The 57,671-nt window shown below is 40.0% G+C and carries 35 protein-coding genes, 1 tRNA gene and 2 pseudogenes (2 of these 38 running past the window's edge); 21 read left to right on the forward strand and 17 right to left on the reverse strand.

Translation table 11 applies throughout. From position 1 onward, the window contains the following. From NSTC745_RS26015 to NSTC745_RS26025, 3 genes are all read right to left on the reverse strand, one after another. Window positions 1–921, reverse strand: the 5' portion of a protein-coding gene (locus NSTC745_RS26015) for a PAS domain S-box protein (RefSeq protein ID WP_445633563.1). It extends 2,640 nt beyond the left edge of the window; the window shows 921 of its 3,561 coding nt (coding positions 1–921); its start codon is at window positions 919–921; its stop codon lies off the left edge, out of view. A 70-nt stretch (window positions 922–991) separates the two neighbouring features. Next, complete coding sequence (locus tag NSTC745_RS26020; protein ID WP_445633564.1) at window positions 992–1,339, reverse strand: PAS domain S-box protein; 348 nt, start codon at window positions 1,337–1,339, stop codon at window positions 992–994. A gap of 140 nt (window positions 1,340–1,479) precedes the next feature. Beyond that, window positions 1,480–1,641 carry a hypothetical protein gene (locus NSTC745_RS26025; RefSeq protein ID WP_445633565.1) on the reverse strand — a complete coding sequence of 54 codons (162 nt, stop codon included), beginning with the start codon at window positions 1,639–1,641 and terminating at the stop codon, window positions 1,480–1,482. A 380-nt stretch (window positions 1,642–2,021) separates the two neighbouring features. Here NSTC745_RS26025 and NSTC745_RS26030 point away from each other — a divergent pair, with 380 nt between their 5' ends. The 6 genes from NSTC745_RS26030 (at window position 2,022) to NSTC745_RS26055 (ending at window position 9,791) form a co-directional block, all read left to right on the forward strand. Beyond that, entirely contained in the window at window positions 2,022–2,780 is a 759-nt protein-coding gene (locus NSTC745_RS26030; RefSeq protein ID WP_445633566.1) for a PPC domain-containing protein, read from the forward strand. Between the two features lie 168 nt (window positions 2,781–2,948). Next, entirely contained in the window at window positions 2,949–3,689 is a 741-nt protein-coding gene (locus NSTC745_RS26035) for a PPC domain-containing protein (RefSeq protein ID WP_445633567.1), read from the forward strand. Between the two features lie 151 nt (window positions 3,690–3,840). Then, the gene (locus NSTC745_RS26040; protein WP_445633568.1) at window positions 3,841–4,620 is read left to right on the forward strand and encodes a peptidylprolyl isomerase; all 780 of its coding nucleotides are present in this window, start codon (window positions 3,841–3,843) and stop codon (window positions 4,618–4,620) included. A 222-nt stretch (window positions 4,621–4,842) separates the two neighbouring features. Next, entirely contained in the window at window positions 4,843–7,779 is a 2,937-nt protein-coding gene (locus NSTC745_RS26045; protein WP_445633569.1) for a peptidase domain-containing ABC transporter, read from the forward strand. 252 nt (window positions 7,780–8,031) lie between these two features. Then, the gene (locus tag NSTC745_RS26050; RefSeq protein WP_445633570.1) at window positions 8,032–8,262 is read left to right on the forward strand and encodes a hypothetical protein; all 231 of its coding nucleotides are present in this window, start codon (window positions 8,032–8,034) and stop codon (window positions 8,260–8,262) included. A gap of 26 nt (window positions 8,263–8,288) precedes the next feature. After that, a complete protein-coding gene (locus NSTC745_RS26055; protein WP_445633571.1) occupies window positions 8,289–9,791 on the forward strand; it encodes an HlyD family efflux transporter periplasmic adaptor subunit in 1,503 nt (500 codons plus the stop codon). A gap of 155 nt (window positions 9,792–9,946) precedes the next feature. Here NSTC745_RS26055 and NSTC745_RS26060 read toward each other — a convergent pair whose 3' ends face one another. Further along, window positions 9,947–15,364 (reverse strand): trifunctional serine/threonine-protein kinase/ATP-binding protein/sensor histidine kinase, encoded by a 5,418-nt coding sequence (locus tag NSTC745_RS26060; RefSeq protein ID WP_445633572.1) that lies wholly within the window; start codon window positions 15,362–15,364, stop codon window positions 9,947–9,949. A 604-nt stretch (window positions 15,365–15,968) separates the two neighbouring features. Between NSTC745_RS26060 and NSTC745_RS26065 the strand changes: the two genes are divergently transcribed. The 8 genes and pseudogenes from NSTC745_RS26065 (at window position 15,969) to NSTC745_RS26100 (ending at window position 27,512) form a co-directional block, all read left to right on the forward strand. After that, a complete protein-coding gene (locus NSTC745_RS26065; RefSeq protein WP_445633573.1) occupies window positions 15,969–17,219 on the forward strand; it encodes a DUF4336 domain-containing protein in 1,251 nt (416 codons plus the stop codon). 368 nt (window positions 17,220–17,587) lie between these two features. Continuing rightward, window positions 17,588–17,842: a DUF7219 family protein gene (locus NSTC745_RS26070; RefSeq protein WP_445633574.1), complete on the forward strand. Its 255-nt coding sequence runs from the start codon at window positions 17,588–17,590 to the stop codon at window positions 17,840–17,842. Between the two features lie 330 nt (window positions 17,843–18,172). Further along, the gene (locus tag NSTC745_RS26075) at window positions 18,173–18,991 is read left to right on the forward strand and encodes a carbonic anhydrase (protein WP_445633575.1); all 819 of its coding nucleotides are present in this window, start codon (window positions 18,173–18,175) and stop codon (window positions 18,989–18,991) included. 711 nt (window positions 18,992–19,702) lie between these two features. Then, the gene (locus NSTC745_RS26080) at window positions 19,703–20,707 is read left to right on the forward strand and encodes a spore photoproduct lyase family protein (protein ID WP_445638686.1); all 1,005 of its coding nucleotides are present in this window, start codon (window positions 19,703–19,705) and stop codon (window positions 20,705–20,707) included. A 482-nt stretch (window positions 20,708–21,189) separates the two neighbouring features. Further along, entirely contained in the window at window positions 21,190–23,649 is a 2,460-nt protein-coding gene (locus NSTC745_RS26085; RefSeq protein WP_445633576.1) for a PAS domain-containing sensor histidine kinase, read from the forward strand. A 35-nt stretch (window positions 23,650–23,684) separates the two neighbouring features. Continuing rightward, a pseudogene (locus NSTC745_RS26090) lies at window positions 23,685–23,786 on the forward strand (cytochrome c oxidase subunit 3); the annotation flags it as partial. Between the two features lie 492 nt (window positions 23,787–24,278). After that, window positions 24,279–25,613: an NAD(P)/FAD-dependent oxidoreductase gene (locus tag NSTC745_RS26095; RefSeq protein WP_445633577.1), complete on the forward strand. Its 1,335-nt coding sequence runs from the start codon at window positions 24,279–24,281 to the stop codon at window positions 25,611–25,613. 384 nt (window positions 25,614–25,997) lie between these two features. Continuing rightward, window positions 25,998–27,512 (forward strand): phytoene desaturase family protein, encoded by a 1,515-nt coding sequence (locus NSTC745_RS26100; RefSeq protein WP_445633578.1) that lies wholly within the window; start codon window positions 25,998–26,000, stop codon window positions 27,510–27,512. Window positions 27,513–27,676: 164 nt separating this feature from the next. Here the strand turns inward: NSTC745_RS26100 and NSTC745_RS26105 are convergent. Together NSTC745_RS26105 and NSTC745_RS26110 are read right to left on the reverse strand one after the other, a co-directional pair. Beyond that, window positions 27,677–27,748: transfer RNA gene (locus NSTC745_RS26105), tRNA-Gly, on the reverse strand. Between the two features lie 480 nt (window positions 27,749–28,228). Further along, window positions 28,229–28,870 (reverse strand): sporulation/spore germination protein, encoded by a 642-nt coding sequence (locus NSTC745_RS26110; protein WP_445633579.1) that lies wholly within the window; start codon window positions 28,868–28,870, stop codon window positions 28,229–28,231. Window positions 28,871–29,284: 414 nt separating this feature from the next. Here NSTC745_RS26110 and NSTC745_RS26115 point away from each other — a divergent pair, with 414 nt between their 5' ends. Then, window positions 29,285–29,482, forward strand: coding sequence for a hypothetical protein (locus tag NSTC745_RS26115; RefSeq protein WP_096540204.1), 198 nt, complete (start codon window positions 29,285–29,287; stop codon window positions 29,480–29,482). Between the two features lie 204 nt (window positions 29,483–29,686). On the opposite strand, the pseudogene NSTC745_RS26120 reads toward NSTC745_RS26115, so the two are convergent. Then, window positions 29,687–29,758: pseudogene (locus NSTC745_RS26120) on the reverse strand (LuxR family transcriptional regulator); the annotation flags it as partial. A gap of 354 nt (window positions 29,759–30,112) precedes the next feature. Here NSTC745_RS26120 and NSTC745_RS26125 point away from each other — a divergent pair. The 5 genes from NSTC745_RS26125 (at window position 30,113) to NSTC745_RS26145 (ending at window position 36,547) form a co-directional block, all read left to right on the forward strand. Further along, window positions 30,113–32,287 carry a PAS domain S-box protein gene (locus NSTC745_RS26125; protein WP_445633580.1) on the forward strand — a complete coding sequence of 725 codons (2,175 nt, stop codon included), beginning with the start codon at window positions 30,113–30,115 and terminating at the stop codon, window positions 32,285–32,287. A 136-nt stretch (window positions 32,288–32,423) separates the two neighbouring features. Further along, complete coding sequence (locus NSTC745_RS26130) at window positions 32,424–33,086, forward strand: Uma2 family endonuclease (RefSeq protein WP_445633581.1); 663 nt, start codon at window positions 32,424–32,426, stop codon at window positions 33,084–33,086. Window positions 33,087–33,744: 658 nt separating this feature from the next. Next, window positions 33,745–34,830 (forward strand): ABC transporter substrate-binding protein, encoded by a 1,086-nt coding sequence (locus NSTC745_RS26135; protein ID WP_445633582.1) that lies wholly within the window; start codon window positions 33,745–33,747, stop codon window positions 34,828–34,830. A 49-nt stretch (window positions 34,831–34,879) separates the two neighbouring features. Continuing rightward, window positions 34,880–35,767: an ABC transporter permease gene (locus NSTC745_RS26140; RefSeq protein ID WP_445638687.1), complete on the forward strand. Its 888-nt coding sequence runs from the start codon at window positions 34,880–34,882 to the stop codon at window positions 35,765–35,767. A 54-nt stretch (window positions 35,768–35,821) separates the two neighbouring features. Next, complete coding sequence (locus tag NSTC745_RS26145) at window positions 35,822–36,547, forward strand: Uma2 family endonuclease (RefSeq protein WP_445633583.1); 726 nt, start codon at window positions 35,822–35,824, stop codon at window positions 36,545–36,547. 123 nt (window positions 36,548–36,670) lie between these two features. On the opposite strand, the gene NSTC745_RS26150 is transcribed toward NSTC745_RS26145, so the two are convergent. From NSTC745_RS26150 to NSTC745_RS26185, 8 genes are all read right to left on the reverse strand, one after another. Next, complete coding sequence (locus tag NSTC745_RS26150) at window positions 36,671–40,255, reverse strand: response regulator (RefSeq protein WP_445633584.1); 3,585 nt, start codon at window positions 40,253–40,255, stop codon at window positions 36,671–36,673. Window positions 40,256–40,354: 99 nt separating this feature from the next. After that, on the reverse strand, window positions 40,355–40,744 hold the full coding sequence (locus tag NSTC745_RS26155) for a four helix bundle protein (protein ID WP_445633585.1): 390 nt from the start codon (window positions 40,742–40,744) through the stop codon (window positions 40,355–40,357). A gap of 40 nt (window positions 40,745–40,784) precedes the next feature. Then, window positions 40,785–44,093, reverse strand: a complete 3,309-nt coding sequence (locus NSTC745_RS26160; RefSeq protein WP_445633586.1) for a GAF domain-containing protein — start codon at window positions 44,091–44,093, stop codon at window positions 40,785–40,787. A gap of 84 nt (window positions 44,094–44,177) precedes the next feature. Then, entirely contained in the window at window positions 44,178–44,651 is a 474-nt protein-coding gene (locus tag NSTC745_RS26165) for a chemotaxis protein CheW (RefSeq protein ID WP_445633587.1), read from the reverse strand. A 118-nt stretch (window positions 44,652–44,769) separates the two neighbouring features. Continuing rightward, on the reverse strand, window positions 44,770–45,135 hold the full coding sequence (locus NSTC745_RS26170) for a response regulator transcription factor (protein ID WP_096540184.1): 366 nt from the start codon (window positions 45,133–45,135) through the stop codon (window positions 44,770–44,772). A gap of 1,132 nt (window positions 45,136–46,267) precedes the next feature. After that, a complete protein-coding gene (locus NSTC745_RS26175; protein ID WP_445633588.1) occupies window positions 46,268–47,479 on the reverse strand; it encodes a response regulator in 1,212 nt (403 codons plus the stop codon). 622 nt (window positions 47,480–48,101) lie between these two features. After that, entirely contained in the window at window positions 48,102–49,028 is a 927-nt protein-coding gene (gene murQ / locus NSTC745_RS26180) for an N-acetylmuramic acid 6-phosphate etherase (protein ID WP_445633589.1), read from the reverse strand. 88 nt (window positions 49,029–49,116) lie between these two features. Continuing rightward, entirely contained in the window at window positions 49,117–49,533 is a 417-nt protein-coding gene (locus tag NSTC745_RS26185; RefSeq protein WP_445633590.1) for a DUF3110 domain-containing protein, read from the reverse strand. Window positions 49,534–49,805: 272 nt separating this feature from the next. Here NSTC745_RS26185 and NSTC745_RS26190 point away from each other — a divergent pair, with 272 nt between their 5' ends. Then, window positions 49,806–55,769 carry a translocation/assembly module TamB domain-containing protein gene (locus NSTC745_RS26190; protein WP_445633591.1) on the forward strand — a complete coding sequence of 1,988 codons (5,964 nt, stop codon included), beginning with the start codon at window positions 49,806–49,808 and terminating at the stop codon, window positions 55,767–55,769. 189 nt (window positions 55,770–55,958) lie between these two features. On the opposite strand, the gene NSTC745_RS26195 is transcribed toward NSTC745_RS26190, so the two are convergent. After that, window positions 55,959–56,888 carry a carbohydrate ABC transporter permease gene (locus tag NSTC745_RS26195; RefSeq protein ID WP_445633592.1) on the reverse strand — a complete coding sequence of 310 codons (930 nt, stop codon included), beginning with the start codon at window positions 56,886–56,888 and terminating at the stop codon, window positions 55,959–55,961. 731 nt (window positions 56,889–57,619) lie between these two features. After that, window positions 57,620–57,671, reverse strand: partial view of an aldo/keto reductase gene (locus NSTC745_RS26200; protein WP_445633593.1) — the end only. 926 nt of this gene lie beyond the right edge of the window; only the last 52 of its 978 coding nucleotides appear in the window; its start codon lies off the right edge, out of view — the gene reads right to left on this strand; it ends in the stop codon at window positions 57,620–57,622.

A 57,671-nucleotide genomic window follows, 5' to 3' on the forward strand; every position in this document is an offset into this window, starting at 1 on the left:
GGCATCTAAAACTAGTCCATCGTCAAGACGACTGCGTAAAATCCCAAATTGAGAGTTCTCGAACAAGCGGCGAAATTTTTGCTCGCTCTTGAGTAAGGCTGCTTCAGCCTGCTTGCGTTCGGTAATATCTCGAAAGCTCCAAACACGTCCAATAATTTTGTCGTCTTGCCATTGGGGTTGAGAATAACGCTCAAAAATGCGTCCGTCTTTCATCTCTAGCAAATCAAAAGCTGCCTGTTCTGGTTGCTCGTATAAAAGTTTCTTTGTTTTGGCAATAAAGGCTTCTGGATCTTGCGTTTGTTCGGACATGAACTTGAATCGTTCGCTGCTTTTACCAAACTGCAACAAAGATTCAGGCATCGACCACATTTGGAGAAATTTTTGATTAAAGACAGATATATTCAAGTCTTCATTGACAACTACAATTCCATCAGCAGTAGACTCTAGTGTCGCTTGCAAAAGAGACAAAGTTTCTGCTTGTTTTTGTACTGCTAAGGAGCGTTCTGCTTCTGAGCGCTTTGCTTGAGTAATATCTCTAATTACTAGTACGGATGACTTGTCACCTCCTGGAAGTTCGACACAGTTGCCTGATATTTCTAAAATTGACGAGGGATGTCTGCCGTTATGACATTCGTATTCTTGTGCGATTTCATAGCTGCCCTCTAGAACCCTGATATTTGGATAAAGCTCTGGCGCAACTGCTTCGCCAGCTAAGCTCAGGAATAACAAGTCACTGAGTTTAGCATTGAGAACTAAAATATGTGGTTGGTTAACAAGTTTGTCGAAAGCAGAATTACACCATTGGATTTTGCCATCACGGCCCGTCCAGACAATAGCATCAGCAATCGCCCCTAGTGCTGCCTCGATTTTGCCCAAAGTTGACCGTAATTGGTTGACCAAATCAGTTAAATTGATACTCATCAGCAAACTCCTGTTTTAGAAGCACAGATGCAGGTAAATTTGGTGTGTCTCCTCCTTTCGTGCATTTTTGTTAAAGAGGACGCAACGTGGCCATAAATACCCATTCTCCCTGATGCTTCTCTGCCATAATCAAATGCTCGGCTTCAATCTCTCGCCCATCTTTGGTGACTCCCACAAGACGCAGTGGATGATTGAGAATGGTAGAATTTTCCGTTGAGAGAAAGCGGGAAAAGCCGAGATGGTGCGGGGCATGAAACCCTTCTGGAATAACCACTGTAATCATTTGACCGTTAATTTCAGCCATACTCCAGCCAAAAACAGAGGTAAAGCGATCGTTTACATAAGTGATGAACCCTTGCCGATCTGTAATCACAACAGGCACTTCTGTTTCTTGTTTGATGTCACTGAGGGATTTCATTACTGCTTTAGTTATAAAGACTAGGAACTAGGCTGCTAAGGATTGACTACACTAACGTCAGAATTTCTCATGCTTGTGCAACATATTAACAGCAATTTGGCTACAGCAATTTTAAAAGTCATTGCGTTTATAGTATACCCCTACTCATTGAGCCAATAGGTTTTAGTGATGGTGTAAAGCGTCCACTGTAGGCGATCGCAAAGACTACTCATATCTTGAATTATTAGCTTTTGATATCCCTGACGTTGTTTTGCTGCAATTACCCCAAATCCAATATGACTTTTTCTGACTAAATCAGACAAACCGCTTTTTATCTCCTTAAAAACATCTAACTATTAAAGTCTTTTTCATGCTGTATTTATTGAAAAAACAGTTTAATTTATATTCATGGTTAAACAACAGGTTCTGAACGAGGCAAGCACAAAAGGAAATGGCTAAGGCTCTATTGAAAATAATAAATCTTCCTTATTTTCATTCAATTATCAGCCGTTACCCCATTCCTCTGAGAGTTGTAAAAAATATCATTAATGGCTGTTAGCAGCCCTGATGCAAGATTTTACAAATCATTTACGACTCTTATATATCGCAGTAAATTTCCATTTAAATCGGGATTTACATCTGTGCAAACTACAACTGAATCTAAATTTGACCGCATTACAATCAACACATAAAGGACAAAAAAATGGCACTTTTCAATCTTGGTACACTAGGTAGCACTCCTGTTATTAAAGATAACTTCAGTTTAACTACAACAGACCCAACGGATGTCTTTAAGTTTAAGATCGCAGATGCCAGCAACATCAACCTTTCTCTGACAAGCATTAGTGCTGGCGATGATGCGGACATCCGGCTGTTTAGAGATGCTAACCTCAACGGCGTATTGGACGACTTCGACCGAACAGTTGGAATTGTTTCCAATAAGGGAAGTAATCTTGATGAGGCGATTAACTTTAAAACCTCCTCTGGTACTTTTTTTGCAGAAGTATCTCGCTTTGCTCCAGGTAGTTCGGGCAGTGTCAGTTACGATTTAGCCTTATCTGCGACTAAACCGTCTGGAACTTTTCCCCTTTCATCTAGTTTCAGCAACCTTTTGCCTAAAGAATTTACACTTGGTAATTTATCAGGTGATGTTACTCGTACAGGTAACGTCAATAATCAGAATACAACTGATGTTTACAACTTTTCTTTGGGAACTTTTGAGGGTGTCAACATTAGATTGAGCGGACTCAACGGCGACGCTGACATTCGGTTAATTCGAGACTTGAATAACAATCGCATCGTTGATGCTGGTGAGGAAATTGCACGTTCTACTAACGGAGGTACTACCTCAGATCTGATTTCCAACATTAATCTATCTGGCGATTACTTCTTGCAGGTCACTCAATTCACTAGCTCTAGCTACAACTTGACCTTTGACCACTTCACTACCCCCTTTGCTTAAGTGGTGAGTAATACTTGAAAGCATTGTATGGCAACGCTTTCAAGAGTATGCAAATTATCTAAGCGGTAGAGAATCATACCTGAACTTTGCCGCTTTTATTCCACACTTTAGACAAAAAAATACATCAGGACTTAATTAAATTACTATCTACATCGAAAAAACAAAAAAATGACTAATTTCAATCTTGGTACTCTCTCTAGCACTCCTTCTCACTTTTCTTTTGAAACACCAAGTCCTAGTGATGTTTATCAGTTTCAAATCAATAGTACTAGAAACGTCAATTTGTCTCTTAACGATATTAGTGCTGGTGATGATTCAGATCTGAGACTTTTTCGAGACATTAATGGTAACGGTGTATTAGACGCCAGCGATCGCGAAAATGGATTGATTGCAAGTTCGCGTAATGGCAGCAATTTTGATGACTCAATTAATGTTAGAGCAAACGCAGGTACTTATTTTGCTGAAGTCTCTCGCTTTTCTGGTTCCGGTAGCGTGACTTACGATTTAGACTGGTCTGCAACAACATCCAATTCAACATCCGATTTCAGCAATCTTCTGCCTAAGGAATTTGAACTTGGTAACTTATCAGGTGATGTCACCCGCAATAATTCTATCAATGACAAAAATACTGCTGATGTTTACCACTTCTCTCTAGGAAGTTTTGAAGGTGTCAACATCACATTGGGCGGACTGAGCAATGATGCCGATATCCGACTAATTCGAGACTTTAATCACAATGGCAGAGTTGAGGCGGGCGAAGAAATTGCCCGTTCTATTAACGGCGCTATTACTTCAGATATCATTTCTAATATTAACAATGCTGGCGATTATTTCCTACAGGTCAATCAATTTCAAGGTAGTACTAACTACACTTTGGCTTTTGACCACTTCACCACCCCCTTTGCTTAATAAGCATTAGAGGTGGTGAATAGTAGTTGAAAGTATTGTATGGCAATGCTTTCAAGAGTATGCAAATTATACAAGCGGCAGAGAGCTATACCTGAACTTAACCGCTTCATAGGAAAAATAATAGCTGCACTCATTAAATATTTCAACAAATATGAACAAAGTTTTACAAACAGGCGATCGCCAGAACTTCCCACCAGAAATAATCCCTTTCTTGGCTAGTTACAACTTGATTCCGCAATTGTTATCTCAAAGCATTATTGAAGGAGCGATCGCACCAATCGCCTGCACAAAAGCCGAAACATCCCATGCTCTAGAGGAATTTTATCAGCAGTGGCATTTAACAACCGACCAACAAATCCAAGATTGGTGCTGGCGTTACGGTTTGACTCAAGAACAGTTACAACTTTTTGTCACCCGCAAGCTCAGAGTTGAAAAGTTCAAGCAGCAAACTTGGGGACATCAATTAGAATCCTACTTCCTGAAAAACAAAAGACATTTTGACAAAATCATTTATTCTTTAATTCGGACTGAAAGTCAAGGAACCGCTAACGAGCTATTCTTCAGAATTACAGAAAAAGAGCAGTCATTTGCTGAACTAGCGCGTGAATATTCCCAAGGCCCAGAAGCCGATACAAATGGCATTATCGGCCCGGTAGAAATTGGTGCGATCGCTCCTAATTTTGCTCACTTACTTTGCACGAGTCAAGTAGGTATAGTTCAAGCACCTGTGCCCTTTGGAAATGTATGGATTATTGTCCGTGTGGAAAAGTTCATAACTGCACAGTTGGATGATTTTATGCGCCAACGATTGCTGCAAGATAATTTTGAAACTTGGTTTCAACAACAACTCGATCGACTTTCATCAGAAGAAAAAACCTGGATGGGAATCAACGCCAAACCAGCAGGAGTTAAAGAAGCATTGGCAGCTTAGAGGTTGTTTTAAAAGTATTTTCTTGTGATTTTGGCTACTTTTAGATCCCCCCTAACAAAGGAATATCAAGTCACCCTTTTCAAGGGGGATTTAGGGGGATCTAAAAGGTTTGTATACCGACAAGGATACTTTTCAAACATCCTCTTAGAGTCAGCCAGGAGTAACTGTGGAGAAATAATTTTTTTGACCATCTAGAAGTTATGAAATAAGGTGTCAAATATCATGACAAATACAACCGTTGATATTCAAGAATTTATTGCTGATTTATTTCCTTTCAATTATCTTTCACCAAATGTTTTAGAAAATTTGCTCAACCAAGGGCAATTTTTTCGCTATCGTATCGGGCAAGTAATAGTAGCCAGGGAAGCTATGCCGGAGCAAATTAGCGTTATCTACCAAGGGCAAGCGCGTTTATTAGGCTATAATTCCCAAGCGCCGAATCCGGCCACATTGAAATTACTTTCTCCAGGAGAGGTTTTAGGTTGGATAAGTCATGTCCGGGGTGTTGCTTGTGAAAGCGCGATCGCTTCTACTGAAGTTATTACCCTCAATCTACCCATTGCAGGTTTTCTTCCATTACTCAAGCAAGAGTCAGCTTTTGTCAAAGCGTTGCAAAATGAAATTGCTCTTTTAGAAGTATACGAACTGCTTACTGAAGAATTCAGCCGTCGTGCAGATGGGAGCAAGAATTTAGTTAAACTTGCCCAGGCTGCAACTGAAGTTGCGATTATCCGCACAATTCCTGCACGCCAAGCCTTTCACCAGCAGTTAGACTCAGAATTTTTATGGTTAGTCAGCAGTAATTTCGATTCTGAGTTTCCCGCAGGTAGCCGCTTAGAATTAGAAGATATCAACCCCAAGCTGAAATTTCAGACAAATATGCGTTTGGTGGGATTGCCCAAATCAATACTTGGAAAAAATCCCGCCGTTGCACCAAAAGCACTTTTACCCGCAGAGATTCCCTACGCCTCAGAAATTACTTTTACAGAAGAATCAGCCCCTAAGAGCAAACAAAACAAGTATCCATATATTAAGGGTAGAGGACCGCTAGATGCTTCCTTGGCTTGCTTCCAAATGTTGAGCCAATATTTTAATATTCCCTTACGCAGGGATACAGTGCGGCGAGTGTTGGCAAAGCAGCACGAACAAAAAGGCACGATCTCTCTGCAATTTTGTGCCGCCGCCGCTGAGTTGATGGGTTTGACAACACAGATGGTGAAAGTTCCAGCCGCCGCAGTTGGACGCCTGCAACTACCAGTGATGATTTCTTGGCAAGATAGTTTTGCTATTATTTACAAAAATAGCGATCGCGAGTTGCTGATTGCCGTTCCAGAGATGGGACTACTGCACTACAAATTACAAGATTTTGCTGAAAACTGGGGCGCCCAAGGTGAAGTCCTGCTGTTACAAACTAATCAAAATACTCCCAAGTCACGGTTTAATTTGAGTTGGTTTGTACCTTCACTACGGCGCTATCGCAAAGTATTAATTGAAGTTCTAATCGCTTCTATTGTTATCCAACTATTTGGGTTGGTAAATCCCCTCGCCACACAGGTAATTATTGACAAAGTATTGGTTGGTAACAGTCCTGATACCTTGGAAGTTTTTGGCATCTTTTTGCTGGTAGTAGCAATTATCGAAGCAATACTTACCAGTATCCGCACTCATTTGTTTACAGATACAACCAACAGAATCGACCTCACCCTCGGTTCTGAGGTGATTAATCATTTGTTGCGTCTGCCATTATCTTACTTTGAGAGCCGTCCTGTGGGAGAATTGGCAACGCGAGTTCGCGAGTTGGAAAATATTCGCTCTTTCTTGACTGGTACAGCTTTGACTGTGGTGATGGATGCAGTATTTTCGGTGGTTTACATTGTAGTAATGGCGGTTTATAGCCCAGTGTTGACCTTGGTAGCATTAGCAACAGTGCCGCTGTTTGGTTTGCTCAACTTGATGGTATCTCCTTTGATGCGGCGACAATTGCAAGAGAAAGCCGAGTGCAATGCCGATACCCAATCTTATTTAGTAGAAGTCATGGGAGGAATGCAGACAGTCAAGGCGCAAAATTTAGAAATGCGATCGCGTTGGCAATGGCAAGAACGCTATGCTCGTTACATCAGTGCTAGTTTCAAAACAGTTTCTACTCAAACCAACGCTGGTTCTGTCAGCAGTTTCCTTAACAAATTTTCCAGTATGTTAGTGCTGTGGGTGGGAGCTTTTCTCGTCCTGAATCAGCAACTTACCTTGGGACAACTCATCGCTTTCCGCATCCTTGCTGGTTATGTTACCAGTCCCCTGTTGCGCCTCATGCAACTTTGGCAGAACTTTCAAGAAACCGCTTTATCTTTGCAACGCCTTGCTGATATTTTGGACAGTCCCCAAGAAACAGAAACCGACAGCCAAAACATCCTCATGCCGACTATTCTAGGTAATGTCCGGTTTGAAAATCTCAGCTTTAGTTTCCGCGATCGCGGTCCATTGCAACTATGCAATATTAACTTAGATTTTCCGGCTGGCTCCTTTGTAGGAATTGTCGGTCAAAGCGGTTCCGGTAAAAGCACGCTGCTAAAATTATTACCCAGACTCTACGAACCCAAGTCCGGCAAAATCTTAATTGATGACTACGATATCAGTAAAGTCGAACTCTATTCCTTACGCCGTCAAATTGGTATGGTGTTACAAGATACCTTACTCTTCGATGGTACAGTCCGCGAAAACATTGCCTTGGGATATCCTGATGCTAGCGATGAGGAAATTATTACTGCTGCCAAGGTAGCATTTGCCCACGACTTTATTATGTCTTTACCCAGCGGCTATAACACCCGTGTCGGGGAGCGAGGTTCGGCACTATCTGGGGGACAACGCCAACGAGTAGCGATCGCTCGTACTGTCCTGCAAAATCCGCAATTACTCATTCTCGATGAAGCTACCAGCGCCTTAGATTACAATGCCGAAGCCCAAGTTTGCCGTAACTTGGCAACAGCCTTCCAAGATAAAACAGTATTTTTCATTACTCACCGCCTCAGCACAATTCGCAATGCCGATATCATTCTGATGATGGATAGAGGTGCTGTGGTAGAACGGGGTACTCATGAAGAATTAATGGCGCTCAAAGGTTATTACTACTGTCTTTATCAGCAACAGGAAGCGAATGTGTAGTCATCAGTCATTTGTCATTAGTCATCAGTCATTTGTCATTAGTCATTTGTCATTTGTCAGCAGTAAATACTATTGTTTCAACTTTAAATAATGAAACTTCAAGCTTCAGGGAACTCCAAGAAAGAAATTACCCAATATTGTGGGGTGGGCATCCTGCCCGCTCAGTCGATATGGCGGGCGAGACGCCCACCCCACAAGAGTTAATTAGATATTTTTTTATTTGTCAGTCCCTAAAACTCGACACTTGAGGCTTTGAACTTGGAAGTTGCGGCTTTTTGCTCGAACGTTGCGGCTTTAAACTCGGAAGTTGCGGCTTTGAACTTGGAAGTTGCGGCTTTAAACTCGGAAGTTGCGGCTTTAAACTCGAACGTTGAGGGTTTGAACTTGGAAGTTGCGGCTTTTTGCTCGAAGGTTGAGGTTTTGAACTCGGAACTTTTAACCTTAGCACTCCTAACTCAACACTCAACAGTCAACAATCAATAGTTAACAGTCAATCATCACTAATTTTTATGAATATTCAATATAAATTCGATCGCCCAGTACTTTTACAACAAACTCCTACTTGGTCGCGAGCCATTGCCTGGACAATTGTTGGAGTTAGCGCCTTTACTGTAATTTGGGCCTCTGTGTTCAAAATTGATGAATCAATTCCTGCTACTGGCAAACTAGAACCACAGGGTGCAGTTAAAGAAATTCAAGCTCCGGTTCATGGTGTTGTCAACGAGATTTTAGTCAAAGATGGCCAGCGAGTCAAAAAAGGTGACACACTCGTTACTTTAGAAAAAACTACTTCTGAGGCGGAGCTAACTTCATTAAAGCAAAGTCGGGCTGCTCAGTTGCTTTCCTTACAGACACTAGAACAAGAAAATGATTTCTACCGCCGCCAGCTTCAAGGGACAACCTCACTACAGGAAGTGGCACAGCAAACCGCTCTATTGAAAATTAAACCAGAACTAGCCTCTTTGACTAAGAGCCGAGCAGCCATTATTGCCGAAAACCAGTTGTACAGAACACAGTTAAACGGTGCGACTGCTGGAAGTTCTCTCACACCAGAGCAACAGTTACGCTTGCAAAATCGCCAAATAGAATTAGAATCGCGTTTAGCCGCAGCTAATTTGGACACACAACAGACGCAACAAGAATTTTTCCAGACTCAGGCACAGTTAGCTAGTGCTAAAGAGTTGCTAACAATTAATCAACAAATTCTCCGCAAGTTTGAACCTTTAGCGCAGCAGGGTGCTATCTCTCAGGTGCAATACTTGAAGCAGCAACAAGATGTCAGTACCAAACAAGCTGAAGTGATTCGATTGAATAGGGAACAGCAGCGATTACAATTAGCGATCGCTCAATCAAATCAAAAATTTCGCAATACTGCTGCACTGTCTCAAGAAGATTTACTAGCTAAAATTACAGCTAATGACAAAAGTATTGCCGAAATTGATAGCCAATTAACCAAAGTAATTGTAGATAATCAAAAACGCATCTATGAAATTAAAGGTCAAATCAGTGAAATTGATAGTAAGTGGGTTCAAGCACAACAAACTCTCAAATATCAGAAAATTACTGCACCCGTAGATGGAACAGTGTTTGAACTCAAAGCCAAAACACCAGGATTTGTAGTTAATTCGAGCGATCCGCTTCTAAAACTCGTTCCTAGCGACAACTTGGTTGCTAAAGTATACATCACCAACCGCGACATCGGTTTTGCCAAAGAAGGGCAACAAGTAGATGTCAGAATTGATTCTTTTCCCTTCCAAGAATATGGTGATATCAAAGGCGAACTAGTTGAGATTGGCTCTGATGCTTTACCTCCAGACGAAGTTTATAAGTTCTGGCGTTTTTCAGCAAAAGTTCGTCTAAATGGACAGAAATTACTGATTAATCAGCGTCAAATCCCACTACAATCAGGTATGTCTATTAGTGCTAATGTGAAATTACGTCAGCGCACCATTATGAGTATCTTCACCGATTTCTTAGTAGAAAAAACTGATAGCGTCAAGTCACTACGCTGAACGAAAAGATTAGAAAACTTCACTTTTATCAATGAAGGCAGGAGGCAGTGGTTCAACCCTTTGACAGGCTCAGGGCGGCGCTTCGCTCACCAACCGGGCAGGAGGCAGAAGGAAAACTGCCTCTATTCAAAAACGTCCTTTTTCCTAAGAATTGTTCAACGCACAGGAAGAAGAATTTCAAATTCTGTACCATCTGTTGGGGAAGAGCGTACACTCAGAGTACCGTCATGTTGTTGAATAATCGAATAGCTAACAAATAATCCCAAACCTATACCACGACCTGCGGCTTTTGTTGTAAAAAACGGGTCAAAAATCCGGTTTTGAATATTCACAGGAATCGTACTATCTGTATTGGCGATCGCAATTCGTAAACGTTCGCTATCTATTACCTCAGTGCGAATCCGAATTTCTGGTTTTTCACTGCTTTGGGGATTATCTCGAATGGCATCAATGGCATTGTTAATGATATTCAAGAAAACTTGATTTAGTTGGCTAGGATAGCAATTTACTAGAGGTAGGTTGCCAAACTCCTTAATCACTCGCACTTCAGGTTTATTTGTAGATGCTTGCAAGCGATGTTGCAAAATCAAGAGCGTGCTTTCAATTCCACTGTGTAAGTTTACGGCTTTGATTTCTGCTTCATCTAAGCGAGAAAAGTTGCGTAAACTCAAGACAATTTGACTGATGCGATTGCTGCCCAGTTTCATAGATTCTAAAATCTGACTGACATCCTCAAACAGAAAATCAAGGTCAATTTCTTCGCTTTTAGCTTGAATAGTTTGACTAGGTTGAGGATATTCGTCTTGATAAAGTTTCAGCAAAGTCTTCATGTCTACAATATAACTTTCTGTATGCGTGATATTACCTTTAATAAAATTAACAGGATTGTTAATTTCATGAGCAATACCAGCTACGATTTGACCTAAAGATGACATTTTTTCGCTATGAATTAATTGCGCTTGAGTTTGTTGCACTTTTTTCAAGGCTTGCTCTAAATCTTCGGCTTTTTGATTGAGAGCTTGGGTTTTGCGCTCTACCTCTGCTTCTAGGGTGTGGGAATAGTTTTCGGTTTGTTGATACAAACGGGCATTTTCTACAGAGATGGCGGCTTGGCTAGTTAGCAGTTGCAGAATCTCGATGCGATCGCTATTAAATGCCCCCACGGTTAAATTATTCTCTAAATACAAAATCCCAATGAGTTTTCCTTGGCGATTAATTGGAGTACACAACACTGATTTGGGCTGATGAGTGATGATATAGCGATCGCCTGCAAATTGCACCGAATCGCTCAAGTTTTCAAACACAGCCGTCTTTTGAGTTCGTGCTACTGTATAAATCAAACTCTGGGGAATTTCTTGGTATTGTTCGAGGGGAATTTCTAAACTTTGTGCCTGTTGTCGGTTGGCTTGAGCGACAACTAACCATTGTTCGTCTTGGCGCAGGATAAAATGACCGATTTGTGCGCCAGCATTGGCGATCGCAATCTGCATTAAGGTTTTTAACAGCTTCTCTAATTCAATTTCTTGAGAAATAGCTTGTGCTGCTTTCATTACTGCTGGAAAATCTAACCAAAAATTTTGGCTGCTACTGGCGCTAGTGACACCCTTAATTAAAGTAGGAGTTATAGTTGCCCCAGATGTGATGGTGAGGTTAGTAGGTTGGAGAATAGCCGTCAGTAGTTGCGGATAATGTTGTTCTAAGTGAGCGACTTTAGCCTTTGCACCCCAATGACCATAACAGTAGTAAGCTTCTTGCATATAGCCTGCGGCGACTTTCTCTTTACCCCAAGCCAGATAAAACTTAGCTGCTAACTCATTACCCAAAGCTTCTTCTTGAATGTAGCCGTTTTGCTTAGCTCCAGCGATCGCCTTATCGTATAACTCAATGGCTTCTGCTTTGTGTCCTAATACTCGGCATTTTTCAGCCGCTACCAAATCGAGTTTGTGTTGATGATTCATTGGGGCATAGTGCGCCCAGTATTGTTGCAGTTGCGTTTGGTTTTGTTCCACCCGCTCTAATATTTTTGATGTCTCCTTTGATTGGGGACTCAAAGCTGCTAGAACCGTCAAAGAATCATAGAAACAAACCGCAGGTTGGCAGACGAATCCAGCGCCAGCAGTTGAATATTTTCTGAGTTCAATTGCGTAATTAGTCGCTTGCTCAATTTCTCCAAATAAGAAACAAAGCAGTAATTTATATAAATAAAAGAAATATAACCCAATCAAATCATTAGCAGACAACAGCGAGGGCAAAAATTGGGTTTCTTGCACACCTTCCCCAGATAAAATAATCGGATACTCTCCAACTCCCAGTAAATTTAAAATAGATTGCCAATAAATTCGGCAGTAATTAGCTGCTGTCAATTGGTTCAATTGCAATAACCCATTGCAGTAAGCGCGTACATCTTGTTCTAAAGTAACCAAGGGCTGACCGCACCAAAAAGAATTCAAACAAAAACTATAGACAGAATATCCAGCAAACTCTAGGTTACCAACTTCGATTCCAGTCACATAACCTTCTTGCAAGATTGATAGTGATTCTTGAATATGAGATTTGCGATGTAGAATAAACAGTCCTAGCACGGGTAATACTTGAGCTTTCACAGCTTTTGCATCAAATTTGGCGATGATACCGAGTGCCAATTGTCCAAATTTTGTTGCTGTATCTACGTCTTGCTGTATACTACACAAAATGATGCCATAGCAAGCAAAGCTATAGGCTGAGAGCGATGTATTTCCGTATTGAATAGATAATTTAACTGATAAAGAAACTAGTAATGGAAAGAACAAAGATCCCAAGTTAAAAGCTGCTGGAAAAATACTGTTAGTAATTTGAATAATTGCCAATTTTTCTGCATCATTCATTGCAGGTAAGCGAACTAAATCTACAATTTCTCTGTTGCCAATAAGTTCGCTGATTTCTTGGATTGCCTGTTGAATATCTGTTTGTGTCGGTATTTCGGGAAAGTTGACACCAAATTGTTGCAAGATTTGTCTACCAATTGTGAGAGCTTGGGCAAGTTTATTCCCAGAAGAATAAGCTTGTATTCTAATTCGGTAAATATTGGCTTTTTCTAGTAAGGAATGTGTCTGCTCGGTGACAATATTAATGAAATGTTCCATCATTTCAAAGTCACCGCACAGGGAAGCTAATTCAGCAGCTAATTCATGAAAAGCAAGAGTGATTTCGTATTGCTGTAGCCAAGCTTTTTCTCCTAATAAAGATAAACCCACTGTCACATATTCACGAGCTGCTTGATAAGCGGTTGCGCTTTTGGCTTTGCGACAGGCTGCGAGGTTAAGTTTTGCTAATTCCTCGCGATCGCTTTGTTCGCTAATTAAAGCAGTTCCATAGTTGAGGTGACCGATGAGTTCAAAAATACGGTCAAATCTTGCTTCTGGAGAAATTTTTTGCAGGAGTAGTTGACCAATATGGTAATGGGTGGTTTGTTTTTGGTCTTCGGGAATCAGACAATAAGCAGCTTGTTGGACGCGATCGTGCAGAAACCTATAGATTACATTTTCGACGTTGCTAGTCTTAGCATCTACCTCATCATAGGTGAGATAAAATTTATATACTTGACTTTGCGGCAGAATCAATCCTTCTTGTAACGCTTTCCACAAAATTCCTGCTGCATGTGCTGGCGATCGCTCGCAAACAATCGCCAAGGTTGCTAAGTCAAATTGATTACCGATACAAGCAGCTAATTTGAGTATTTGTTGGGTTTCTTTCGGTAATTTCTGTAACTGCTGTGCCATAAACTCTACGACATCATCGGTTAGAGAAAGCGCATTAATTTCGCTCAGATCGCATTCCCAATACCCTCGATCGCGATTAAACCTAATTTGTCCATCTTCGTGTAAGGCTTTGAGAAACTGCGTGATAAAAAAGGGATTACCTTGGGTTTTGCGATGGATTAATTCTGTGATGGGATGCGAGCGATCGACTGCACAATGTAATGTATCAGCAACTAATTGATTCGTATCGCTCAATGCCAAAGGTGAAAGCGTAATTATATTAACAGTTTTCTGAGCTTTTTTCAGGGCTTCTACTGTTAAGATGAAAGGATGTGCTGCTTGAACTTCATTGTCTCGATAAGCCCCCAATAAAAGTAAATAGCTGTTATCCTGCATCAGAAGTTTAATCAACACAAGGGAAGCTGAATCTGCCCACTGTAAGTCATCCAGAAACATGACTAACGGATGTTCTTTCGTAGTAAAGACTGCAATAAATTTTTGGAACAATAAATTAAAACGATTTTGTGCCCCAGTTCCTGATAGTTCTTGCACGGGAGGTTGCTGTCCAATAATTAGTTCCAACTCAGGAATCACCTCAATCAAAACTTGCCCATTGTCGCCCACAACTGCAAGAATTTTAGTTTTCCATTGTGCTAATTGGGCGTCAGACTCTGACAATAATTGCCCCATTAAATCCCGTAAAGCTTGTACAAAAGCTGATAGGGGAATATTGCGATTGAATTGGTCGAATTTACCTTTGATGAAATACCCTTGTTGACGAGTAATCGGCTTGTGAACTTCATTGACTACCGCAGTTTTACCAATTCCCGAAAATCCTGCCACTAGCATCATTTCGGATGTGCCATTGGCGACGCGCTCAAAAGCTTGAAGTAAGGTTACAACTTCTTTTTCTCGCCCATAGAGTTTGTCTGCGATCAGAAAGCGATCGCACACATCGTGCTGACCAATTTTAAAATATTCAATCTTACCAGTTTCTTTAATTTGGGCAAAACATTTTTCTAAATCAAATTTTAAACCTAAAGCACTTTGATAGCGATCTTCGGCATTTTTGGCCATTAATTTATTAATAATATTGCATAAAACCTCTGGTATTTTTTCTCCATCACCTTGTGGCTTTGGCGGTTCTTTAGCAATGTGATAATGCACCAATTCCATCGGATCGTCAGATATAAATGGTAATTTTCCTGTTAATAACTCATAAAATGTCACCCCTAAAGAATAAAGATCGCTGCGATAGTCTATCCCTCGATTCATTCTGCCAGTTTGTTCCGGGGCAATATAAGCCAGAGTTCCTTCTAAAATATTAGGACTGATAATTTCTTGAGTTTCTTTAGGAAGTAATGATGCAATACTAAAATCAATTAAGAGAATTTTTTTTGTTTCTTGATGAATTAGGATGTTTGCAGGTTTGATGTCTTTGTGAATTACACAGTTTTGATGTAAACTGTGGAGAATGTTAGTTAATTGGATGGCGATCGCCAAAAATTCGACCAGCGATAGGCTAATGGTTTTGATGTATTCTCGTAAAGAAATTCCTCCCGCATCTTCCATCACCAAAATATAACCATTACTATAGGCTTCTAATGATAACGGATGAATAATACCAGGAATCTTGAGATTTTTGCTAATGGTGTATTGGTTGCGAAATTGCAGTAATTCGTTGAAACTGGGATATTCAGATGTTAGAAGTTTGATAACTACTGGTAGCGTTTCTCGCTTTTGGATAGCTCGATATACTCGTGTTCTAGATCCTACATATAGTTCAGAGGTAATTTCATATCCGGGTATAATAAGAGCGGATTTTATATTCGTCATCTATATTTGTCCCATAGCCTAAGTTTGTGTTTGTTTGATAAAACTAGTATTCCCAGAGAGCATGTCTATTTTGACAAACACAGTAAAATCAGCTAAGGATAGATAAAACAGGTGTATGTACCTACCGATACCTCTAGAACAAAAGTAATTTTTCCAAGGACATATTCAGGCATTTGAAACAAGTTAAAACCCTCTCAAAAAACGCCTCTTCTCTCTTCCGTTCCATAAAGTCGATCCGAAAAATACTCTTTAATTTTATAGATAGTTTCCAGTAGCTAACAGTGTGTTACTACCGTTATTTAGCTATCCTGAGCGAGTCCCGAAAATCAAGACTAGTGCCATAGTAGTACAGCCGACGTCTAACATTTTAATTAACTAAATACAATCCTCAATTCCTTCTAATTGTTGAGAAAACAAAAAGCACTAAGTAGCTAGACATAATTAAATGTAAAATTCCAAATTTGAAAACCCCGCTCGAAACTCGCTTTTCCCCTGCCCCCTGCCCCCTGCCCCCTGCCTTCATTAGATAAACTTAACGTGTGCCTCCGTTGGAGACTCAGTAGTATTAGAAATTAGAAACAAGCGCACAGTCAATGGAACGACGATGAACTCACAAGGATCTAAGTCGAGGATAGAACTACAACAAGGGATGCATCCTTCCACCCAGCCAAAAGATTGGTCATGGCCATTCTGGTTTACTGTCCCACTCTACCCCTACGGCAGGCGGCGGACACTCCGCAAGGAAATAGTTAAGGACACTATCTGGACATTCGATCAGGTTCAGGGCATTCTTTACACCATCGTGCCGATTCGGATGACTCTCGTCAAACTTGCTGCTGGAGGTCTTCTCGTCTACGCGCCCATTGCTCCAACAGCTGAGTGTGTTCGCTTGGTTAATGAGTTGGTAGCAAAGCACGGTGAAGTTAAGTACATTTTACTGCCAACAAGTTCTGGTTTGGAGCATAAAGTCTTCGTTGGCCCCTTTTCTAGACGCTTTCCTCAAGCACAAGTTTTTGTTGCCCCGCACCAGTGGAGTTTCCCGTTCAATTTGCCGCTGAGTTGGCTAGGCTTTCCCCAAAAACGAACTCAGGAACTGCCAGAAAACTCAAACCTTGCCCCCTTCGCTTCGGAGTTTGACTATGCAATATTGGACATCAACTTAGGGCGAGGATCTTTTGCGGAAGTTGCAGTATTTCACAAGCGATCGCGCACTGTGCTTGTAACTGATTCTATAATTTCTGTACCAGAAGACCCGCCGGAAATTCTCCAATTAGATCCTTATCCCTTACTGTTTCATGCAAGGGATAATGCCTTAGAAGCGATGGAGGACAATGAAGACAACCGCCGCAAAGGATGGCAACGCATTTCATTGTTTGCGCTTTACTTCCGTCCAAGTGCGCTGGAAGTTACTCCAATGGTACAGATGTTTCGTGATGCTCTCAAAGCACCACAGCGATCGCTAAAATCATACTTTGGTTTATTTCCTTTTCGCTGGCGACAAACTTGGAAGCAGACATTCGATACTCTACGAGGTCAGGGCAGACCATTTGTCGCGCCGATTCTGCAAATCCTCATTCTTCCCCAAGCACCAAGACAAGTCCTCAACTGGGCTGATACAGTTGCAAGTTGGGATTTTCAGCAGATTATTTCCTGTCACTTTGACTCGCAAATTTTGGCAAATCCCCGCCAATTTCGGCAAGCATTTGCTTTTCTTGAGAAAAATCCCTCTGTAAGTAAAGACTTTTCTGAAACCCAAAACCTGCCTCTACTTGAGGAAGATTTGAAATTTATTCAGGAACTCGAAGCGGGTTTAGTTAAGCGCGGTATCGCAACGCCAGCAAAAGAAAAGGTGTAATAAGTAAGTGGACACAATTATTTAGAAGACGCATTTCGACTGCGCTCAATGCCCGACCTTTGAGAAAACGAGGGTTGAGCGACTTGCCCTGAGCGGAGTCGAAGGGAGTCGAAACCCGGTAATCTCAAGTTAGGTTTAATTTAGTCCTTCTACTTAGATAAATTAGTTTGATTAATTTAACAAATAACTCCAATTGCTGATATTAAATACTTTACATATACTGAAGATAAATACTGAGATTTCTATAAATATTTTTATTAAAAAATGAAAAAATCTACTCTTAGATAGAGGTAAAAAATTATTCAATCCGATCGAAATTTTTCTTCACGACTCAATGAAATTACTTTTTTTGTCATTACGAGTGCTATATGAATAACCATTATCAAGCAGACAAGCATAGCTTTCTTTATCAAAAATACCAATATTCAGGTAAATTCACGCCGAACAATCTGCTATTCAATGCAAATCTGCAAGAATTTTCGCAACGAATCGACTATATCTGCAATCTTCAGACTGCGGGAAAACTCTCTGCTGACGAGTCATACAAGCAAATTGAGGCACTTTGGGAACGGCTAAAATACAGCTACCAAACCTTAAATATTGAAAAAGACACAAATCTTTAATTGTTAGCACTGATTGTGCTTTTCCTGCATCAAATGTACTGAAGGTATAAACAAGTGCTATGGTGAAGACAGGAGACGATTTGGTTATCCCCCAGCACGTTGTACCTATGAAAAGCTGGGTTTTAGGCTCGATGCGATCGCCAGGTAGTTCAAGTTGTAAGTAGCGAGGATTTGAAAGCGATTGGAGCATCACATCAGTATTTGAGGTTGAACCAATTAAAAATTAAGACTACATAAAATAGATTTAGACTTTGCATTCCTACTTTCTCAATTTATAAACCAAATTTTTCGTAAAATATTAAAGCATTACTTATTGTTTTAGGTGCATCTATGAAAAAATTGATTAAAGGTTTGCGCGAATTCAAAAGTAGTTACTTTCCGGCGAACGAACAACTATTTGAACAACTTTCTCATGGTCAAAAGCCCAGGGTACTATTTATTACATGTTCCGATTCGCGTATCGATCCAAACCTGATTACACAAGCCGGATTAGGAGAGTTGTTTGTTATTCGCAATGCAGGCAACATTATTCCACCATATGGTGCAACTAATGGCGGTGAAGGAGCAACGATTGAATATGCTATTCAAGCATTAGATATTCAACAAATTATTATCTGCGGTCACTCCCATTGTGGTGCTATGAAAGGCTTGATGAAGTTAGACAGCTTGCGGATAGAAATGCCGCTTGTACATGACTGGCTCAAGTATGCAGAAGCAACCCGACGATTGGTAAAAGACAATTATAGCGACTACGAAGGCGAAGATCTCTTAGAAATAATTATTGCCGAGAATGTACTCACCCAAATCGAAAATTTACGCACTTATCCGGTGATTCGTTCTAAACTCCATCAAGGGCAAATTAGTATTTATGCTTGGATTTATCATATCGAGACAGGAGAAGTTTTGGCATACGACCCACAAAAGCACGCTTATGTGTTACCTCTAAATCAGCTTTCCCCATCTGAGATAGATGAAAGGTTATCGGGCCTACCTTTGACTAACAATGGCGAAACCTCTTTCACTAAAAATCAACAACAGGCGTTTCAATCTTTCCATAAACCCGCGATTTCTACAGATAGTGGGTTTCCAATGACGGTGCTTTCTCCAGAACAAATGGAGCGAATTTATCGAGGCTCGGCAACAAAGTAAAAATATCAACAAGGTTAGAACTGTTACCCTACAAGGCTCCGTTTATTTACGTGACAAGCTTAGAATAGTGCATTAGTAAACTCTTGTGGGGTGGGCATCCTGCCCGCCCGGACGGGTGAGGACACCCATCCCACAATAAAATTTATTCCAACATTTTAGTCTTGCCACGCTACTACACATACTTAAATTTTTTCAATAGTCAAATCTGATTCCTAGATCGGGAAACTACTACCTTTCAATTTAGTAAAATCCGCTCTATTAATAGATAAAATATCCTCAATGCTAATTTTAAAATAGAGTTATAGCAATACTCCATTTATACTTTGCAAAAGTTAGCTTTTTGACGAATCACAAACAAAATAAAGAGCGCAAGAATAAGTTTTAATCCAATACGGTTCAGTTAATGTTTTAAGATCCCCCCAACCCCCATTTTTAAGTTAACAGACTCTCTTTCACCCCCTTTTTAAGGGGGTCGCCGCAGGCGGGGGTATCTTAACTGAACTGTATTGAGTTTTAATCCAATGCCCTAGTAATAATATGAGTCGTTCTAGAGGCAGAACTAATCTTTATTTGTTGTTACAGCTAATTCCACAAACCAAAAAAATTAATTGCAGATATCAATTCGAGAAATAACGGAGAAAGATTTTGCTCGATACAATCAAAAACAATGTACCAGCAACAGACTTAGTAAAACCTTCAACTAAGTTGTGGATGCCTCAACAGGTCATGTTTACTCCTGCTGCTTTAGATGAGCCTTGGGGGCAACAAATTTTGGAGCGGGTGCAGTCCCTCAACTTACCAATCATCGAGTTACCACGTAACCGCCTGACTGGCTTGCGTGGCGAAGATGAGCGCAAAACTTACGATATTGCCAAACGTACCTTTGCCGTTGTCACTGCACCACCGAGTCAGTTCAAACTCAGTCCTATTCCACCATCGGCTGATTGGCAGTTTCATATTGCCGAGGGTTGCCCAGCACATTGCCAATACTGTTACTTAGCAGGTAGCTTATCGGGGCCGCCAGTTATTCGCACTTTTGCTAATTTACCCCAAATCCTTAACAATTTAAGTATTTTTGAACGACCCGGACAAGCCACAACTTATGAAGTTAGTTGCTATACCGATCCACTTGGGATTGAGCATTTGACAGGTAGCCTTGCTGAATGTATCCGTTACTTTGGTACTCGCAGCGATGCACATTTACGCTGGGTATCAAAGTTTGATGAGGTAGATAGCTTACTGGATTTACCTCACAATGGACATACCCACTGCCGGATGAGCGTTAATGCCGCACCTGTTTCGGGGAGATTTGAAGGCGGTACAGCATCTGTAGCATCGAGGCTTGGGGCGTTACGTAAGTTAGCTGATAGTGGCTATCCAGTAGGATTAGTAATTGCGCCGATTATGCCTATAGATGATTGGCAAGTACACTACAGCCGCTTGTTTGACTCAATTAGCGAAGCGTTAGATTTCAACTGTAACCTGACCTTTGAGCTAATTTCGCACCGCTTTACACCAAGCTCAAAAGAAGTTTTACAAACTTGGTATCCACATTCTAAGCTAGATATGGATGAGGAAAAACGCAGTATTAAGCGCAATAAGTTTGGTGGGACTAAGTATGTTTATGATGCCGACACAATGAATATCATGAAACGCTTTTTTCAAGGTGAGATTCAACAGCGTTTTCCAAATGCGAAGATTTTATATTGGACTTAGCTATTAACGTACTCTCCTTTTTTTTGCGTCTAAGGACACATTTTTTTTAGACTGTCTGCAACAAGCAGCCGTATGGGATTAATAAGTAGAAGGACTAAATTAAACCTAACTTGAAATTACCGGGTTTCGACTGCGCGGAAGTTGAGCGTAGTCGAAACTCAACCCTCTTTTAGTCAGGCTACTGAGCATTGAGCGGAGTCGAAATGCGTCTTATGAATAATTGTGTCCACCTAGTTATCATGTCCGGTTGAAAACTTATCATTAAGGACTGATGCGGAGAGTTTTTTTGATAAGTGATTAGGCGGACATGATATGAAGTGGTTTTCGGGAATGTTTGCGACAAGCTGATGCAGTGTTTTTTAGCCTGAAGGCGGAGTGTTTTCAGGGAGCCAAAGTTTAGCAGCTGAGTTTGATTTACCTTTTAGCGATGGTTTGGGAATACTAAAGTTGCATATTACACCACAATTGCACCAAGCTTTAGCATGATGTTGGCATTTTTCAACTATCTCTTCTATTCAAAGGATTTTATTCCTCACGGCCATTGTTATCTCTGGAAAACAGGGCTAGTTTGGCTCCATATTATTTCTGATGCGACGATCGCTCTTGCCTATTATTCTATTCCTGTATTACTGATTTACTTTATTTCCAAACGCAAAGATGTTCCTTTCAACGGAGTCTTTCTGTTGTTTGGTGCTTTTATCCTTGCCTGCGGTACTGGGCATTTGATGGAAATTTGGACGCTCTGGCATCCTGATTACTGGATTGCAGGGGGTTTAAAGGCTTTAACTGCGATTATTTCCATATATACAGCATTTGCGTTAATTTATCTGATACCTCAAGCTCTAACACTACCCAGCCCAGCCCAGTTAGAAGCTATCAATAAAACCCTTGCAAGTGAAATTGTCGAGCGCAAAAACACAGAACAAGCCTTACTACGTATTAGTAAGGCTGTGGAAAGTGCCAGTGATGCTATTGGTATAGCTGATGTTGCAGGAGAGCCAATTTATCACAATCCTGCCTTTATCGATTTGTTCGGTTACACAGTTGATGAACTGAATGCTGCTGGCGGCCCAGTAGCAGTTTACCAAAACCCAGCACAAGCACAAAGCGTCTTTAATACTATTAGTAACGGTCAGTCGTGGGCTGGTGAAGTTACCATGCAAAACTCTATTGGTCATACGATGCAAATTGATTTAAGGGCAGATGCTATCAAAGACCTTAGTGGTAATATTATTGCTTTAGTTGGCATTCACACCGATATTACCGAGCGCAAACAAGCAGAAGCTAAACTCCAAACTGCTCAACAGTTTATGCATTCTGTTATTCAAGCAATGCCTGTACCAGTCTTCGTTAAAGATGCTACCGATTTGCGATTTGTTTTATGCAATCGAGCAGCCGAAGAGTTAGTTGGTGTCAGCGCCGATGAAATTTTGGGCAAGAGCGACTATGATTTATTTCCCAAAGAAGAAGCTGATTTCTTTACCAAGCAAGACAAAGAAGCACTCACTAGCAAAAAAGTTATACAAATTTCTGAAGAAATATTTCACCCAAAAAACGCCAAAACTTGCGTTTTGCACATTAAAAAAACTCCCATCTTCGATTCTCAAGGTGAGCCTAAATATTTGCTAGCAATTCGAGAAAATATCACAGAGCAGAAGCAAATTCAGGCTGCTCTAGCAGCCAGTGAAACAAAGTTTCGTAGCTTGGTGGAAAATGCCAACGATGCAATTTATTCTATGACATTGGATGGCATATTTAGTTATCTTTCTCCTAATTTCACAGATATGTTTGGATATGGCATATCAGAATTTCTAGGGCAATCATTCGTACCGATTATTCATCCGGAAGATGTACCAGCTTGTATAGCTTTTCTGAACAACATTGCTCAAACAGGTAAAAAACAAGCTGGACTTGAGGTGAGAGTGAAACGCAAAGATGAGACTTACGGCTGGATTACATCTAACACTTCACCTGTGATTGATACTAATGGACAGGTTGTGGGTTTTCAAGGCATCACACGCGACATTACTGAGCGCAAACAAGCAGAAGCTCAACTCAAACAGCAAGCAATAGAACTAGAGCAAACTCTCAAAGAACTACAAACCACCCAATCGCAACTCATCCAAAGCGAAAAAATGTCCTCTCTTGGTCAATTAGTTGCTGGAGTTGCCCACGAAATTAATAATCCAGTCAATTTTATCTACGGAAACCTGGCTCACGCCAACAGCTATACTCACGAACTACTAAATCTACTTGACATTTACCGAATCAACTACCCAAATCCTATACTTGAAATTCAACAGCAAATTGAAGCAATCGATTTAGAATTCTTAATAGAAGACTTGCCAAAACTGCTTTCTTCAATGGAAGTCGGTGCAGAACGCATCCGCCAAATTGTGGCTTCTCTTCGTACCTTTTCGCGGCTAGATGAAGCTGAGTTAAAGCCAACAGATATTCATGAAGGTATTGAGAGTACTTTGATGATTTTAGAGCATCGTCTGAAAACCAAAGTTAATTATCCCCAAATTGAAGTTATTAGAGATTATGGAAATTTACCTTTAGTTGAGTGCTATGCCAGACAGCTAAATCAAGTATTTATGAACATTTTTTCCAATGCGCTTGATGCTTTAGAAGATTCATTAATCCAAAGGAAAATTACACATAACAAGCCACAAATTCGGATTTGTACTCAACAGCTAAATGCTAAAGAAATAGTTATCCGTATCGTCGATAATGGCCCTGGGATTCCAGAAGAAGTTAGACAAAGGTTATTCGATCCTTTTTTTACTACCAAAGCTGTGGGTAAAGGTACTGGGTTAGGTTTATCGATTAGCTATCAAATTATTACTGAGCGGCACGGCGGTTTATTACAGTGTATTTCGTCTCCTAATGAGGGAGCAGAATTTCTTATTCAAATTCCAATTGCACAGCCCGATAAATAATTACAATTCAACAACATTAAGACTTACGCATGAAAACTAAACACACAGGCATTAAAATGCCATAAATCTACTGGCATTTTGTAGACATCGTTTGGCTCGTTCTATTTTCAATCGTATATATCCTGATTCTGTTTTAGAAGATTCTTTGTAACTTTTATTCCTTTGCTCAGAAACAAAAATGTTTCTAAGTAACGGGATTAGTTTTATAAATTTTCTAGTAAAGTTATTCTAATATCAACAATAACTATACCAATCCTTTCTGATTTGTGAGAATTCGCGGTGTTTAGATCCCCGATTTCTTTGAGAAATCGGGGATCTTGTTTCTGACGAATGATTTAGGATTGCTATATGTAATAAAGTTTTCACTTTCAATAAGTAGAAGACAGGAGGAGGCAGTGTTTCGACTACGCTCAACAACCAAGCAGAAGGGAAAAGCTAGTGTCGATCGCGGTTTTAAACTTTTGTATTCTACATTTAATTATGTCTACTTACTTAATCACGAATTAGCAGCTTTGACTACTTTTATATTTTTTTAAATTGTTCTAAACATACAGCAACCTGTATCATCATACTGTTACAACTTTTGTTAAGAAAAATTACAATTCTCTTAACAGAAGGAAATATTTCGTATGGTAGTTGCACTTGACAATAATCGACGACATCAGGTTGTAATCATTGGTGGAGGCTTTGGTGGGCTGTACACAGCAAAACATCTTGCAAAAGCGAATGTAAATGTTACTCTCATTGATAAACGAAATTTTCATTTATTTCAGCCGCTTTTATATCAAGTTGCGACAGGTACCTTATCACCTGCTGATATTTCCTCACCATTGCGAGCTGTATTCAGCAAAAGTAAGAATACACAAGTCTTACTGGGAGAAGTAAATGATATCGATCCCAAAGCACAACAAGTGATAATGGGCGATAAAGTAGTACCTTACGATACATTAATTGTTGCCACAGGTGCTAACCATTCCTATTTTGGTAAAGACAACTGGAAAGAATTAGCTCCTGGGTTGAAAACTGTTGAAGATGCCATAGAAATGCGTCGCCGGATATTTTCAGCATTTGAAGCAGCAGAAAAAGAAACCGATCCTGAAAAACGCCGTGCTTTGTTGACTTTTGTGATTGTGGGTGGCGGCCCTACAGGAGTAGAATTAGCAGGTGCGATCGCCGAGTTGGCATACAAAACTCTCAAAGAAGATTTCCGCAACATCGACACCTCAGAAACAAAAATTTTACTATTACAAGGGGGCGATCGCATCCTCCCACACATTTCACCAGATTTATCCCAAGTAGCAGCAGTATCTTTGGAAAAGTTGGGTGTGGTTATCCAAACTAACACCAGGGTGACAAATATTGAAAATAATATAGTTACTTTCAAACAAGGGAATGAAGTAACAGCAATTGCCTCAAAAACTATATTGTGGGCAGCAGGCGTTCAAGGTTCGGCAATGGGGAAAGTCCTAACAGAACGTACAGGTGTAGAGTGCGATTCCTCCGGACGTGTAATTGTAGAACCAAACTTGACTATCAAGGGTTATGAAAACATTTTTGTAGTAGGAGATTTAGGCAACTTCTCCCATCAAGATGGTAAACCCTTACCTGGGGTTGCACCCGTAGCCAAACAACAAGGAGAGTATGTAGCGGGACTCATTCAAAAACGTCTTCAAGGTCAAACTTTGCCACCATTTCATTACAATCATGTGGGTAGTTTGGCAATGATTGGACAAAATTTAGCTATTGTAGATTTAGGTTTCCTCAAACTCACAGGTTTCCTGGCTTGGGTATTTTGGCTAATAATTCACATCTACTTCTTAATCGAGTTTGACACTAAATTACTAGTAGTATTACAGTGGGCGTGGAATTATATCACTCGTAATCGTCGCTCTAGATTGATTACAGGTCGAGAACCTTATGCAGAAGCAAAAACTGTTAACAATATAACTCAAGTTGCTAACTAGGTTAAAAGGAGAAATAGAGTCAAGGGACTTGCAAAGAATAAAATCACCAAACAAGGAGAAGCCGCCAACTGCTTCTCCTTCCCTTTTTGTAGTAAATTCAATTGGGAACGAAAATTTTGGGTATTTGGAGTGTCGGTACAATTAAGCGATCGAGTGCAACTAGCAATACAGTTCAATTAAGACTCGATCCTCCCTAACCCTCCTTAAAAAGGAGGGAACTAAGCCCCCTTTTTAAGGGGGTTGGGGGGATCTTCCGGAGCCAAATACCGTTAACTGAACCGTATTGGTGCAACTAGTAGCAGAAACTAAACAAGTTTCAATCCGTTACTCTCAGCTACTCTTTGGTGAAAGCATTTAGTCCCCAATTGAATGAGGAGTTTATCTATGTCTAAACAAATTGCTATTGTAGGAGCCGGCCCTGGGGGTCTAGCCACAGCCATCCGACTTGCTGGACTAGGGTATAAAGTGCAAATTTTTGAAGCAGCTGAACGCGTAGGTGGACGGATGCGTGGGTTAGAAGTTGATTCATACGCTTTTGATACAGGGCCGACCATTCTCCAACTACCACATCTCTATGAGGAGCTTTTTCAGGAGGCTGGCTTAAATTTTGCTGACTATGTTCAACTCAAACGATTGGAACCCTATACTCACCTTCGATTTTGGGATGGCACACAACTAGATTTAACCTCAGATTTAAAAGCTTTTAAAACACAACTGGCAAAATTGCGTTCGGATTTACCATTAGCATTCGATCGCTGGTACGCAGAACATATCCGTAAATATCAGTTGGGCTACAAGCCTTATCTAGGAACCCCTGTACGGAGTCTATTGGGTTACTTGCGTTGGAATGAAATTGTTTCTCTATTCTCATTTCGCCCTTGGGAAAGTTTATATCAACATTTTTGGCGATTTTTCCAGGATGAGCGATTAGTCTATGCTCTGAGTTATCCTTCCAAATATTTGGGAATGCATCCTACAGTAGCAGCGAGTGTATTCAGCCTGATTCCATTTTTGGAATTTGCCCAAGGAGTATGGCATCCAGTGGGAGGATTCCGGGCATTAGCACAGGGATTGGCTAAGGCTGCTCAAGACTTGGGGGTGCAAATTCACCTCAATCGTCCAGTGCATCAAGTCTGGATTGAGCAGGGGCAGGTTCGTGGTATTGAATTTGCATCTGGCGATCGCCTGAATTTTGATGCAGTAGTTATCAATGCTGACTTTGGCTATGCTGTGCGTAATTTGCTACCAACTTCAGCACGAGGCCGCTATAGCGATCGCAAGCTTAAGCAAATGCAATTTTCATGCTCTACATTCATGCTTTATTTGGGTATAAATCGCCGCTACGAAGACTTACCACATCATCAAATCTATTTATCAGAAAATATTCGCCGACGCGATCGCCCTTGGATAGATGATTCTGCATTAGATGAAACCGATCCGCCGTTCTATGTCTGCAATCCCACAATTATAGACCCCAGTAATGCACCAGCCGGACACAGCACATTGTTTGTGTTAGTACCAATTCCAAATACTTCTTATGCTGTTGACTGGGATGTTAAACAAAAAAGTTACCAAGACTTTATTATTAAACGGCTATGCAAACTTGGATATGACAATATTGAAAAACATATTGTTACCCAGATATGTTACACTGCACAAACCTGGCATGATGATTATCGAGTTCATTTAGGTGCTGTGTTCAATCTCAGCCACAATTGGAGCCAACTTGGCCCATTTCGCCCTCCAATTCGTTGTGAAAATATTAGTGGGTTGTACTGGATTGGTGGTGCAGTTCACCCAGGAAGTGGATTAATCACAATTTTGGAAGCTTCACGTAGTGCTGCTGGGTTTATTAGCCAAGATTTTGCGTTAACGGACTATGGCGATAAGGCCAGATAGCGAAGATTTTCTGGCGTTGCATAAATGCGCGATGATTAATGTTAAATTAATTGAAAATTCGTTCCAAATTAGGCGAAATCATGCGATCGTCTAGCAATGCGATTTATATTGCAGATTCGTGCATTTCCAAATTGCGACATATAATTTGCGAATGTACAGTTTAAAGCGGGCGATGGGACTCGAACCCACGACGTTCACCTTGGGAAGGTGACATTCTACCACTGAATTACACCCGCGAGTAGCTGTTAGCCAAAACTTTAATATTAAACTACAGCATACCATTATTTATAGCGGTTTTCAATTGACTAAAATACACACTCTTTTCGCAACTGGCGATGCGTTTTCTTTCTACAGACGCTAGCGGGTACGGCAAAGCTTCTCTACGAGACACTACGCGTAGCTTGCTTCTCCGTAAGAGTAGGCTAACGCACTTAAAACTCCCCAGAGCCAAAGACGATCGGCGTGCGGTCAATGTCCAACGCCATATCGCAAGTAATACAAAACCCTACACTGCACAAATGAAACAGGACTTACGCGAAATCATGAAAAAACGTAGACGCGGAGCGGCTTGCCGCAGGCTACCGCAAAGGACGCATAGACACGTTCGCGCAGCGTCTCGTAGAGAAGTGGCTTCCCGCAGGGTAGGACACAAAGAAATAAGAGTTTCAGAGAGTTTTTGCGTAAGTCCTATGAAAGTCAGTGTAGGATTATTTGGCCTAGAGAACAATGTCTTCACCTCGCTCAGTGAAACGAACCTCTTTAATATTCCATGCTGCATTACTTGTTAAGGTTTTGCGGACACTACCAAACAAAGCAAACTGTTCGCAACTAGAAAGAGAAGCTATTTGCCGCTTTGACTCAGGAGATATTCGCAAATCAACTGTAGCAACACCATTTTTGACGTTAACACGATACCCAGACAAGCTAAAGTCACTTGTATCTCGTTTTTCTATGATTTTACCCACTGCATTTTTTACTGGTTCATCAGCTGGTACTGAAATCTTTTCTGGAATCAATTCTTGACATTGAACGTCACTAGTGTAAATCGTTACATCTGTACTTTTACTGTTAGCAGCTTTAGAAGTTGATGAAGAAGGCGTATTTTCTCCAGCAGATTCTTGATTGGGAGATTTTTCTCTCAATTGAGCAACACTAGAAATTTGGCTAGAAGTCCGAGATGATGAGCTATTTGTCGGTGTTGTAATAGGCTCTGGAGATAATGTGGTGTTTGGTGTTGGGGTAGGGGATGGTGTTTGGCTATCAATATTATTAGTGGTGGGGCTAGAATTACAGCTGCTCAGACCAAGAACAATTGTTACAGCGATCGCGGGTAAAAGATATCTCTTAGTTGTCTTCATAATTTTGCTCAAAAGTTACATTACTGCTATCAACTTCAATATTGGTGGTATCAATTCCGTATAAATTTGTCAATTTTGAGCCAGTCTCTAAAGTGTCAACTTGGTATCTGTTAAGCAGCAATTATGTTCCAAGGAGCAACGTTTATCGCGCTAGCGAGATCCCCGAACTTCTTCAGAAGTTTGGGGATCTCAAAATTGCAATCTGAAGGATATCAAATACCATCGATGTGTAACCGTATAAAGGCTAAAATTACATCTTTCTCAAGTATTAACTTGGTAAGATATAAATGAAGTTAAGTAGAATCCAAGAAGCTTAGACCGATGGATATTATTCTCAAGATTGATGCAAAGTAAGTACATTTCGGTAATAATTACACAAAATAAACCAAATTTTAATACTTTTAAGGCAAAAAAATGAATAGAGGCTCTCAACAAAAAACATTGAGAAGGCAAAACACAATTCTTGCTGCCAAACATTTTTTAGCAGAAATGGCTAAAGATGCTAGTTCAGAAGAATTGAGATTTATTGCTGATAATGTAGGTGAGATTGCACTATTTTGGCATTTGGTTGAAAATCCAGAAGAAATTTCTTCGCTGGAGTTGAAAATATAGTCATCCATTAGCTTGAAAAGAGGGAGTAGGGAGTGGGGAATGGGGTAGGAATGAAGAGATTTTTATGCTCCTGAATTCTGCTGTATAGCAGTTGAAGCATAGTTTAGAACATAAACTAATCCAAAAACCCCGACTCCAGAAACTTTCTTTGCCAGTTGCCTATTGCTTGCTATATTATCGAACTAAGCTGATATTTGAGGAAAGTCAAGCTACCATTTCCGCGCGAGACGAAACATCAAGTTTGCGGAATATCCTTTTCAAAGCTTGCTTAACAGATAACATTGGACACATTCCCAGCGCTGTGTTTTGGAATATTACTACTGACATTCTACTAGCCGATGCCGTATTAATTTTTACCCATTCCTGGGGAAAAACTTTTAGAAAATTGCGGTATTACAAATAAGACTACCGTTATTACTTATGATGGTTAACCTCAGGTGCTATTGGGAACTGATTGATTTTGAATTTTGAATTCCTTGTAAACAAAAATAAAGCAAATTAATATGTAGTATAAGAATTACGAATTCTCTCAAGATTTTTTCTTTAGTTATGAACGTTGTTTGCTAGAGATTATTGGGAAATATAGAAATGAAGTCAACTTCAGATCCCTAGCTGGCAAATAACAAGACTATGGTTTGTAATCTGATTCCTGTAGATAAAGATACCTACGAATCGCTGCAACAAGAATTAATAGAACTGCGTCAGTTAGTTGCCAGTTTAAAAGGTGGTAAGTCTTCAAATCTGCTAAAGTCTAGCCAACAGCAGATGGATTTGTTTATTGAATATATCCCTGGTGCGATCGCCATATTCGATCGGCAAATGCGCTATGTTCTGACGAGTCGGCGTTGGCGGGAAGATTATAATCTAAGCGATCGAGACATTATCGGTCGCTCTCATTGTGAAATCTTTTTAGATATTCCCCCCTATTGGCAGGAAATTCATCAACGTTGTTTGGCAGGAAGCATCGAGCAATCCGAAGAAAATATTTTCCCCCTTGGAGAGGGGACAATCCATTGGGTGAAATGGCAAATAAATCCTTGGTACGAAGACTCTGGTGAAATTGGCGGTATCATCATCTTGTCTGAAGTCATTACTGCTCACAAGCAGCTAGAAGAAACTGCAATATGCGATCGCCAACAAGCCGCAGCTCAACTACAAGAAAAAGAGCAATTTTTACGCGGTATTTATGATGGTGTTACTCAACCAATATTCACGATCGACGTTCTAGATAACTATGAATTGCGCTATGCTGGGTGGAATTCCGCAACAGAAAAGATAACAGGAATTAGTAACGCAGAAGTCATAGGTAAAACTCCAGAATATGTGCATGGCACTGTTGAAGGTCTAGAAGTACGTCAGCGATTCCAAATCTGCATAGAAAGTGGTATTGGCATCAAGTATGAAGAATGTCTGACTTTCCAAGGTAAAGAAACTTGGTGGCTAACTACAATTAATCCTTTAAAAAATAGCGAAGGTCGAGTTTATCGACTGGTGGGAACAGCCTTAAATATTACAGAGCGCAAACGAGCCGAAGTAGCACTCCAAGCTAGCCAACACTTCATTCAACGCATTGCAGATTCTTCTCCTAATATTCTCTACATTTTCGATTTAGAGCAACAGTGTAATGTTTACGCTAATCAAGAAATGGGCAAATTTCTTGGCTATTCTAACGAGCAAATTCAACAGATGGGAACGCAAATTTTACCCATAATTACTCATCCAGATGATTGGGTAAAAGTCGTAACTCACTTACAAAATTTTACTAAAGCCAAGGATGGCGATATTTATGAATTTGAATTTCGGGTGAGACAAGCAAATGGTGAATGGTGCTGGCTATACACCAGAGAAACAGTTTTCAGCCGCGATGCTGATGGGAAAATAAATCAAATTCTTGGTGTTTCAACTGATATCACCGAGCGCAAACAAGCCGAAATGCAATTACAACAACAAGCGCAAAATTTGGAAAACACTCTGCGCGAATTGCAACGTACCCAAAGCCAACTTATCCAAAGTGAGAAAATGTCTTCACTTGGGAATATGGTTGCGGGTGTTGCTCATGAAATTAACAATCCAGTGAATTTTATTCACGCTAATCTGATTCCAGCCACCGAATACACCAAAGATTTATTGCGTCTGCTAGAGCTTTATCAACAACACTTCCCCTATCCTCCAGCAGAAATCGAAGCAGAAATCATAGCTATTGACCTTGATTTTCTCAAAGAAGACATTGTAAAACTCTTCCAGTCTATGACTGTAGGAACTCAAAGGATTCGTGAAATCGTTCTTTCGTTGCGGAACTTTTCTCGTCTTGATGAAGCTGAATTTAAAGATGTAGACATTCACCAAGGTATTGATAGTACTTTGATGATTCTGCACAATCGCTTGAAAGCAAAACCCGATCGCCCAGAAATTTCTGTAATTAAAGAGTATGGTAAACTTCCTCTAATTGAATGCTATCCTGGTCAATTAAATCAGGTATTTATGAATCTTCTAGCTAATGCTATTGACTCTTTGGAACAATCATTTGTAGGAGAACAAGGACAAATTCGCATTTGCACCGAAGTTTGTAATAGCAAATGGGCAATAATTAGAATTGCAGATAATGGTATGGGCATTTCCCAAGAAATACTTCCCAAACTTTTCGATCCTTTCTTTACTACTAAAGATGTTGGAAAAGGTACAGGACTTGGGCTATCCATCAGTTATCAAATTGTGGTAAACAAACATGGTGGAAATTTGTCTTGTAACTCAATTCCCGGACAAAGAGCAGAATTTGTAATTAAAATTCCCATCAGTCAGTCATAAAATAGAATTCAGAAGTCAGAATTCAGAATTTATAATAAATCAACGATCGCCGACTTGTTTAATAAGTTAAGGAGAGTGGCGATCGCCAATGATTTAGATTTGCTATAGTTGGGTTAGCTCTGGAGGCAAGGAAATAATGTTACTTGAACTCAAGCAACTAATTGTACCTGTAGGTCATCAGTTGTTGATTAAGGGTATATCCTGGTCAGAATACAAAAATATTTTGGCAGAATTGGGTGAAAATCGTAGTTCTCGCATATCTTACAGTCAAGGAGTGCTGGAAATAATGGCTCCATTACCAGAGCATGAGGTAGCTAAAGTTCTTATTGGAGACTTACTAAAAGCGATCCTAGAAGAACTCGATATTGAATTTTGGAGTTTGGGGTCTACAACTTTTGACCAAGAAAAAATGGATGCTGGGGTAGAACCGGATGATTGCTTTTATATCGAAAATGAAGCAGCTGTTAGAGGTAAGGATAGAATTGATTTAACAGTCGATCCGCCTCCAGATTTAGCAATCGAAATTGATATTACCTCCCGCACTCGTTTTAATAATTATCAACTATTAGGAGTTCCAGAATTATGGCGCTCGAATGGTAATAAATTAGAAATTAATGTACTGACTAATGGAAAATATATAGAATCTAATAATAGCCGAATTTTTCATAGTCTACCTATTTATCAAGCGATTCCTGAATATTTAAAACGAAGTAAAACTGATGGCAGAAATACAGCGATGAGAGCATTTCGCTCTTGGTTGAGAAAGCAAATACGATTAATTATTTTAGAGGTTGTTTGAAAAGCGATCGGCTGTAATTTTAGGCACTTATAGATCCCCCCACTACACCCCTTAAAAAGGGGGGAAGCAGAATCAAAGTCCCTCTTATTAAGAGGAATTTAGGGAGATCTAAAATGTTTTACTACTTACAATAAGACTTTTCAAACATCCTGTTAGAGTTCAGAATGTTTTTATCTTCTATAGCGTTAAGTAATCTCTAAGTACATCCCATCTTCTAGCTCAATTTTTTACAAAATTCTATTGCATCATTCCAACTCACGTTTTCTTTAGATGGTAAAAGTTCCTGGCGGTATCTGCACCATTTCCAGACTGACGTTATTCCTCAAGCCTTCGAGAAAGTATTTTGCTTCTCAGTTGCTGCGGTTGGTGACGCTACCCTGTAAATTCACCGTTACAACTTCAAATTCAAAGCTTTGCACCCATAAGCCAAGTTTCCTAGCCAAACCTGAGTTCTGTTTTCCAGAACTAGATGGAAACACATAGTATACTAATGTAATAAAAATTACTAATAATAATATACAGTTAAACTGCGTTAGCACGGTTATAATATCGGCTGACTTGTTTTTAATTCCAGTACTCTAGAGTGTTTTTTGGACTGGCTGAGGTGGCTATCAATGCTTTAACAACCAGCCAATACTAACTTTCTTATAGAAGACGAATGACTAAAAGACGACAATTTTTAAAAGGAGTAGCAGCACTTTCTAGCTTGTCTTTAACGAGTTGCGGTTGGAGGCTAGCTCAAGTACGTGCTAATTCTAATACTTCTGGTCGAAGCGACCAACTTTATATTTATACTTGGACGCAATATACCGACAAACAATTACTAAAAACTTTTAGTACTCAAACTGGCATGAAAGTGCTGGCGGATGTGTATGATTCTAACGATGTGATGCTGGCTAAGTTGCAAGCTGGAGGCGGTAGCGCTTACAGCATTATCTACCCATCTGATTATATGGTACAGAAGATGGTAGATAAAGGTTTATTAACAGAGATAGATCGCGATCGCTTAATTGGTCTAGAAAATTTATTTCCCCGCTTTTCTAATCCTATATATGACCCCAATAACCGTTATAGTATTCCTTTTAATTGGGGTACAACAGGTTTTATTTATAATTCTGAAAAACTCCAAGATACTCCAGAAGATTGGGATTATCTTTGGCAAAACCAAGACAAACTTAATAAGCGCATGACTTTGCTCAATGATGTGCGAGAAGTTATGGGTGCAGTATTGCGAATGTTAGGTTATTCTTATAACTCTAAAAACGAATCAGAAATCAAACAAGCTTATGATAAATTGAAAGTGCTAAAACCTGCGATCGCTGCTTTCGATACAGATGCTTGGCAAAATCAAATTCTCGGAGGAGATTTAGTTTTAGCAATGTGTTATTCAGCAGATGCGGTGAAAATCTCTAAAGAAAATCCTAAATTCAAATATGTGATTCCCCGCAGCGGTTCTTCATTATGGACAGACACTATTATAATTCCTAAAACAGCCCCTAATTTAGCTGGAGCCTACGCTTGGATTAATATGATTTTACAACCAGAAGTAGCAGCCCAAATCAGTCAACGTCTAAATATTGCTACACCTAATAGTGCGGGATTCGAGCAATTGCCAAAACGAATACAAAACAATTCTAATTTGTTTCCCCCAGAGTCACTTTTAGCAAATTGCGAGCGAATCAGTCCTGTAGGAGAATTTGAAGACGTTTATGAACGCTACTGGACTCAATTAACTAGTAGTTAAATAGAGTTGGGAGTTAAGAGTTAGGAGTTGGGAGTTAAGAGTGATAAATATTGAAAACAACGATCTTTTGCAAAAAGATGAATTCCATAGTCAGCGAAGAAGTTGGCTGCAACCTTTAGTGTTACTTGCACCGTCAGGAATTTGGTTATTACTTTTGTTGGTGCTGCCAAGTTTAATAATTTTTGAGTTAAGTTTGGTTGCAGACATTCGGCCGGGAGATGTAGTTAATCCCAATGGATTCAAAAACTATATCCGAATATTCGACCCTCTTTACTTACAAGTAATCCTGCGATCGCTATTTTTAGCTTTTGGCACTACAAGCATTTGTTTAATTTTAGGCTTCCCTGTGGCCTATTGGATTGCTGTGGTTGCACCGAAGCGGTGGCGAAATTTGCTGATTTTAGGCTTTGTTTTGCCTTTGTGGACTTCTTCATTATTGCGTTCCTATGCTTGGATTACAATTCTTCGTCCTAGTGGTTTATTGAATAGTTTATTGAGTTATTTCAGTTTGCCTACTTTGGAATTGCTGAATACAAGTACGGCTGTATTAATTGGTATGAGTTACAGCCTATTACCCTATATGGTTTTAATTTTATATGCTTCTTTGGAAAAGCTAGATAAGCGTTTATTAGAAGCAGCAGCAGATTTAGGTGCAAATCCGGTGGAAGCTTTTTTCAAAGTAACTATACCCCAAATTTTTCCAGGAATTGCAGCTGGTTCCATGCTTGTATTTATCACAGGTTTGGGAGATTTTACCGACCCAGAATTACTTGGTGGTGCTTCTAGTATGACAGCGGCGCGATTAGTTTATAACCAGTTTCTGGGAGCGACTCAAAATTGGGGATTTGGTTCAGCTTTAAGTATGACGTTAATTTTACTGGTGAGTATTGCGATCGCTCTTTTAATTAAGTTTGGTGAAGCTACACCAAAACGTTAAACTTTTCATCATTCACTTATAATAAGTGCATCGAACGCCAGCGAGACAAAGGTTATGCTTTCACCCGATCTCAAAAATGCATTACCAACTACTGACGAACTTCCCTGTTCAGACGATACACCAGTGGATAACGAAGACCAAAATTTTTTGCCCAACATTTTACTTTTCTTGCTCAACTCGATTTGGGCAAATCGTATGGATTGGTACTTTGGGGTAGATATGGGAGTCTACCACACCACAGGAGTACATCCTAGAGTTCCTGTAGTTCCAGATGCTTTTTTGAGCCTGGGAGTAGAACGAAAAAAAGGTGGTAAATCTCGCAAAAGTTACGCTGTTTGGGAGGAAAATTGGGTAGTTCCAATACTGATATTAGAAATGGTATCTCACACCCCAGGAGGTGAATACGAGGAAAAGCTAGATATATATAAAAACCTCGCTGTATTGTACTACGTAATTTACAATCCTGAGTTTTGGCGGCGCGACCAACATCAACCATTTGAAGTGTATAAATTGATAGATGGAAACTACCAACTACAAATAGGCGAACCTTATTTCATGCCAGAAATTGGCTTAGGTATTGGACGACACCAAGCTGTAATTGCCGGGATACAACAAGAGTTTTTATCTTGGTATGACGAGCGAGGAAATCGTTATTTGACAGACGCAGAACAAGCACAACAAGAACGAATAAGGGCCGAACAAGAACGAATAAGGGCTGAACAGTTAGCCGAGTATTTACGTTCTCTAGGTGTAGATCCAAATAATCTACCTGGTAATTAAGGCGATCGCATTTCAACGATTGATACACTTGATAGGTAGACAATGCTTGTCTCCACAATCTGGTATCACTTTTCACCTCCTACTCATAACTTACTAATAGCTCCTAATTAAAATCAGATTAATTTAATGATTTGCCACCATAACTAAATGATTCAAATCATCTGTGGTGCTATGAATTAAATTTTTTATTTTTGAGAGAAACTCATGCTCTAAATAAGGCTTAGTCAAGTAAACATTTGCACCCAACTCTTTCGCTAGCTGGCGATGTTTCTCAGCGCTGCGAGAAGTGAGAATCACTACAGGAATTTTGGCAAAATTTGGATGTTGGCGTAAATTACTCAAAAATTCAAAACCATTCATTCTTGGCATCTCTAAATCTGAGATAACAACTTCAATTTCTGGATGTAACTGTAACTTTTCTAAAGCTTCTACACCATTTTGAGCTTGTATTACTTGATAGCCAGATTTTTGCAAAGTTAAAGAAATAGTTTGGCGCAGACTAATGGCATCATCTACTACTAAGATAACTTTTGGCGTTGGATTATTGGAGTCTGGAGGATAGCTAGATTGGGTTTCTGTAGTATCAGTATCTTGTAATGGTGTAGGAGAAAAAGTTTGTTTTGATGATATTGGCAAAGATTTTTTATTTGCCCAAGAGGTTGTTGGTAACCCGATAACATCAAGCGTTTTTTGTTGGATATCGCCTGATAGCAGCAATGAAGCATCAATCACTAAAATGAGGTTACCATTAGCTAAGCTACTACAACCATAAATATATTTTGGTGGAGCGATGGCATTTCCTAAAGGTCTGATTACTAGTTCTTGTTCGCCAATTATTTGGTCAACTTCTAAAGCAAACAGCCCTTGATTTCTCCGCAGCAAAAGCACAGGATTTTTATTTATATTTGCATCGTGATTATTTGATGTGCTGTATGGAGTAGGATTATTAAATAACGAACCATGATAAGAAAGCAACTCTGAAAGCTGACGCAGGCTGACCATCGTCTCATCCTCGCCTACATTCCAATGCAAAACTTTTTTCCCTTCAATTTCTTTGAACTGCTCATCAGTAGGAATCAATATTTTTTCTATTCTGTCCAAAAGCAAGCCATAAACAATACCTCTAGCTTGAACTAGCATTAGTTTTTCAGTAGTCATAGAAAAAGGAATTTTGAGTAGAAATGTTGTTCCTTGCTTGGGTAAAGATTCAACTGAAACTGAACCATTGAGTGCGTTCATCTGAGTACGGACAATATCTAAACCCATACCGCGTCCAGAGATTTCACTCACTTTATTAGCAGTGGAAAATCCTGGTGAAAATATCAAATCTAAAAGTTCAGGTTCCGTTAGATTATAAGCATAGCTTTTAGCTTTGTCTTCAGTTTGGATGTGATAAAGTTCAACAGCTTTTCTGCGAATACTTTCTAAATTTAATCCCTGTCCATCATCCCGAATTTCGATAACAGTTTGGCTACCTTGATGATAGGCGCAGATTTCAATTAAACCTCGTTCTGGTTTGTTCAACTCTCGGCGAATGTGCGGAGGTTCAATACCGTGGTCAAAAGCATTACGTACTAAGTGTAACAAGGGATCGTAGAGTTTTTCAGCGATCGCTTTATCAACTAGTACTTCTGTTCCACAAAGTTTTAATTCTACGAGTTTGGCATAAACATTCCCCAACTTATTCACCATGTGAGGAAAACGATTCAAGATATTGCCCAAAGGCAACATTCGTGCTTCTACTAAATTATCTATAATATTTAGAGTTAAATTTTCTTTACTACCAGTGATTTGGGCAGCTTGGGTCACAAGCAAGTCAAGAGACTCTGTGGTTTCTTGAAGTTGCAGCGACTCTTCTATTGCTTCATGCAATGTCATCTGAAATTCTGTATACACATCCATTTCCAGAGAGTCAAAATTGACGGCAAAATTTGGTGTTTGTTGCGAACCAAAATTTTGCATTTGTAATGGTAAATCGCGTAATTCATTTAAAATTATTTGTTGTTTAGCGAGTCGCTGCATTAATCGCTCAATTATTTCTTGGATTTGTTCGTCTTGCAAAGCCCGCCGTTTTTCGGAAATCAGCAATTCTCCTGCTAAATAATTCAGGTTTTGTAATTTATCTGTGTCTACTCGAATAAAAGAAGGTTGACGAGAATTTTTATTTTGGGAATGTTGCGATCTCTCTTCTATTTGGTGGTTAATTGGTTGAGATGAATCAGCAATAGGTTCAATAACTGCTTGTGGAATATCTATCTGTTTCAAAGAATTCTCAGTTTTGGTAGCTGGAACTTCAGCAGTAACGTTTTGGTCGGCTTCTTCTCCCCATATTACTTCTAGAAGGTTATCGCTGGTTTGAGAAGATGCAGACTTAGATGCTTCTTTAAGAACTAGCAGGCTTTGTAACTTAGGACTATCAAGCCAATTTTTTTCTTTACTAGTTACAGGGGGATAGTTTTTATATTCTTTTGCTAATTTATAAATCTTGTTTTGCAAGATTTTGACTACAGTAAGATAATTGTCAGATTTATCAATATAGTATTGAAATTTTGCAACTGCAAACAAAATAATTAAAATGATACCATTACGATAAATGCAAAGACTTTGGCTATCTTCTTCCTCTTGGACAAAAGCTAGAAATTTTGCCAGCCAATTTTCAACATAATTTAGCAGATTTTTTTCAGGTAATTTCGGAACTAGTAAAGCCAAAGTAAGTTCTGACTCTGGTATTTCCATATCGTGATTAAACCAGCCAAAAATGTAGCGAATAACTTTTAAATAAAACTTGGCAGTTGTTGGTTTAACGGATTCATCTTTATTGTTATCTGATGTAGTTAAGAACTGATAGAATTGTTCTTCGTTAAAGATAATCGTCTCAGAAAACGAATTATTTTCTAATTCTCCAGAAGCTTCATTATTTGCGACTTTTGTGAGTTGTTGCAAACTGAGAGAAGCTTGTCCGCCAGAAGTGCGATCGCCTGCTAATACCGATTTTTGTGCTTGTTGCAAATCTGCAAGGGCGATTTCTGCAATTTGCTTTACCTGGGTGGGATTTGCTTGCAGCGCTGACATAATTGCTTGAGAAATTTCACCCAATCCAGGTAAATTTAGAGATTCTGCTAAGCCAAGAAATACCTCAGCTTGAGATTGTAAAAATTCAATAAATTCGGCATTATTGGATAGATGATTAATAGCTTCAGTAATACTATTTAGGCGTTGCTGTACTCCCACTTCAAAAACAGACTGTACAATATCAAATCCCAATTCCTCAGAAGTAGGAATATGAGTCTCAGCCCCAAACGCGTCGCCCAGTTTTTCTTGCAGCTGTGCAAAAACTGAACTTGAGCGTTGGAGTAATTCTTCATCATTAACAGTACTTCCGATTAGCTCAGTATTTAATGCTATGCTCAAACATTCATAAGCTTTAATTATTAATGTCTGTAATTCATCGTCAATAACTACATTTGGGTTATATAAAGCCTTAAATACATCTTCTAAAAAATGGGCGATCGTCTTAATCAGTTCCAGCCCAACATTAGCAGCACCACCTTTGAGCGTATGGGTAGCCCGCATTAAATTATGAATTTTTGCAATGCTATAGTCTTCAGATAAGCTAAATAATTCTTGTTCAATAATCTGTACTAATTCCGGGGCTTCTGCCAGAAAATAAATGTATCCTTGTTCGCGAATTGAAGTGTCGGTAATCATAATGAGGGAATTGGGAGTGAGGAGTGGGGAGTGGGGAGTGGGGAGTTGGGAGTGGGGAGTTGGGAGTGGCTAAGATTCAAATTCCCTACTCCCTATTCCCTATTCCTTGCTCTCCTTATTATCTAGAGAACGAATCAGAGCGCGGAGTAGTCTTCCTAGGGATTCACATTGCATTAAAATTGGGTTGACTGCTTCGGTATCAGTAAGTCTCACTTTATCTCTAGCTGATAGTAATAAGTAAGTTTCTAACTCTTTGAGAGAACCTTGTGCTATTCGGAGAAACTTTATGTATTCTGTGCGATACTCTCGTCCATAACCTTCAGCTACATTTGCTGGGATTGATGCAGCTGCTCGACAAATCTGTGAAGTCATTCCATAAAGTTCTTCTCTTGAAAATGTAATCGTTAATTGATAGCAAGCTTCAGCTAAATTCATGCCTTCTTGCCAAACTATTAAATCTTTATAAGAGCGAATTTTACAATTTTTCATTACTCCCCCTACTCCCCACTTCCCACTCACTATTCACTAGTTAATTCACTTTGAATTTACTTGCAGTAGTTAATAACTCTTGCGCCATACCTGATAATTCTTGAAAGACAGTAGCAATTTCTTGAGATTCTGCAAAAGTTTTATTGGCAATCTGGGCAACATCTTGCATTGATGCAGTTACTGTTACAGATTGGGTCATTTGTTGTTGAGTTGCTGCGGTAATTTGCTCGATTAATTGGCTAATTTCAGCAGTTGCAGAAACGATCGCATTTAAGTTTTGGCGAGTTTCACTTACTAGATTTGTGCCTTCCACTACCTGCTGAATGCCAGTTTCCATTGCGACTGCAACTTCTCCAGTTTCTGTTTGAATCTCTTGGACTAATTTTTCAATTTCGATGGTTGCTGCTGCTGACTGGCGAGATAGAGAACGCACTTCATCAGCTACAACTGCAAAGCCTTTGCCATATTCACCGGCGCGGGTGGCTTCAATAGCTGCATTCAAAGCTAAAACGTTTGTCTGTGTGGCAAAATTACCAATCAAATTCACGACTTTGGAGATTTTTTGCGAGGATTCACTCAGACGTTTAATCTTTTTGCTGGTTTGGGCGACGGTTTCACGAATTCCTTGAATTGCTTTGACAGTCAAGTTCATCGCTGTATCGCCAGACTCTACAGTTTGATTGGCTTGTTGTACTGCAACTTGCACCAACTGGGCGTTCGCCACCACAGCTTGAGTAGAGTCAACCATCTGTTTAATGTCACCCAAAGCTGCGCTAAGTTCTTCAGATTGGTGTTGCGCTGAATTGGTCAGCCCCGTTAGCGAAGCATCGCTATTGCTGGAAGTTTGGGCAACTTTTTGGGCTGCTGCCTGTACCTGAATAACTATTTGCCGTAGCGCTTGTAGGGTATTGTTGTAGGCATCTGCGATGGTGCCTAATTCATCTTCTGTAATCGGTGCGCGTACTGTTAAATCACCGTTGAGGGCTGGTCTTAGCGCCGTCAGAAGTTGAATCGATCTTTGTTGGAGTAATTCCTTAGCTGCTTTTTCCCGTGCTGCTGCTTCTGCTAATTTTGTTGACTGTGCTTGTAGCTGTTGCAAGTATTCAGTTTGTTGTAATGCTAGCCCGAACTGGCTGCCAATGCGTGCTAACAAACTGACTTGCGATTGTTCCCAATTACGAGCTGCGGAATTTTGATAAGCTGCTAGCAAGCCCCACAATTGTTCCCCTATAAATACAGGAACGATCGCATAAGCTTTAACTTCAAACTGTTCTAAAATTTCAATATGGCAAGGAGAATGGCCTACTTTATAGATGTCATTGACGATAAAGTTTTCACCTTGGGCATATCGACCTCCTTGGGTTTCTTGTAAATGGGTATCTTCCCAAACAGTTTTGATGTCAGGGCCTACGAGTTTTACCCAATTATGACCCACTGATTCAGCTACAAATTCACCACTCCAGTTAGGTTGAAAGCGATAGACACCGACGCGATCGCATCTTAATAATTGCCGTACTTCATGAGTAGCTATTTTAAATATTTCTTCTATATCTAAAGATTGTCGAATGCGGTTAACTATCTTGGTCACTGCTTTCTCTTGTTCGGCAAATTGAGACAATTGTTGAGATTTCACTCGCAGTTGCTCCATATATTCTGCTTGCGATATTGCTACACCAAATTGCAAGCCAATCTGCACTAAAAAGTTGGCTTCCCAAGTTTGCCAATCACGAGGCCCGGAGTTTTGATAAGCTGCTAATAATCCCCACAATTTTTCTCCAGAAAATACAGGAACAATGGCATAAGCTCTAACTTCAAATTGCTCTAACATCTCAACATGGCAAGGAGAATGACCTACTTCATAGATATCATGAGCAACAAAGCTCTCACCTCTGGTATATCGCCCTCCCTGGCTTTCTTGCATGTAGGTATCTGCCCAAATAGTTTTAATACCGGGGCCTACTAATTTTGTCCAAGCATTACCCACTGACTCGGCGACAAATTCACCACTCCAATTAGGATTAAAGCGAAAAACTACAACGCGATCGCATTTTAATAATTGCCGTACTTCTTGAGTAGTTGTTTTAAAAACGCTTTCTATATCTAAGGATTGTCGAATGCGGTTGACTGTCTTTGTTACAGTTTTTTCTTGTTCAATTATCTGAGAAAGTTGCTCTGATTTTGTCTGTACTTGTTCGAGATATTCTCCTTGGGTAATAGCCACGCCAAATTGCAAACCAATCTGAGTTAAAAAGCTTTCTTCCCAAGGTTGCCAATCACGAGGGCCAGAATTTTGATAAGCTGCCAGCAAGCCCCATAATTTTTCTCCAGAAAATATGGGTGCAATGATATAAGCCATCATTTGAAATTGCTCTAAAATATCAATGTGACATTGAGCGTGTCCCATTTGATAAATATCTTTAACTACAAAAGTTTCACCTTTGGCGTAACGTCCTCCTTGGGTTTCTTGCAAGTGAGTATCTTCCCAAACCATATTAAAATCAGGGCCTACCATCTTTACCCAATTATTACCCACTGATTCCGAGACAAATTCGCCACTCCAGTCAGGTCTAAAGCGATAAACACCTACGCGATCGCATTTTAATAATTGGCGGATTTCCTGAGTGGTTGCTTGAAAAAGTTTATCAACATTTGATATCCGCAAAATCTTATCGATGACTTTAGCTGCTGATTTCTTGGCTTGTGTTTGCTGTTGCAGTTTTTTTTCAAATTCAAAGTTATGCAATCTGTAGGTTAGTTCTCTGGCAATTTGATAAAGTAAGCTAATTTCACCCTCTTGCCATTGCCTGGGAGAGGAGCAATTATTTACTGCTAATAATCCCCAAACTTTACCTTCTACTAAAATTGGTAAAGCCAAACTGGCTTTGATTTGATATTTTTCTAGCAGTTGCTTTTGATGGGGCGTTAGTTGTATCTGACTGGTATCATCAATAGCTACAGACTCTAAATAGTCTTGATTAGTATATAAACCAAAAACAATCCCAGGAATATTTTCGCCTAAAGTCGGCGTCCACCCTAGCGTTCGAGATTCTGCTAATACATTACCTGATTCTAGGGAATTAAACTGATAAATCAAAGCGCGATCGCAGCCAGTTTTTTCTCTAATTTGTGTTACAGTAATTTTAAGTAAAGTATTAAAATCAGTAGCTTGTCGCAGATGAATTGCAATGTCATGCAACTGTCTACGCCAAGTTTTAAATTCTTGAGCGATCGCATTTAATAAAGAAATTTCATCGCTAGCAATATTGGCTACACTAGGGCTACCATTCTGGTTTTCTACTTCAGGAATTAAACGCTCGTTTTCAGAGTTATTGTGATACAAAAATGTCATTGAAGTTACCTCAAAAGTTTTCAGGACTGATAATTGAATAATTGGAATGTCAAATCTATTTGGGATTTTTTTGTTACAAAGTTGTTAATTTTGAATTCCCCACATAGGAGCTTGGATAAGTGTTATTGCATCCAAATTAAACATCATCTCCTTTGCATCATTGATAAAATAACCATGCAAAAAAGGCGAAATTTTGGGATAAAATAATTCGTCACTCGGAGGTTTGATTTGGTTAGTATCCAGCCATTCAATATCGATAAGTTGTCTGACTAATAACCCCAAATACTTACTTTCATTTTTTAAAACAATCGCCATCATTTTTGATAGCAAATTTGACCTTTGTGAAATTGGAGGATAACCTAACATTGCGTCTAAATCTACTAACCAAAGCATCTCACCACGCCAGTTATAGATACCTAAAACGGAATTCGGCATCTCAGGAACCCCACATATTTCTGGTAATGATACTTGTACGACTTCTGTGATGTGTTCTAAAGAAATTACGGCTGTATCCTTTATTCCCAAATTAAAACTTAAAAATTTTTTCTTGGTTTCCAAAGTTAGCAATCCTTTGTAATTGATATTTTTTATTCAGCCACTATTTACATTTACAGTTTAAGCTTGTATAAGCGATAGATCGAAAATAGTGACTTTTATTATGGTTGGAGTAGGAAAATTAATTATTAATTAATCGTTTGAGAATTCCTAGTAATTCCTCTCGATCGACTGGCTTGGATAAATAGCCTTCAGCACCTAGCATATTACCCCAGATTTTATCTACATCACTATTTTTTGTAGAACAAAAAACCACAGGAATTTTGCTGGTATTGGGGTTATTTTTCAGTTCGCGGCAAATTTCAAAGCCACTTTTACCTGGTAAAATTACATCAAGAAATATTAAATCAGGCTTATTTTTATCGATTTTGTCTTGAGCTTCTTCACTACTTGTGGCACTAATCACAGAATAACCTGCCTGTTGTAAGTAACGGCTGATTATTTCCATATCAGTTAAGCCATCTTCAACAACTAAAACAGTATTCATGGCAACTACCTATTAGATCTTTCTCAGGATGTAAATACAACTGAACTATGAAGCAAAACATTTTAGATTTATTACACCCATTCTGAGGGCATAACTTAAAGATTTTAGATTTTTAGCTCAACCGAAAATCTAACACTGGCATAGCCAAATTAAACATACAAATCCTATAGGATTTGCAAACAAAGATATGGAAGTGGCTAGATCGTATACTAATCTCTTTGTTCCAACCAATATTTCACAACCCAAATAGAATTGCTATAAATACAAAAACTTGTATTTATCTAATTTTGATTCAAGCTTTATATATCAACATCAGAAAAAGTACGTAACAAACATAATTTGATACTTTTTCTGGAAACATAAAATAATTTTATTCGTCAATAAGCCAGAAATGAAAATTCACATTATCTAGAGATATGCATAAATAATTTAATTAAAGTATCTACTAAAATTTTGATGCAGCATAAGACGAGATTTAAAACTAAATAGCCTTGATATCTGGCTTTGAAATTTAATTTATGCACTTCCTTAATTTGACATCATTTGTAATGAAATTTATATCCTTCAAAGGGGTAATCTCAACATTAAGACTTTAGGTAAAAATAATATCAATATATAAAAAAATTAGATGCAGTTTCAAACTACACCTAATTATCTATCTTAAATTATGGATTCAGATTTTTTATTTATCACTCCAGTAAGTTAATTATCACTAAATACGGTTGAGTTAACGGTATTTAGCTCCAGAAGATCCCCCCAACCCCCCGATAAATTAGGGGGCTTAGTTCCCTCCTTTTTAAGGAGGGTTAGGGAGGATCGAGTCTTAACTGAACTGTATTAGACTTCTTGCAGAAGTCGGGAAAAGGGGAAGGTGGGGCCCCTGAAGGGGATAAGGGGTGGGGGGAAAGGGAAAAGGAATAAGAAAAAACCTTTAACCTTTAACCTTTCCCCTTTTCCCACAAGAGTGCAAAAGTAACTTTTGCAAGAGGTCTATTGAATTATCACTGAGAATCACAAATCTATTGTTGGTAAAAATTTTTGTTATGGTTAGCCAAAATTAACGTTCTAATGTTGAAAAATCAAATTTTTGAGTAAATTAAACAATCTGGCAGTTAATCATTAAGAAAAATTACTAACTTGCTTGATTAAAAACCTCTGCATTAGATTTATTTTTGTCAATGGATACACTCGGTGTCGGTAAATATTTTCGTACTATACCCATTACCTTATCAGCCACTACAGGTTTAGTGAGAAAATCTGTAGAACCGACCACCTTGGCACGAACTCTATCTAAAAGACCATCGCTGCCTGTTAATATAATCACTGGCGTATTGCCGAAGGCAGATATTCGTCGCAACTGAGTGCAGATTTCATAACCACTAGCGACTGGCATAATCAAATCTAAGAAAATCAAGTCTGGTTTGTGTTGAATCAGAGTTGGTAGAGCTTGTACTGCATCTTCAATTTTGACAAATCTTAGTCCATTAGAAGTAATAATTTCCTCCAGCATTTTACAAACCTGCGGACTATCATCTACGCAGGCTACTAGTGGAACATTTGGCTTCTTTGGTTGTGGGACGACACCTTTATTGTTGACTTCACTCGCTAGTAAAGGTAAGTCAGGTACTTCCACCAATTCAATGATTCCTTTAAGAATATAAGGAAGCAGCGAACGGCTTAGTGGTAGTACACTTTGCTTCATTTTCACGGCTAAATCTCGCAGAGTAAATTTACCGTTGATGAAATTGACAAAGTTTTTGTAGACAGATGGACTCACTATTTGCTGGAGTTGTTCTGGTCGTCGCAAAACAGGTGCCAAGTCAGGAGAAAAATTTGCTAAACCAGCTTCTGACCACATTTTCCACGAGTCTAGCATATGTTTGACAGACATTTCTGCACTCGTGAAATTTATTGGTGTTTCTAAAATAATCTCTTGGCTGCGATTACAAGAAATAGAAGCGAAATTTGCTTGCAGAGCTAAGTCAAATAATAGTTCTGCTATGGTCTTTTCAGCAATAGACTGAAGCTGTTCCCTCTGGATTTTTTGTTTTTTATGCAAGATTTCTATTAGGCGATAATCCCAGTAATCTATTGATACGTCTTGGGAGCGCACCTGTAATTTATCAACGTCAATCTGGGGACAATTTTGAACCATATGTCTACGCCAGCGCCGAAAGGGATGAGTTCCCCCTGTTGCCCAAACTATGCGTCCTAAGCGATAGTAAAAAGTCCATTGGCTGCCCTTTGAACTTTTAATATTTAATTTGCCATTGTATTGTAGTTGAGTACAAGTTTTAAATTCATTCACTAAGTTATTTGAAACCATTAATTCCGACTGGGCCATATTTTGTTCCTTTTATTAAAAAGCTAGTTGAAAAACCCACACTAGCTGTATAGCGGTCAGTAGATATGTTAATAAATGCAAATATATTTATTACATAGCAGACTAAATCAAAATTATTAAAAACAAGGAGAACAAGGAATATAGTAACAGTATTGGTAGTAAATGATTTATCTAGCAGATCTTTACGATCGCCATACTTGGTTTTTATGCTAATATTTCATCACTTAATTGAGTTGCTATAGCCTACATCACTAAATTTATTTCACTATCAATAGTTTATTTTAATGATTATTACAATAAAACATATCCGTACAAGTTCTGAATTCTTTTTCAACACAATAGGAGTTTCTATCCAGATATTTTTCATATTGATTCTGATTATCAAGAAAATATAATAATAAAGATTTACTAAAATAAACAAATATTAATATCTTATAAAAAGTCTGCGATCGATGTTAGTTTGTCGCTGATATTTGGTAGCTATTCTAACAATTAGAAAAGCAATCCAGCGTTATGGAGTGAGCACTGCTTACGGTTCGGTCAAACCCTGATTTTCACTTTGTAAACAGTGCCCGCTGTCGGATTATTAAGAGTGCTGCTAGCTGTTAGTATACAGCAATTATCAGGGGTGATTGTGGTTTTTGTGGCTGACAACAGCTGCTCTGAGATTACCTTGGTGTTGAGAAAGAAGCCGATCGCCCTCTTCTTTTTCTAAACCAGTCCAGTGCATTAATAGAGCTAGCTTTACCCACTTGCCACTACGTTCTAATAAAAAACCAGCAGCTTCGCGGCTTAAACCTGTGAGGTCTTGTAAGATTCGCAAAGCGCGATCGCGTAGCTTTTGATTTGTCACCGCCACATCCACCATGCGATTGCCGTAAACTTTACCCAGCTTGACCATCACCCCAGTGGAAAGGATATTTAAAGCTAATTTTGTAGCTGTACCAGCTTTGAGGCGAGTTGAACCAGCAACGATTTCTGGCCCTGTTAATAGGCGAATGTCAATATCAGCATCAAAGCTAACTTGTTCGGCTGGAACACAGGCGATAAAAATAGTAGCGGCTCCCCGCTGACGAGCCGCATTCAGGGCACCGTGAACGTATGGTGTTGTTCCACCGGCTGTGATACCAACTACTACATCTAACTGTGTAATGTGGCGTCCGGCGATCGCAGTTTCACCATCTTCGATGCTGTCTTCTAAATCCTCAGAACTGCGTACCAGCGCCCCAGCACCACCAGCAATAATTCCCTGTACCAACTCTGGAGGCGTACAAAAAGTAGGGGGACACTCCGCAGCATCTAATACCCCTAGCCTACCACTTGTACCTGCACCAACATAAAATAAGCGTCCTCCTTGGTGCAAACGCTCTGCGGTGCGTTCAATGGCCTGTGCCAACTCAACTTTCGCCGCTGCAACTGCCGCGACTGCCTTTCGATCTTCGTTATTAAACAGCTCAACCAATTCCAGAGAACTCAGCTGGTCTAGGTTCAGACTGTTAGGATTTACTAGTTCGGTTAAAAGATGCCCGCGTTCCTGTAAGTTTGTCATTTGTCCCCTTGTTATTAGTCATTAGTCATTAGTCATTAGTCCAATGCCCAATGCCTTATGCCCTGTTTGGCCCATGCTCCATACCAAATTACAATAATCCTTCCAATTGGCGACGAATTTTGTCTAATTCAGAATCAGACAATTCTGGGTCTTCTGGTGGCTGCTGCTTAGAATCCAAGAAATCCTCAGGAATATCCTCTTTCTGGTCATCTGGTTGCCAGTCGGTTTCTTCAACGTTAACTTCTGGAGGGGTGACAACTGAGTTACTGTTTTCTGTGACGATTTCCCAGTCATATCCGGCACTTTCGCAAAATTCTTGGATTTCCTCAGCATCGATCGCCTCTGGTGTAGGTGTCGGGAAATCTTGAGCTTCCAGCATCAGGGCATAGCGCGTGGCGTCGTCTTCTGACTCGAACATCAGAATTGTATTGCGATCGCCCTTCCGAATTGTGTGAATTCCCTCATTTTCTGTTCGAGCATTAAACATTAACACAAAAACACGCATAAATTATCTATTATTTTCAGATCTAGATCTATTTATATTAAAGTTCTAGGTTGTGCATCCGGGAAAGTCACATTTACAATTTTCACTTTCTTGGGATTTTCCTGAAAGCGCTAACATAATTCAGCATAAGTATTGGATTGAGCAAATGCCGTAACTTAACCCATGAAGTCTTGGGTTTAGTTAACGTATCCTGGAAATGGCATACTCAATCAATGTGCCAGTTAATGCTTGTGCGTCCTCGCTGCATCCGGCAATTAGTACAGTGAAAGGAAATGACTAAATCTCCCAATCAAGATCGTTACTCCCTCTCTCCTATTCGTAAGCGTTCGTGGTCGCTGGTTTTGAGTCGCGGTGGCATTGCTTTGGGAGGACTTTTGCTGATTGGAATTGTCGGCGGTATTTGGCGGTTGTGGATTTTTGTCCAAAAAGAGTTAACGCCTTTGGCACAACAAAGTCTCACTACAACACTCAACCGTCCAGTCCAACTCGGAAGAGTCACGCAATTTTCCTTGACAGGAGTGCAGTTTGGTGCATCAAATATCCCCGCTACACCCACAGATCCAGATCGAGCCACAGTTGAAGCTGTGGAGGTGACTTTTGACCTCTTGCAGTTAATTTTTAACCGCCACCTGAAGCTAGATGTTACCTTGGTGAATCCAGATATTTTCATCGAACAGGATGACCAAGGGCGCTGGGTTTCCACCGAAATCGCATCGTCAGGCGAACCCGGCGTCATTAAAACTGATTTGGATAAACTGCGGTTTCGCAATGCCAAGTTGGCATTAATGCCGCAGAAGAGGGATGGGGAGCAGAGGGGCAGAGGGGCAGAGGAGCAGGGGGCAGGGGGCAGGGAGGAGAAAAGACAAACAAACAAGGCGAATAACTCCCAGCCTCCAATCACTAGTCAACAGTCTCCCGTATCATTTTCCGACCTGAGCGGCTCTGCCCAACTTTTAGCAAATAACCAGCTGATCCGGTTGGAAGTCCGGGGTCAAGCAGACAGTGGTGGCAATATTTCTATTCAGGGAGAGACCCGTTCTAAGGCATTAGCAGGAAATTTGCAGTTGCGAGTACAAGATTTCCTGGCTGCGGATATTACTCGGCTGATTGAGTTACCAGTGAATTTACAAGCGGGTCGAGTCAATGGTGACTTGTTAGTCCAGTTGACACCGCAACAGCCGACTTTATTGTTTGGCAGTGCTGCTGTTGCAGGGGTAACTGTTGAATTGCCAAAAGTGCCGCAAGTGTTGAGTAATAGCCAAGGAAACCTCCGTTTCCAGGGAACCCAATTGCAGTTAGATAATGTTACTAGCAATTATGGTAAAATTCCCTTAGTCGCTAAGGGAGTCATTGACACTCAAGCAGGCTTCAACTTGGCAGCACGTGTAAATGCGGTGAGTTTGGCCAATGCCCAAGAAACTCTCAAGGTAAAACTACCCGTACCAGTAGCTGGGCAAGTACAAGCAGATTTACAGATTACTGGATCGACTAAAGAGCCAATTCTCTCAGGCAAAGTTGCCACGATCCAAACAGCCCGGATTGACAAGCTCGATTTTAATAGTATTAGTAGTAAATTTCAGCTTGTTACTAGTTCTTCTTTAATTACTCTCAAAGATATTCAAGGGTTTGCGAAAGTCGGCGGTCAGATTACAGGGGCTGGCACAATTGCAATTGGTAAAAATCCGCGATTGGATTTGAATTTTGCGGCTAAGAATGTTCCAGGGGATGCGATCGCTAAAGTTTACGATACAACACCTGCTTTTCAAATTGGTAATCTCTCCGCTACAGCCCAACTATTTGGCGGTGGTAACAATGTCCAGACTGTGGTACAGTTCCAAGCGCCTAACGGAACTTATCCGGGAACTGGGGAAGTGGCGATCGCTCCCAATCGTACCGTCTCTTTCCGCAATGTCGCTCTGAATGTTGGTGGTGGTAAAGTTAGGGCTACTGGTAGTTACGCCAATGAGCGTTGGCAAGCTGTTGCTGTGGCCTCTGGGGTGCAGGTGCAACGTTTTGTAGATACAAATCAACTGCAAAATGTCTCTTTGGCAGGGGCACAGTTTAATGGCCGTCTGATCCTCTCAGGCAGCACAGCACCATTTGAAATTGCCACGATTCGCACTGAAGGTGCAGCAGTAAACATTGGCGGTGGCACAGTTGCAGTTTCTAATATCCAACTCCAAGACCAAAATTTCTCTGCTCAACTTGTAGCTAATAATGTGCGGCTGGGACAAATATTGAAACAGTCCCCCCCAGCTTTAAATAATCCTTTGGCGGGTACGTTCCAAATCGCAGGCAACACAGATAATTTCAGCTTGAAAACTCTGCGTGGCAGTGGTGAAGGTCGTCTCACAATTGGCGGTGGTACGGTTACAGCAAAAAATATCCAACTTGTTGATGGTTTATATCAGGCGCAAGTCCAGGCGAAGAATGTACCTGTGCAGCAGTTGGCAGCAGTACCAAAGCAGTTTCAAGGTAGGTTAAGTGGTGAAGTAGATGTGGCGGGTTCTGTGGAGTCTTTCCAACCGCAAGCCATTCAAGCCAGCGGTCAAGCACGGATAAATGTTGGACGGGGAATAATTACAGCCTCTAATATCCAACTTGTTAATGGTGCATACCAAGCGCAAATCCAGGCTAACAATGTACCTGTGCGCCAGTTGGCAGCAGTACCACCACAGTTTCAAGGTGCGTTAACTGGTCAGTTCAACGTTGCGGGATTAGTTGATTCTTTTGAACCAAAAGCAATCCAAGCCAACGGCCAAGCACGGATAAATGTTGGCAGTGGAACGATCGCAGCTTCTAATATCCAAGTAGGTAATGGTGTATACCAAGCACAAGTACGGGCAAGTAACGTACCGTTGCAGCAGTTAGCAGCAGTACCACCACAATTGCGAGGAACCCTAACTGGTCAAGTAAGCGTCGCGGGTTCTGTTGAGTCCTTTCAACCGCAAACAATCCAAGCCGTTGGCCAGGGACAAATCAATGTTGCTGGCGGAACGATCGCAGCTTCTAATATTCAAGTAGCAAATGGTCGCTATCAAGGAATTATTGATGCTTCCGGTGTGGAATTAAATCGGTTAAATCAACAATTGCGCGGTCGATTTGGCGGCAAGTTGCAATTAGCTGGCACGTTGGCGTCGTCTCAATTAGCTGATGTGCGTGCTGCTGGACAGGTGCAGTTATCCCAAGGTCTCCCAGGTCTTGAGCGACCGCTGACAGCTGCGATCGCTTGGAATGGTGAAAGGCTGACCATTGAGCAAGCAACTGCTCCCGGTTTAAATGTTACTGGTAGCATATTAGCCAACGCCAAGCGATCGGGCATACCGGAAATTACTGCCCTAAATCTGAATATCCAAGCCGAGAATTACGACTTAAAACAGTTACCCGTGAATCTTCCCAATCAGGTTGCGGTGGCAGGGAGAATAGATTTTAACGGACAAGTCACTGGCAAGCTACCTTTGCCAAATGTAGTCGGACAAATTAATTTACGAGACTTCGTTGTTCAAGATATTGCCTTTGAGCCGCTGTTAAGTGGAAATATCAACACAGCACAGGGACGCGGGTCGAGTTTAAATTTAGCAGGAAATCGCGATCGCCTTGCTTTCAATTTCGATGCCAATAATCGCCCTTCATCATTTTTAGTACAATGGCAGGAAGCATCGGCATCGGGTAATGTTCGAGGAAATGATTGGACGGTCAAAGTCGCCAGCTTTCCCTTACAAATATTGAATTTAACACCGCCACCAAGTACTCGTCTCGGTACTGGAAAAATAGCTGGATTATTAACAGGGGATTTAGTTTTTAATCAAGAGACATTTGCAACAAACGGAAATTTAGCGATCGCCAACCCAGAAATTGGACGATTAAAGGGCGATCGTTTAGCGGCTCAATTCCGTTACAGTAATGGTAACGCCACTATAGCTAGTAGCCAATTTATCAAAGGTAACAGTAGTTATGCTGCCGTTGGTACTTTTGCTCAAACCGCTCAAGGCCCCCAACTAAAAGGTAAACTCAATGTCAACCAGGGCAAAATTGAAGACGTTCTGGCTGTAGCCCAGATATTTGATTTACAGGATTTACAAGGTGGTTCAGACCAGAACTACGGCACAGCAGCGGATCTGACCACTAACCCCCAAGGCTGGTCAAATGAGCCTTTATTGAACCAACTCCAGCGATTTTCTGAAATCGAAGCTTTGGTAGCAGAAGAGGAACAACAGCGACTTGATTCCAGTCCCATACCCGATTTAGCTGACTTAAAAGGCACTTTCAACGGTGAAGTAGCTCTAGATACAGCTACTAGCAATGGATTGGCAGTGCAATTTAATTTGAATGGAGAAAACTTTGCCTGGGGTAAAAAGGAAGAACGCAGTCGTTATTATACTGCTGAAAAATTGATTGCCGAAGGCAACTTTGAAAATGGTGTTTTGAGTTTGCGACCTTTACGCATCGAATCTCAAAACAGGCTGATTGCCTTCACAGGTAACATTGGTGGTGATGAACAATCTGGTCAATTGCGGGTGAATAATTTTCCCGTACAAGTCTTGAATAATTTTGTGAAATTGCCAGTTGGCATTACAGGTAATGTGAACGCTACAGCAGCTTTAGCAGGCAGTATTGGAAATCCCCAAGCCAGAGGGGAATTACAAATTACAGAAGGAACATTGAATCAGAACCCGATACAGTTAGCAACCGCAAGTTTCAGCTATGCCAACGGACGCTTAAACTTTGGTAGTACTGTTGCAGTTAACGGCCCGCAACCTGTGGATATTACTGGCAGCATACCTTATAAATTGCCTTTTGCAACGGTGGCACCAGACAGCGACCAAATCAGTTTGGACATGAAGTTAGAAAACGAAGGATTAGGACTGTTAAACGCATTGACTAATCAAGTGATGTTTGAAAAAGGTGAAGGACAAGTAGACCTGAAAGTACGCGGAACATTGCAACAACCAGAGGTAGATGGAATTGCCACTGTTAATAATGCAACTTTTTCAGCCCAAGCTTTGCCAGGTAAACTCAGACGCGTTACAGGTAAAGTGCTGTTTAATTTTGACCGCATCTTAGTAGAAAATCTTCAGGGTAGATTTAGCAGAGGAAAGGTAGAAGTTGCTGGAGAAATTCCCATCTTTAACAATGAGAAAGCGACTATCAACAATCCTCTAACCATTAATCTCGAACAGCTAGCATTGAATCTTAAAGGACTTTACCAAGGAGGCGCTAGCGGTAATTTGCAGATTACAGGTTCTGCTCTCAACCCTTTAATTGGCGGTAGAGTAGATTTGTTTGACGGTCAGGTATTGCTAGCAGAATCTACCGACACCGATACATCTGCAACTGATAGCGGTCTTGGCTTATCATCTACAAAAGCTAATAAGCAGAATCAAAAGGAAATTCCAGCCTTACCCTCAGGTATCGCCAGATTTAATAATCTAGATTTAGAACTAGGTAAAAACGTCCAAATTACCCGTCCACCTATTCTTAGCTTCCGCGCCAGTGGTAATCTCATAGTCAATGGCTCAATCAATCAGCCCGTACCCGATGGTACTATCCAATTAGAAAAAGGTGGCGTAAATTTATTTACTACCCAATTTAACCTTGTTCGCGGCTATAAACACACTGCAACTTTTAGTCCCTCCCAACCCCGCGATCCTGACTTAGATATTCGGCTGTTTGCTAAGGTACTAGATGTAACTCAAAGTAATGATTTCAGCCGAATAAACACCACAGGTTTATCAGGCTTAGAAAGCGTTCGAGTCGAAGCTACTATTAACGGTCTCGCCAGTAAGCTAAATGAAAATCTAGAACTTACCAGCAGCCCATCACGCAGTCAAACCGAAATTGTTGCTCTTTTGGGAGGTGGGTTTGTAGATACCCAAGGACGTGCTGACAGTACTTTGGGTCTAATTAACATCGCAGGTTCAGCAGTCTTCAACAATTTTCAATCAACTTTTAACCAGATTGGTAATACCTTTGGTTTAAGCGAACTGCGGATATTTCCTACAATTATCTCTGAAAATCCTGAAGCGGGAAGAAGCAATTCAACTTTGGAATTAGCAGCCGAAGCTGGAGTTGATATTACTTCTAAGATATCCTTTTCTAGCATCAAAATTTTAACAACAAATGACCCCTTCCAATGGGGGCTTAATTACCGGATAAACGATGAATTTCGTGTCCGTGCTTCCACTAATTTAACAGATGATAGTCGTGCCGTAGTGGAGTATCAAACACGGTTTTAGTTTAATTATCGCTAGCCCCTATTAGAGCCTATTTATAAAGTAAATATTAAGGTAGGGTGTGTTACGCCGGGAGCAAGGATTTGAGAGTTTAAGAGAGTAAGAATCAGCCGCAGGGCACCGAGAAACATGGTGCGTTAAGCGTTGCTATAACGCACCCTAAAATTTAATGTTTACTTTATAAATCACCTCTTAGATTGTGATATTATCATTACCCTGCTGATTGACCGCTAATCGCAAAATTGATAGCCCTAAAATTATCAAAAATAATACTAGCCCAATTGTGCAAGCATAGCTAATTTCCAAATTATTGAATGCTTGTTCGTACAGATAATAAACAATTGTTTTCGAGCTATTGAGCGGCCCGCCTTGAGTCATGATGTATACTTCTTCAAATACTTTGGTGGCAGAAATAGCTGAAATTACTGCTACTAAAGCCAGATATGGCTTCATCAAAGGTATGGTAATATCCCAATGTTTCTTAATACCATCAGAGCCATCAATTGCTGCGGCTTCGTACACATCACCAGGAATTGATTGTAATCCAGCTAAATAAATAACCATGTAGTAGCCTAGCCCTTTCCACACAGTAACTGCCATAACACTGGCAAGAGAAATTGGTACAATACCAAAAACTTTAGCTGAGCTAGTTAGCCAAGGAATACCGTCTGAAATAATACCTAAAGCTTTAAATAACTGGTTGAGCAATCCATTTTCTGCATATAACCATTTCCAAGCTATTCCTGCAACTACCATCGAAATTACTACTGGTGTGTAATATGCAGATCTAAACCAATTCATCCCCCGCAGTTTTTGATTTACCAAAATTGCTAGCCCCAAAGGAGCAATTACCAAAATTGGTACTACACCTACAAGATATAAAACAGTGTTTTCTAGTGTTTTCCAGAAAACTGGATCTTTCAAAAGCTTGAGAAAGTTGTTAAAACCTATCCATTGTGGCGGTTGGCCAATATCTTCGTAGCTGGTAAAGCTGAGGTAAAAAGCTTGCAGCGCAGGCCAAAAGACGGTTAACCCTAAAATAATCAAAGCAGGGAGTAAAAACAAATAAGGAGTTATTCGGTGTTTGATTAACATCCAATTTTTAAGCGTAAATTGATTCATCAGATATTTAATAGTTGTTTTTGCTTGGTGAGAATTTGTCAAAGCCAGTATTTTGAGATGTAAGTCGGTTTAAAGTTCAATATCTCAAGATAATATGTTTGCTTGTACCAGTAAAGCTAGCCTTGGATATAGCCAATCAATAATATAGTACACATCAAGTATCTACTAATAATACTCCAACCATATAAAAAAGTAAGCAAGAATAGCTCATAAATTCTTACTTCAACTTCAGGTTACATACAAAAAGTCCGCTTTCGCGGACTGTGGACATTGGATAAGGTTAAGTTGTCACCAAGAGTGTCTACAAGATGTTAGACTCAATATTCATTCTTTCTTAATTAACCTAAAAAATCAAGCTTGCCTGCTCAAGATTTCAGACATTAATACAGGAGTTATGTCTGATTTTGAAAATATCTAGGATTTAATTGATAAACAAACGAAATTGCGTATATAAGACTAATATTGAGTTTTTAACTAAGCTAGATATAATTCAAAAAGGCTGTTTTATCATTGCTAGCGATCTATAGCAATCCTATTTGATTTGTGAAAATCGAGGAGCTTCAGATACCCGACTTCTTTGATAAGTCGGGTATCTGAAGCTCCTCGAATGATTTAGAACTGCTATATAAACTATATAAACAAGTTCAAAATAAAACAGATTTCTATATACTGCTATTGTTGGCGATCGATATAAATTTTGAACAAATCATAGAGATTAATATCCAAAGACTTCATTTAGTCTGAAAAATATTTTGCACCATTTTTTGGTCTGCACTCGCCGCT

The organism is Nostoc sp. DSM 114161 (genome assembly GCF_052692665.1).

Bases quoted from the DNA above. Each gene is read 5' to 3' on its own strand.
- NSTC745_RS26190 (WP_445633591.1), top strand. From the start codon at position 49,806: ATGACTAAATCTCCCAATCAAGATCGTTACTCCCTCTCTCCTATTCGT.
- NSTC745_RS26135 (WP_445633582.1), top strand. From the start codon at position 33,745: ATGACTAAAAGACGACAATTTTTAAAAGGAGTAGCAGCACTTTCTAGC.
- murQ (WP_445633589.1), bottom strand. From the start codon at position 49,028: ATGACAAACTTACAGGAACGCGGGCATCTTTTAACCGAACTAGTAAAT.
- NSTC745_RS26150 (WP_445633584.1), bottom strand. From the start codon at position 40,255: ATGATTACCGACACTTCAATTCGCGAACAAGGATACATTTATTTTCTG.
- NSTC745_RS26055 (WP_445633571.1), top strand. From the start codon at position 8,289: ATGAATATTCAATATAAATTCGATCGCCCAGTACTTTTACAACAAACT.
- NSTC745_RS26085 (WP_445633576.1), top strand. From the start codon at position 21,190: ATGATGTTGGCATTTTTCAACTATCTCTTCTATTCAAAGGATTTTATT.
- NSTC745_RS26070 (WP_445633574.1), top strand. From the start codon at position 17,588: ATGAATAACCATTATCAAGCAGACAAGCATAGCTTTCTTTATCAAAAA.
- NSTC745_RS26125 (WP_445633580.1), top strand. From the start codon at position 30,113: ATGGTTTGTAATCTGATTCCTGTAGATAAAGATACCTACGAATCGCTG.
- NSTC745_RS26045 (WP_445633569.1), top strand. From the start codon at position 4,843: ATGACAAATACAACCGTTGATATTCAAGAATTTATTGCTGATTTATTT.
- NSTC745_RS26195 (WP_445633592.1), bottom strand. From the start codon at position 56,888: ATGAATCAATTTACGCTTAAAAATTGGATGTTAATCAAACACCGAATA.
- NSTC745_RS26065 (WP_445633573.1), top strand. From the start codon at position 15,969: ATGAACTCACAAGGATCTAAGTCGAGGATAGAACTACAACAAGGGATG.
- NSTC745_RS26145 (WP_445633583.1), top strand. From the start codon at position 35,822: ATGCTTTCACCCGATCTCAAAAATGCATTACCAACTACTGACGAACTT.
- NSTC745_RS26160 (WP_445633586.1), bottom strand. From the start codon at position 44,093: ATGACATTTTTGTATCACAATAACTCTGAAAACGAGCGTTTAATTCCT.
- NSTC745_RS26130 (WP_445633581.1), top strand. From the start codon at position 32,424: ATGTTACTTGAACTCAAGCAACTAATTGTACCTGTAGGTCATCAGTTG.
- NSTC745_RS26170 (WP_096540184.1), bottom strand. From the start codon at position 45,135: ATGAATACTGTTTTAGTTGTTGAAGATGGCTTAACTGATATGGAAATA.
- NSTC745_RS26020 (WP_445633564.1), bottom strand. From the start codon at position 1,339: ATGAAATCCCTCAGTGACATCAAACAAGAAACAGAAGTGCCTGTTGTG.
- NSTC745_RS26060 (WP_445633572.1), bottom strand. From the start codon at position 15,364: ATGACGAATATAAAATCCGCTCTTATTATACCCGGATATGAAATTACC.
- NSTC745_RS26095 (WP_445633577.1), top strand. From the start codon at position 24,279: ATGGTAGTTGCACTTGACAATAATCGACGACATCAGGTTGTAATCATT.
- NSTC745_RS26155 (WP_445633585.1), bottom strand. From the start codon at position 40,744: ATGAAAAATTGTAAAATTCGCTCTTATAAAGATTTAATAGTTTGGCAA.
- NSTC745_RS26110 (WP_445633579.1), bottom strand. From the start codon at position 28,870: ATGAAGACAACTAAGAGATATCTTTTACCCGCGATCGCTGTAACAATT.
- NSTC745_RS26080 (WP_445638686.1), top strand. From the start codon at position 19,703: ATGCCTCAACAGGTCATGTTTACTCCTGCTGCTTTAGATGAGCCTTGG.
- NSTC745_RS26075 (WP_445633575.1), top strand. From the start codon at position 18,173: ATGAAAAAATTGATTAAAGGTTTGCGCGAATTCAAAAGTAGTTACTTT.
- NSTC745_RS26115 (WP_096540204.1), top strand. From the start codon at position 29,285: ATGAATAGAGGCTCTCAACAAAAAACATTGAGAAGGCAAAACACAATT.
- NSTC745_RS26040 (WP_445633568.1), top strand. From the start codon at position 3,841: ATGAACAAAGTTTTACAAACAGGCGATCGCCAGAACTTCCCACCAGAA.
- NSTC745_RS26185 (WP_445633590.1), bottom strand. From the start codon at position 49,533: ATGCGTGTTTTTGTGTTAATGTTTAATGCTCGAACAGAAAATGAGGGA.
- NSTC745_RS26035 (WP_445633567.1), top strand. From the start codon at position 2,949: ATGACTAATTTCAATCTTGGTACTCTCTCTAGCACTCCTTCTCACTTT.
- NSTC745_RS26100 (WP_445633578.1), top strand. From the start codon at position 25,998: ATGTCTAAACAAATTGCTATTGTAGGAGCCGGCCCTGGGGGTCTAGCC.
- NSTC745_RS26175 (WP_445633588.1), bottom strand. From the start codon at position 47,479: ATGGCCCAGTCGGAATTAATGGTTTCAAATAACTTAGTGAATGAATTT.
- NSTC745_RS26030 (WP_445633566.1), top strand. From the start codon at position 2,022: ATGGCACTTTTCAATCTTGGTACACTAGGTAGCACTCCTGTTATTAAA.